The sequence below is a fragment of the Nonomuraea sp. NPDC049695 genome (genome assembly GCF_040674955.1).
In the GTDB taxonomy this organism is placed as follows: domain Bacteria; phylum Actinomycetota; class Actinomycetes; order Streptosporangiales; family Streptosporangiaceae; genus Nonomuraea; species Nonomuraea helvata.
Map to the genome: position 1 here is coordinate 226800 of NZ_JBFANV010000003.1, position 53312 is coordinate 280111.

General features: G+C 70.9%; 52 protein-coding genes, 1 tRNA gene and 2 pseudogenes (1 of these 55 only partly in view). 24 read left to right on the plus strand and 31 right to left on the minus strand.

Annotated features, from left to right (window positions below):
- Positions 1-499: the beginning of an FIST N-terminal domain-containing protein gene (locus AB0J64_RS04560; protein ID WP_364020690.1), read on the minus strand. 671 nt of this gene lie to the left of the window's left edge; the window shows 499 of its 1170 coding nt (coding positions 1-499); the start codon lies at positions 497-499; its stop codon lies off the left edge, out of view.
- Between the two features lie 171 nt (positions 500-670).
- Here AB0J64_RS04560 and AB0J64_RS04565 point away from each other — a divergent pair, with 171 nt between their 5' ends.
- The 4 genes from AB0J64_RS04565 to AB0J64_RS04580 all read left to right on the plus strand — a co-directional run bounded on the left by AB0J64_RS04565 (position 671) and on the right by AB0J64_RS04580 (position 5382).
- On the plus strand, positions 671-2062 hold the full coding sequence (locus tag AB0J64_RS04565; protein WP_364020512.1) for a sigma 54-interacting transcriptional regulator: 1392 nt from the start codon (positions 671-673) through the stop codon (positions 2060-2062).
- 61 nt (positions 2063-2123) lie between these two features.
- Positions 2124-2864: a hypothetical protein gene (locus tag AB0J64_RS04570; protein ID WP_364020515.1), complete on the plus strand. Its 741-nt coding sequence runs from the start codon at positions 2124-2126 to the stop codon at positions 2862-2864.
- Between the two features lie 65 nt (positions 2865-2929).
- On the plus strand, positions 2930-4894 hold the full coding sequence (locus tag AB0J64_RS04575) for a hypothetical protein (protein WP_364020518.1): 1965 nt from the start codon (positions 2930-2932) through the stop codon (positions 4892-4894).
- A gap of 32 nt (positions 4895-4926) precedes the next feature.
- A complete protein-coding gene (locus tag AB0J64_RS04580) occupies positions 4927-5382 on the plus strand; it encodes a GNAT family N-acetyltransferase (RefSeq protein ID WP_364020521.1) in 456 nt (151 codons plus the stop codon).
- An 18-nt stretch (positions 5383-5400) separates the two neighbouring features.
- Here the strand turns inward: AB0J64_RS04580 and sigJ are convergent, their stop codons facing one another.
- On the minus strand, positions 5401-6282 hold the full coding sequence (gene sigJ / locus AB0J64_RS04585) for an RNA polymerase sigma factor SigJ (RefSeq protein WP_364020524.1): 882 nt from the start codon (positions 6280-6282) through the stop codon (positions 5401-5403).
- Positions 6283-6373: 91 nt separating this feature from the next.
- Here sigJ and AB0J64_RS04590 point away from each other — a divergent pair, with 91 nt between their 5' ends.
- The 4 genes from AB0J64_RS04590 to AB0J64_RS04605 all read left to right on the plus strand — a co-directional run bounded on the left by AB0J64_RS04590 (position 6374) and on the right by AB0J64_RS04605 (position 8156).
- Entirely contained in the window at positions 6374-7141 is a 768-nt protein-coding gene (locus tag AB0J64_RS04590) for an SDR family oxidoreductase (protein ID WP_364020527.1), read from the plus strand.
- A gap of 127 nt (positions 7142-7268) precedes the next feature.
- Positions 7269-7466 carry a hypothetical protein gene (locus tag AB0J64_RS04595; protein WP_364020530.1) on the plus strand — a complete coding sequence of 66 codons (198 nt, stop codon included), beginning with the start codon at positions 7269-7271 and terminating at the stop codon, positions 7464-7466.
- A complete protein-coding gene (locus AB0J64_RS04600; RefSeq protein ID WP_364020533.1) occupies positions 7463-7873 on the plus strand; it encodes a YkvA family protein in 411 nt (136 codons plus the stop codon). Before AB0J64_RS04595 ends, AB0J64_RS04600 begins: the two co-directional genes overlap by 4 nt.
- A gap of 94 nt (positions 7874-7967) precedes the next feature.
- The gene (locus AB0J64_RS04605) at positions 7968-8156 is read left to right on the plus strand and encodes a hypothetical protein (protein ID WP_364020537.1); all 189 of its coding nucleotides are present in this window, start codon (positions 7968-7970) and stop codon (positions 8154-8156) included.
- Between the two features lie 75 nt (positions 8157-8231).
- On the opposite strand, the gene AB0J64_RS04610 is transcribed toward AB0J64_RS04605, so the two are convergent.
- Positions 8232-8654, minus strand: a complete 423-nt coding sequence (locus tag AB0J64_RS04610; RefSeq protein WP_364020541.1) for a DUF6292 family protein — start codon at positions 8652-8654, stop codon at positions 8232-8234.
- A gap of 138 nt (positions 8655-8792) precedes the next feature.
- Here AB0J64_RS04610 and AB0J64_RS04615 point away from each other — a divergent pair, with 138 nt between their 5' ends.
- On the plus strand, positions 8793-8918 hold the full coding sequence (locus tag AB0J64_RS04615; RefSeq protein WP_364020543.1) for a hypothetical protein: 126 nt from the start codon (positions 8793-8795) through the stop codon (positions 8916-8918).
- Positions 8919-8928: 10 nt separating this feature from the next.
- The gene (locus AB0J64_RS04620; RefSeq protein WP_344992885.1) at positions 8929-9363 is read left to right on the plus strand and encodes a hypothetical protein; all 435 of its coding nucleotides are present in this window, start codon (positions 8929-8931) and stop codon (positions 9361-9363) included.
- A 13-nt stretch (positions 9364-9376) separates the two neighbouring features.
- On the opposite strand, the gene AB0J64_RS04625 is transcribed toward AB0J64_RS04620, so the two are convergent.
- Together AB0J64_RS04625 and AB0J64_RS04630 are read right to left on the minus strand one after the other, a co-directional pair.
- Positions 9377-10516 carry a cystathionine gamma-synthase gene (locus tag AB0J64_RS04625; protein WP_364020547.1) on the minus strand — a complete coding sequence of 380 codons (1140 nt, stop codon included), beginning with the start codon at positions 10514-10516 and terminating at the stop codon, positions 9377-9379.
- 123 nt (positions 10517-10639) lie between these two features.
- Positions 10640-10828 (minus strand): hypothetical protein, encoded by a 189-nt coding sequence (locus AB0J64_RS04630; protein ID WP_364020550.1) that lies wholly within the window; start codon positions 10826-10828, stop codon positions 10640-10642.
- A gap of 513 nt (positions 10829-11341) precedes the next feature.
- Between AB0J64_RS04630 and AB0J64_RS04635 the strand changes: the two are divergent.
- Positions 11342-12043: pseudogene (locus AB0J64_RS04635) on the plus strand (histidine kinase); the annotation flags it as partial.
- On the opposite strand, the gene AB0J64_RS04640 reads toward AB0J64_RS04635, so the two are convergent.
- Positions 11966-15430 (minus strand): BTAD domain-containing putative transcriptional regulator, encoded by a 3465-nt coding sequence (locus AB0J64_RS04640; RefSeq protein WP_364020552.1) that lies wholly within the window; start codon positions 15428-15430, stop codon positions 11966-11968. The pseudogene AB0J64_RS04635 and the gene AB0J64_RS04640 sit on opposite strands and share 78 nt — an antisense overlap.
- 62 nt (positions 15431-15492) lie before the next feature.
- Here AB0J64_RS04640 and AB0J64_RS04645 point away from each other — a divergent pair, with 62 nt between their 5' ends.
- The gene (locus tag AB0J64_RS04645; RefSeq protein ID WP_364020557.1) at positions 15493-16350 is read left to right on the plus strand and encodes an NAD(P)-binding domain-containing protein; all 858 of its coding nucleotides are present in this window, start codon (positions 15493-15495) and stop codon (positions 16348-16350) included.
- On the opposite strand, the gene AB0J64_RS04650 is transcribed toward AB0J64_RS04645, so the two are convergent.
- Positions 16347-17717 carry a cystathionine beta-synthase gene (locus tag AB0J64_RS04650; RefSeq protein ID WP_364020561.1) on the minus strand — a complete coding sequence of 457 codons (1371 nt, stop codon included), beginning with the start codon at positions 17715-17717 and terminating at the stop codon, positions 16347-16349. The two genes, AB0J64_RS04645 and AB0J64_RS04650, sit on opposite strands and share 4 nt — an antisense overlap.
- A gap of 126 nt (positions 17718-17843) precedes the next feature.
- Between AB0J64_RS04650 and AB0J64_RS04655 the strand changes: the two genes are divergently transcribed.
- The 3 genes from AB0J64_RS04655 to AB0J64_RS04665 all read left to right on the plus strand — a co-directional run bounded on the left by AB0J64_RS04655 (position 17844) and on the right by AB0J64_RS04665 (position 21589).
- The gene (locus AB0J64_RS04655; protein WP_364020565.1) at positions 17844-18869 is read left to right on the plus strand and encodes an SGNH/GDSL hydrolase family protein; all 1026 of its coding nucleotides are present in this window, start codon (positions 17844-17846) and stop codon (positions 18867-18869) included.
- Positions 18870-18968: 99 nt separating this feature from the next.
- On the plus strand, positions 18969-20327 hold the full coding sequence (locus tag AB0J64_RS04660; protein ID WP_364020568.1) for a PQQ-binding-like beta-propeller repeat protein: 1359 nt from the start codon (positions 18969-18971) through the stop codon (positions 20325-20327).
- 44 nt (positions 20328-20371) lie between these two features.
- The gene (locus tag AB0J64_RS04665; protein ID WP_364020571.1) at positions 20372-21589 is read left to right on the plus strand and encodes an acetyl-CoA C-acetyltransferase; all 1218 of its coding nucleotides are present in this window, start codon (positions 20372-20374) and stop codon (positions 21587-21589) included.
- 57 nt (positions 21590-21646) lie between these two features.
- Here the strand turns inward: AB0J64_RS04665 and AB0J64_RS04670 are convergent, their stop codons facing one another.
- The 19 genes from AB0J64_RS04670 to AB0J64_RS04760 all read right to left on the minus strand — a co-directional run bounded on the left by AB0J64_RS04670 (position 21647) and on the right by AB0J64_RS04760 (position 39108).
- Positions 21647-22054 (minus strand): PPOX class F420-dependent oxidoreductase, encoded by a 408-nt coding sequence (locus AB0J64_RS04670; RefSeq protein ID WP_364020575.1) that lies wholly within the window; start codon positions 22052-22054, stop codon positions 21647-21649.
- Between the two features lie 53 nt (positions 22055-22107).
- Positions 22108-22341, minus strand: a complete 234-nt coding sequence (locus tag AB0J64_RS04675) for a DUF4287 domain-containing protein (protein ID WP_185068609.1) — start codon at positions 22339-22341, stop codon at positions 22108-22110.
- A gap of 170 nt (positions 22342-22511) precedes the next feature.
- On the minus strand, positions 22512-23303 hold the full coding sequence (locus tag AB0J64_RS04680; protein WP_364020578.1) for a Bax inhibitor-1/YccA family protein: 792 nt from the start codon (positions 23301-23303) through the stop codon (positions 22512-22514).
- A 519-nt stretch (positions 23304-23822) separates the two neighbouring features.
- Positions 23823-23895 (minus strand) — tRNA-Leu (locus AB0J64_RS04685).
- A gap of 48 nt (positions 23896-23943) precedes the next feature.
- Positions 23944-24504, minus strand: a complete 561-nt coding sequence (locus AB0J64_RS04690; protein WP_364020581.1) for a peptide deformylase — start codon at positions 24502-24504, stop codon at positions 23944-23946.
- 64 nt (positions 24505-24568) lie between these two features.
- A complete protein-coding gene (locus AB0J64_RS04695; protein ID WP_345002185.1) occupies positions 24569-25081 on the minus strand; it encodes an ACT domain-containing protein in 513 nt (170 codons plus the stop codon).
- 79 nt (positions 25082-25160) lie between these two features.
- Entirely contained in the window at positions 25161-26477 is a 1317-nt protein-coding gene (locus AB0J64_RS04700) for an NAD(P)/FAD-dependent oxidoreductase (protein ID WP_364020585.1), read from the minus strand.
- Between the two features lie 95 nt (positions 26478-26572).
- Entirely contained in the window at positions 26573-27367 is a 795-nt protein-coding gene (locus tag AB0J64_RS04705; protein ID WP_364020588.1) for a uracil-DNA glycosylase, read from the minus strand.
- A gap of 18 nt (positions 27368-27385) precedes the next feature.
- On the minus strand, positions 27386-28258 hold the full coding sequence (locus tag AB0J64_RS04710) for a hypothetical protein (protein ID WP_364020592.1): 873 nt from the start codon (positions 28256-28258) through the stop codon (positions 27386-27388).
- Positions 28255-28581 carry a PadR family transcriptional regulator gene (locus AB0J64_RS04715; protein ID WP_364020596.1) on the minus strand — a complete coding sequence of 109 codons (327 nt, stop codon included), beginning with the start codon at positions 28579-28581 and terminating at the stop codon, positions 28255-28257. The genes AB0J64_RS04710 and AB0J64_RS04715 overlap by 4 nt, the downstream gene beginning before the upstream one ends.
- A gap of 97 nt (positions 28582-28678) precedes the next feature.
- Positions 28679-29797 (minus strand): hypothetical protein, encoded by a 1119-nt coding sequence (locus tag AB0J64_RS04720; protein WP_364020599.1) that lies wholly within the window; start codon positions 29795-29797, stop codon positions 28679-28681.
- A 172-nt stretch (positions 29798-29969) separates the two neighbouring features.
- Complete coding sequence (locus tag AB0J64_RS04725; RefSeq protein ID WP_364020602.1) at positions 29970-30917, minus strand: Ppx/GppA phosphatase family protein; 948 nt, start codon at positions 30915-30917, stop codon at positions 29970-29972.
- The gene (locus tag AB0J64_RS04730) at positions 30908-31396 is read right to left on the minus strand and encodes a DUF501 domain-containing protein (protein WP_364020605.1); all 489 of its coding nucleotides are present in this window, start codon (positions 31394-31396) and stop codon (positions 30908-30910) included. Before AB0J64_RS04730 ends, AB0J64_RS04725 begins: the two co-directional genes overlap by 10 nt.
- Positions 31386-31802: a septum formation initiator family protein gene (locus AB0J64_RS04735; protein WP_364020607.1), complete on the minus strand. Its 417-nt coding sequence runs from the start codon at positions 31800-31802 to the stop codon at positions 31386-31388. Before AB0J64_RS04735 ends, AB0J64_RS04730 begins: the two co-directional genes overlap by 11 nt.
- Before the next feature lie 65 nt (positions 31803-31867).
- A complete protein-coding gene (gene eno / locus AB0J64_RS04740) occupies positions 31868-33145 on the minus strand; it encodes a phosphopyruvate hydratase (RefSeq protein ID WP_345002177.1) in 1278 nt (425 codons plus the stop codon).
- 447 nt (positions 33146-33592) lie between these two features.
- Positions 33593-34531, minus strand: coding sequence for a MazG family protein (locus AB0J64_RS04745; protein ID WP_364020611.1), 939 nt, complete (start codon positions 34529-34531; stop codon positions 33593-33595).
- 3 nt (positions 34532-34534) lie between these two features.
- Complete coding sequence (locus tag AB0J64_RS04750; protein WP_364020614.1) at positions 34535-35134, minus strand: hypothetical protein; 600 nt, start codon at positions 35132-35134, stop codon at positions 34535-34537.
- 29 nt (positions 35135-35163) lie between these two features.
- Positions 35164-38652, minus strand: coding sequence for a transcription-repair coupling factor (mfd, locus tag AB0J64_RS04755; RefSeq protein WP_364020617.1), 3489 nt, complete (start codon positions 38650-38652; stop codon positions 35164-35166).
- A 93-nt stretch (positions 38653-38745) separates the two neighbouring features.
- Positions 38746-39108, minus strand: coding sequence for a signal peptidase I (locus AB0J64_RS04760; RefSeq protein WP_364020620.1), 363 nt, complete (start codon positions 39106-39108; stop codon positions 38746-38748).
- A 62-nt stretch (positions 39109-39170) separates the two neighbouring features.
- Between AB0J64_RS04760 and AB0J64_RS04765 the strand changes: the two genes are divergently transcribed.
- The 3 genes from AB0J64_RS04765 to AB0J64_RS04775 all read left to right on the plus strand — a co-directional run bounded on the left by AB0J64_RS04765 (position 39171) and on the right by AB0J64_RS04775 (position 42049).
- Positions 39171-39890 carry a class I SAM-dependent methyltransferase gene (locus tag AB0J64_RS04765; protein ID WP_364020623.1) on the plus strand — a complete coding sequence of 240 codons (720 nt, stop codon included), beginning with the start codon at positions 39171-39173 and terminating at the stop codon, positions 39888-39890.
- Between the two features lie 66 nt (positions 39891-39956).
- Positions 39957-41171: an adenylyl-sulfate kinase gene (gene cysC, locus AB0J64_RS04770; protein ID WP_364020628.1), complete on the plus strand. Its 1215-nt coding sequence runs from the start codon at positions 39957-39959 to the stop codon at positions 41169-41171.
- Positions 41159-42049 (plus strand): sulfite exporter TauE/SafE family protein, encoded by an 891-nt coding sequence (locus tag AB0J64_RS04775; RefSeq protein ID WP_364020635.1) that lies wholly within the window; start codon positions 41159-41161, stop codon positions 42047-42049. The genes cysC and AB0J64_RS04775 overlap by 13 nt, the downstream gene beginning before the upstream one ends.
- Here AB0J64_RS04775 and AB0J64_RS04780 read toward each other — a convergent pair.
- Complete coding sequence (locus tag AB0J64_RS04780; RefSeq protein ID WP_364020639.1) at positions 41994-43055, minus strand: hypothetical protein; 1062 nt, start codon at positions 43053-43055, stop codon at positions 41994-41996. The genes AB0J64_RS04775 and AB0J64_RS04780 overlap by 56 nt on opposite strands.
- 261 nt (positions 43056-43316) lie before the next feature.
- Here AB0J64_RS04780 and AB0J64_RS04785 point away from each other — a divergent pair, with 261 nt between their 5' ends.
- Genes AB0J64_RS04785 through AB0J64_RS04810 form a run of 6 tightly spaced genes read left to right on the plus strand, consistent with a single transcriptional unit; the run spans position 43317 to position 49868 of the window.
- The gene (locus AB0J64_RS04785) at positions 43317-44597 is read left to right on the plus strand and encodes a Wzz/FepE/Etk N-terminal domain-containing protein (protein WP_364020642.1); all 1281 of its coding nucleotides are present in this window, start codon (positions 43317-43319) and stop codon (positions 44595-44597) included.
- A complete protein-coding gene (locus tag AB0J64_RS04790) occupies positions 44594-45874 on the plus strand; it encodes an O-antigen ligase family protein (RefSeq protein ID WP_364020646.1) in 1281 nt (426 codons plus the stop codon). Before AB0J64_RS04785 ends, AB0J64_RS04790 begins: the two co-directional genes overlap by 4 nt.
- Positions 45871-46767 (plus strand): hypothetical protein, encoded by an 897-nt coding sequence (locus AB0J64_RS04795; RefSeq protein ID WP_364020649.1) that lies wholly within the window; start codon positions 45871-45873, stop codon positions 46765-46767. The genes AB0J64_RS04790 and AB0J64_RS04795 overlap by 4 nt, the downstream gene beginning before the upstream one ends.
- Entirely contained in the window at positions 46764-47618 is an 855-nt protein-coding gene (locus tag AB0J64_RS04800; protein ID WP_364020652.1) for a sulfotransferase, read from the plus strand. The genes AB0J64_RS04795 and AB0J64_RS04800 overlap by 4 nt, the downstream gene beginning before the upstream one ends.
- A complete protein-coding gene (locus tag AB0J64_RS04805; RefSeq protein WP_364020693.1) occupies positions 47615-48952 on the plus strand; it encodes a lipopolysaccharide biosynthesis protein in 1338 nt (445 codons plus the stop codon). The genes AB0J64_RS04800 and AB0J64_RS04805 overlap by 4 nt, the downstream gene beginning before the upstream one ends.
- A 22-nt stretch (positions 48953-48974) precedes the next feature.
- On the plus strand, positions 48975-49868 hold the full coding sequence (locus tag AB0J64_RS04810; RefSeq protein WP_364020658.1) for a sulfotransferase: 894 nt from the start codon (positions 48975-48977) through the stop codon (positions 49866-49868).
- Positions 49869-49897: 29 nt separating this feature from the next.
- Here AB0J64_RS04810 and AB0J64_RS04815 read toward each other — a convergent pair whose 3' ends face one another.
- The 4 genes and pseudogenes from AB0J64_RS04815 to AB0J64_RS04830 all read right to left on the minus strand — a co-directional run.
- Positions 49898-50626, minus strand: coding sequence for a WecB/TagA/CpsF family glycosyltransferase (locus AB0J64_RS04815; RefSeq protein ID WP_364020660.1), 729 nt, complete (start codon positions 50624-50626; stop codon positions 49898-49900).
- Positions 50627-51255: 629 nt separating this feature from the next.
- Positions 51256-52161, minus strand: a complete 906-nt coding sequence (locus tag AB0J64_RS04820; RefSeq protein WP_364020664.1) for a glycosyltransferase — start codon at positions 52159-52161, stop codon at positions 51256-51258.
- Positions 52158-53054 (minus strand): sulfotransferase, encoded by an 897-nt coding sequence (locus tag AB0J64_RS04825; protein WP_364020668.1) that lies wholly within the window; start codon positions 53052-53054, stop codon positions 52158-52160. The genes AB0J64_RS04820 and AB0J64_RS04825 overlap by 4 nt, the downstream gene beginning before the upstream one ends.
- An 84-nt stretch (positions 53055-53138) precedes the next feature.
- Positions 53139-53312, minus strand: a pseudogene (locus AB0J64_RS04830) (sulfate adenylyltransferase); the annotation flags it as partial.

Consider the following 53312-nt stretch of genomic DNA (forward strand, 5'->3'; position numbering starts at 1 on the left):
AGCCCCGGCCCTGCAGCCCGTTGGCCAGCCCGCCGATCAGCGGCAGGTCGCCGAGCACGTCGACCGAGCGTTCCACGAAGGCGTCGGTCGGGAAACTGTACGGATCGGCGAGCAGGATCGCCACATGGTCGTCCCCGCCCCGCTCGGGCAGCCCGACCACCACGAACCTGTCCTCGGCCGTCAGCGTCTCCAGCGCGAACGTCGTCAGCCTGGCGCCGTCCAGCGTCGCCGCCCACGCGCTCACGGCCGGCGTCAGCTCGACTCCCTGCCCGTCGCCGATCACTCCCGTGGCGCTGCATCCGATCACGTGCGCGTCGGGCGCGAGCTTCATCGCGGCCTCACCGGCCCGCGCGACGTCGTCCGGATCGTCGCCGCAGATGAAGAAGCAGACCAGGTCCGCTCGGCCGCTGAGCCTCGACAGGGCCCGGCCGACGGCGGTCTCCGCGGCCTCCACCAGGTCGGAACCCACGGCGAGGCCGTCGGCGAAGCGACTAGTCATCAAGGCCACGCGTCTCGCCTCCCTCGGCATGTCAAAGTTCCCTAGGCCGCATTCTCCCCACTAAAAGGACAAGCACGCGCACGAACCGTCACTCAATGGTTGAGATCCGAAATCTCCGCCAGATGCGAAAGTCTCTGCCGGTTTGCTCGCGGGGGACGTAGTCTCGATCCCGTGCATCAGCCACGTATTCTCCGCGAGTTGCGAGAGAGCGGCCACGTTCATCGCACCGTCAAGGCCGAAGTCCGGGAAAATCTGCTGGCCAAGCTGCGGGCGGGCGAGCCCCGCTTCCCCGGCATCGTGGGCTTCGACGACTCCGTCCTGCCGCATCTGGAACGGGCGCTGCTCGCCGGGCACGACCTGGTGCTCCTCGGCGAGCGCGGCCAGGGAAAGACCCGGCTCATCCGCACCATCACGGGCCTGCTCGACGAATGGACCCCGGTCGTCGAGGGTTGCGAGATCAACGACCATCCGTACGCGCCGGCCTGCACGCGCTGCCAGGCGCTAGCGCGGGAGCTGGGTGACGAGCTGCCAGTCGCGTGGAAGCACCGCGACGAGCGCTACGGCGAGAAGCTCGCCACGCCCGACACCTCCGTGGGCGACCTGATCGGCGACGTCGACCCGATCAAGATCGCGGAAGGGCGCAGGCTCGGCGACCCTGAGACCGTCCACTACGGCCTGGTCCCGCGCACCAACCGCGGCGTCTTCTCCGTCAACGAGCTGCCCGACCTGGCCGAGCGGATCCAGGTGTCGCTGCTCAACGTGCTGGAGGAGCGCGACATCCAGGTACGCGGCTACAACCTGCGCCTGCCGCTCGACATCCTGCTCATCGCCAGCGCCAACCCCGAGGACTACACCAACAGGGGCCGGATCATCACCCCGCTGAAGGACCGCTTCGGCGCGGAGATCCGCACCCACTACCCCCTCACGGTGGAGGACGAGCTCACGCTCATCCGCCAGGAGTCCATGCCGGACATCGGCGCCGACGTCCCCGAGCACCTGATCGAGGTCATCGCCCGGTTCACCCGGCTGGTACGCGAGTCCACGGCCGTGGACGCCCGTTCCGGCGTGTCGGCGCGCTTCTCGATCGCGGCCGCCGAGACCGCCGCGGCCTCGGCCGTGCGCAGGGCGGCGATCGCGGGCGAGGAGCAGGCCGTCACGCGCGTGGTCGACCTGGCCTCCGTGGTCCACAGCCTGCGGGGCAAGGTGGAGTTCGAGGTCAGCGAGGAGGGCAGGGAGACCGAGATCCTCGCTCACCTGCTGCGCAGGGCCACGGCGGAGACGTTCAGGACCCGGCTGGGCGGCATGGACCTGTCCGCGATCATCGACAAGTTCTCCGCGGGCACCCAGGTGGAGTCGGGCGAGCTGGTCCCCGCGGGCGAGCTCCTGCACCGGATGGGCCCCATCCCCGGGCTGGCGAAGGTCATGTCCCGTCTCGGCATGGGAGCGGGCGAGGAGTCGCCCGGACATGCGGCGGCGGCCCTGGAGTTCGCTCTTGAGGGGCTTTACCTCATGCGGCGCCTGTCCAAGGAGGACCTTGACGGAGTCTCCGTCTATCGCACGTGAACAACTTGGCGGTCTCCCGCGTCAAAGTGGGTAGCTGATCACCCCGAGGAGGAGACCGCCCATGCGTCTGCTTGCCTGTACCACCGCTCTGGCCATGGGCTGCTTCGCCGTGCCTGCTCACGCGGAGGCCACCAAGGTCGTGTACGGGTACGCGTGGGCCGACGGCACGGGGCACCTGCGCGTCGTGCCCAAGTCGGCCGGCTTCGTGCGGAAGGACGGCTTCGTCGGTTACCGGCTCAAGGTGGTGGCAGGGGCCAAGGAGGTGCGGCTCGGCTACACCCGCGCTTCCTACGGCCGCGTCACGGTGGCCTGCGACCTGAAGGAGACCGAGGGCCAGGTGGCCCTTGACGCCAAGGGGCTGGGCAGGACGGCCTGCAAGCCCGGCGACCTGGACGACTCTCTGAGCCGCGGTCCCGTTCCGCTCCGCGTCGAGTACCAGGGCTCCCGTGCGGTCAGGATCAACGAGTTCCTGGTCCAGGGGTGGCCCGCGTCGCGTACCACCCGCGGCACCCTGAAGCGCGTCAACGACAGCACCGTCCTGTTCGCGACCGGCGGAAAGCAGGTCAAGCTCGGGTACACGTACGCCACGTCCTTCCACCGGACGACCGCGCGGTGCCGGGACGCGTGGCTGGCCGGGGAGCCGGTCAACGCCGACAAGAACGGGCTCGGCAAGAAGTCGTGCACCGCTGCCGACCTGACCAGAGCACTCAAGACGGCCAAGCACCCCGTACTCGTGAAGATCGACTACACGCCCGGCGTCGACGGCGTGAACGAGGTGTGGGAGGTCTTCGGGGACGCGTAGCCGGAGCCGCGGAGAAGCCCTTCGGGGGCGCATAACCGGGCGGATCGGGTTAGCGTGGGTGCGTGATGGCCTTTCGCTATGGCGAGTACCACGACGGCCCCGACCCCCTCGCCCCGCCCTACGACGTGCGGGCGGCTCTCGACGAGATGGGCGACGCGATCCTCTCCGGCTCGACGCCGGTCCACGCCCTGCGCGACCTGCTCAAGCGCGGGCTCCCCGGCACTCAGGACCGCCGGGGGCTCGACGACATGCTCAGGGAGGTACGCAGGCGCCGGCGCGACCTGCGCGAGCGCGGGCGGCTCGACGGCACGCTCGAAAAGGCGCGGGCGCTGCTCGACAAGGCCATCGGGCAGGAGCGGGCCGAGTTGTTCCCGGACCCGTCCGACGACGCGCGGCTGCGCGAGACCGAGCTCGACGCGCTGCCCGATGACACGGCCGGCGCGATCCAGGAGCTGAGCACGTACGAATGGCGCTCGTCAGCGGCGCGCCAGACGTTCGAGGAGCTGCGGGACCTGCTGCGGCGGGAGGTCCTGGACAGCCAGTTCAGGGGCCTGCGGGACGCCCTCGCCAACCCGGACCCCGAGGCGATGGAGCGCGTCCGGCAGATGATGTCGGACCTGAACGACATGCTGGACAAGGACGCCCGCGGCCAGCACACGCAGGCCGATTTTGACGCCTTCATGGGGAAATATGGGGATCTGTTCCCCGAAAAGCCGCGCAACCTTGAAGAGCTCGTCGACATCCTGGCCCGCCGCGCCGCCGCCACGCAGCGCATGCTGGCCTCGATGACCCCGCGCCAGCGCGAGGAGCTCGCCGGCCTGATCAACCAGACCCTCGACCAGGCCGGGCTCTCCGACGAGATGCGCCGGCTCGGCGAGGCCCTGTACGCCCGCCGCCCCGACCTGGCCTGGAACGCGCCTGAGCGCCTCACCGGCGAGGAGCCGCTGGCCATGGGCGACGCCGTCACGGCCCTGGAGGAGCTGGCCGACCTCACCCAGCTGGAGACCGCCCTGCGCCAGGACTACCCGGGCGCGCGGCTGGACGACATCGACGAGGCCGCCGTACGCCGTGCGCTCGGCCGCTCAGCCGTGGACGATCTGGAGGCGCTCAAGCGCATCGAGCGGGAGCTGGAGGAGCAGGGCTACCTCCTGCGCCGCCGCGGCAAGCTCGAGCTCACCCCCAAGGCGGTCCGCCGCCTGGGCGAGACGGCGCTGCGCCGCGTGTTCGCCTCGCTCGACGCGGGCCGCCGCGGCGACCACGACCAGCACGACGCGGGCTCGGCCGGAGAGCTCACGGGCTCGTCCAGGCCGTGGCGCTTCGGCGACGAGCAGCCCATCGACGTGGTCCGCACGCTGGTGAACGGCGTGCGCAGCGGCGGCGTCGCCCCGCGGAGCGGCGGGGGGACAGCCCTGCGGCTGTCCGTGGACGACTTCGAGGTCGCCGAGACCGAGCGCCGCACCGCCGCGGCCGTCTGCCTCCTGGTGGACCTGTCGTACTCGATGGCGCTGCGCGGCACCTGGGCCGCCGCCAAGCAGACGGCCCTGGCGCTCCAGGCCCTGGTGGCGTCCAAGTTCCCGCAGGACGCCGTCCAGATCATCGGCTTCTCCAACTACGCCAGGGTGCTGCAGCCGGACGAGCTGGCGGGCCTCGACTGGGACATGGTCCAGGGCACCAACCTGCACCACGCCCTCCTGATCGCCGGCCGCCACCTCGACCGCCACCCCGACTTCGAGCCGGTGGTGCTGGTGGTCACGGACGGCGAGCCCACGGCCCACCTCATGCGCAACGGCAGGTCGGCGTTCGAGTGGCCGCCCTCGCACGAGACCCTGGAGCTCACGCTGTCCGAGGTCGACAAGATGACCCGGCGGAGGGCCACGCTCAACGTCTTCATGCTGGCGGCGGACGACCGGCTGAAGGAGTTCGTGGACGAGGTGGCCCGCAGGAACGGCGGGCGCGTCTTCTCGCCGAGTGCCGAGCGCCTGGGCGAGTACGTGGTCAGCGACTTCCTCCGCCTGCGCCGCGCCCGCTGAACTGTCGGTGGGGTCTGGCAGTGTTGCTCGGCATGAGCGACGACGTGCGGCTGCGAGACGTGGTGGAGGCGGATCTGGAGGTGTTCCTGGAGCAGGAGCACGACCCGGAGGCGGTCCGGAGGTCGAAGTTCCGTCCCCGGCCCCGGGAGGCGTTCCTCCGCCACTGGACCACCCGGATCCTCGGCGACCCCACCGTGTTCGTGCAGGCGGTCACGGTGGACGGCGAGCTGGCCGGAAACCTGGTGGCCTGGTGGGAGGAGGACAGACGCTTCATCGGCTACTGGTTCGGCCGCCGGTTCTGGGGCCGCGGCATCGGCACCCGCGCCATGGAGCTCTTCCTGCAGCAGGAGAAGGCCCGCCCGCTCCACGCCGACCCGTTCGAGGAGAACACCGGGTCTGTCCGGCTCCTGGAGAAGCACGGCTTCCAGCGGTCGGGCACGGTGCGGCACGGCGAGCACCAGCACATCATGCTGGTGCTCGACCACTGACCCTGCGGCTACGGGCCCTCAGCCGAGTGCCGGCAGGTCGAGCCGGTGCAGGCGCTCGGGGTCGGACAGCACGTCGATGGCGACGATCTTCCCGCCGGTGACGGTGAAGGCCATGACGGACACCAGCCGTCCGTTGTTGGCGACGACGACTCCGGCGGCCCCGTTGACCAGCACCGGGCGTGCGAACGGTGAGAGCCGGCCGAAGGTGACCGCCTGTCCGGCCACGTTCCGCGCGCCGGTGAGCACGACGTTCTGGCGGGGGCGGGCGAGGCCGCCGTCGGAGCGCAGCACGACCTCGGGGTCGAGCACGGCGACGAGCGCCTCGAAGTCGCCGTCGCGAGCGGCGGCGAAGAACGCGTTGACGGCGTCACGCTGACGGGCGGGATCGGAGTCGGGAGGCGGAGCCTGCCCGCGGACCCTGCGGCGTGCGCGGCTGGCCAACTGCCTGGTCGCGGCCGGTGACCGTTCGATCATGGGGGCGATCTCCTCGAACGGCACGGCGAACATGTCGTGCAGCACGAACGCGAGCCGCTCGGCGGGCGACAGCGTATCGAGCACCACCATCAACGCCAGCCCGACCGAGTCGGCCAGCACCGCTTCGTGCTCGGGGTGCCCCTCGTCCTCGCGGCTGATGATCGGGTCGGGCACGTGCACCTGGAGAGGTTCCTCGCGCCGCTGCTGGCGCGCGCGGAGCACGTTCAGGCAGACGCGCGCCATCACCGTGGTCAGCCAGCCGCCGAGGTTCTCCACGCGCCCCGTGTCCGCGAGGCTGAAGCGCAGCCAGGCCTCCTGTACGGCGTCCTCGGCCTCAGTGACCGAGCCGAGCATCCGGTAGGCCACCGATCGCAGACGGGCGCGATGTTCGTCGAACCGCTCCATCAGCAAACCGGGCTCGTCCACCTGTCACATTCCTTCTTCGCGCGGGTTCATAACGGTAGACGCACGGAACTGAGCCGATGAAACCGGGGCCGACCCCCGCTTTGGAGGAGCTATGACATCACCCATTCTGGTCACCGGCGGCACCGGCACCCTCGGGCGCATCGTCGTACCGCTCCTGCGCGATGCCGGCTGCGACGTGCGAGTGCTCAGCCGCCGCGGCCACGAGCCGGGCGACGGCATCGAGTACGTGGCCGGCGACCTGCTCAAGGGCGAGGGGATCGAGCCCGCGGTGTCCGGTGTCGGGACCGTCCTGCACCTGGCGGGCGGCGCCAAGGGCGATGACGTGGCCACCGGCAACCTGGTGCGCGCCGCGTCGCGAGCAGGGGTAGGACACCTGGTGTACATCTCGGTCATCGGAGCGGACCGGGTCCCCCTGGGCTACTTCCGGCAGAAGCTGGGCGCGGAGCAGGCCGTGACCGGCTCCGGCCTGCCCTGGACGACGCTGCGTGCCGCCCAGTTCCACGACCTGGTGCTGAAGGTGCTGCGGACGATGGCGAAGCTGCCGGTGGTGCCGATCCCGGGTGGGCTCAGGTTCCAGCCGGTCGACGCGCGCGACGTGGCGGACCGGCTCGTGGCGCTCACGCTCGGCCGCCCCGCCGGCCTGGTGCCCGACCTGGCGGGGCCGGAGGTGTACGGATTGGGCGACCTGGTCCGCGGATACCTGCGCACGCAGGGCCGGAGCCGGTGGCTGCTGCCGGTCCGGATGCCGGGAAAGCCCGGCCGCGCGTACCGCAACGGCGAGAACCTCTCCCTGGGAGCCGACGTGGGCAAGCGGACCTGGGAGGAGTTCCTGGCCGAACGCCTGCGGTCGAATGGGTGATCCCGCGCGGTCGCGTCCTGATCGCGATCGGTCAGGTTCACGTCGATGTGAAGGGGCAGCTTGCCCGAGCTGATACGGCATGCCATGCGTCGTCTGTGCCCTTTTGTTACGGATGTAACATCAGGGCGTGACCGACGATCCGGCCGACCAAGGATGGTTGCCGCCCGAGCGCGAGCAGACCGTACGGCAGGTGCGCCGGCTGCTTGACCGGGTGTGTCGGCAGGACGGCACCGCCCACCTCCTCCACCTGGCACTCACCGAGCAGGCCGCACTCGCCGCGAACGCCACGGCAGGCGTGGAGACGCATGGGAACGGGCCGGCATGACCGGCTCGTGGGGATGGGATCTGCTGATCGGGCTGGTGGTCGCGCTGCTCGTCGCCTGGGCGGCGCTGATCGCGGCGCTGGCGCTCGCACGTCCGCGCGGCGGCATGCTCCGCGAGGCGCTGCGGCTGCTCCCCGACGTGCTCCGCCTGGTCCGCCGCCTCGCCGCCGACCCCGGCCTGCCCCGTGGGGTGCGCGTACGACTGGTGCTGCTGCTGACCTACCTGGCCATGCCCATCGACCTGGTGCCCGACTTCATCCCGGTCCTCGGTTACGCCGACGACGCCATCGTGGTCACCGTGGTGCTGCGCTCGGTCGTACGACGTGCCGGGATCGACCCCGTACGCCGCCACTGGCCCGGCACCGACGACGGCTTCGCCGCACTGTGCCGCCTGACCGGCCTGAAATGACCCCGTCCTCGGGGCCGCCGCCCTCATCGGCAGCACCGCCTCCCCTGCGGCCGCGATCAGCGGCTGCTCCAAGACCGGGAGCACCGACCACTCCGTGAGCGTCAAGTGCACGAGCGGGCTTGAGACCTACTTCCGGGTCTACGGCTACTTCTGCTCCACCTCGTCCTGCTCCTACGTGCCGGGCGGCCTGGCCGTCAAGGGTGGCACGAGCAAGGCCACGAGCGGTGCCTACTACAGCGGCAAGTGGTACGTGAAGGGCTGCTACGTGACCGACGGCTGCTGAGTCGCCCTGGCTTGGGCCTCTCCTCGAGGTCCAAGCCCTGACCTGCTCTCGATCCGTCTCGCGAGCGAGGCGGTGTCAGGCGCCTATGAGGCCGGCGTAGAAGGCGAGGGCCACGTCGAAGCCGTCGCGGCAGTTGCGGTGGGAGCGGTAGCAGGGGCGCCAGGCCGAGCTGGCGCCGACTCCGGCCCTCGCGTCGCTGAGGGCCGTGGGCACGCGTTCCGGCTTGGGCAGCAGGCCGTGGCCCAGGTAGCGGATGCCGTTCAGCTCGGTGTGGGCGCCGCGGCCGCCCGAGACGAACGCGCCCAGGCGCCAGCCGCTCTCCTCGTCCCACACCAGTGCGGTGCCGTCGCTGAGCCGGACAGTGGCGTCGCGCGGATCGCAGGGGCCTTCCCACCAGTCCGCCACCTCAGGTCCGAGTACGTCGATGACCTGCCGTACGTAACTGGCCGGCTGCTGCAGCCACTCATCGGTGTACGGCTCGACGTGACTGATGGCCACGGATGGCACCCCCTTGTGCCCTAACGGCGCGAAGAAAAGACAGTGCACAACCTTACCCGGGGCGAACTTATTCCGTTGCACGGACGTCTAGTCATTACGGACGATATTTAAGTCCGACATGGGGAAGGAGGGGTGCCCATGATAGCCACGGTTCTCCTCATCGTCTTGATGATCGTCGCCGTCGTGGTCACAGAAGTGATCATGTGGTGCTCCGCGCAGAGCAAAGAGAGTGTCGAGTCTCCCACCGAGATCGTCGGCGACTAGTCTCAGCGGCATGTCGTCCCTGCTTCTCTGGCTGCACATCGGCTTCGCGATCTTCACCATCGGCCCGGTCACCGCCGCGACGATGGCCGCGCCGCGCGTCATCCGCAACAAGAACGTGTCCGCGCTGCAGTTCGTCCAGCGCCTGACGAGGATCTACAGCCTCGGCACCCTTGGCGTGTTCGTGTTCGGGCTGGCGCTCGGCGCGGTCATCGGCCAAGGGCTCCTCGGCAAGTGGTACATGACCGCCTCGATGACGCTGTTCATCGTGGCCGCGGTGCTGCTCGTCATCATCGACCGCGATCTGCGTACCGCCGTCCGGGCGCTCTCGAGCGAGAGCGCCGAGGACGACGCGAAAGTGCAGAACGGGCGGATCGCCGCGATCAGCGGGCTCCTGTCCGTGATCTGGCTGGTGATCCTGTTCCTGATGGTGGTCCCGACCGGCTGAGGGCTCCGGACGCTTACCCGAGCGCCTGCGTGAGGTCCGCGAGCAGGTCGTCGATGGTCTCGATGCCGACCGACAGCCGCACCAGATCGTTGGGCACCTCCAGCGGCGACCCCGCCGCAGAGGCGTGCGTCATCCTCCCCGGGTGCTCGATCAGCGACTCCACCCCGCCCAGCGACTCGCCCAGTGTGAAGAGCTTGGCCCGGTTGCACACCTCCACGGCCTCCGCCTCGCCCCCGGCGACGCGGAACGACACCATGCCCCCGAACCGCTTCATCTGCTTGGCCGCCACCTCGTGCCCGGCGTGCTCGGCCAGCCCCGGGTAGAGCACCTCGGTCACCCGAGGGTGCGCGAGCAGCAGGTCGACGACGCGCTCGGCGTTGTCGCAGTGGCGGTCCATGCGTACACCGAGCGTCTTGAGCCCGCGCAGCGTCAGCCACGCGTCGAACGGCCCCGCCACCGCCCCCATCGCGTTCTGGTGGTAGGTCAGCTCCTCCCCCAGCCCGCGGTCGGCGGTGACCAGCGCCCCGCCGACCACGTCGGAGTGCCCGCCCACGTACTTGGTGGTCGAGTGGACGACGACGTCCGCCCCCAGAGACAGCGGTTGCTGCAGGTATGGCGACGCGAACGTGTTGTCGACCACCAGCAGCGACCCGTTGTCGTGGGCCAGCTGCGCCAGCGCGGCGATGTCGGCGATGCCGAGCAGCGGGTTGGTGGGGGTCTCGACCCAGACGACCTTCGTCTTCTGCGTCATCGCCGCCGCGACGGCGTCGAGGTCGTGCAGCGGGACCGGGTCGTAGTGCAGGTCCCAGCGCTGCTGGACCTTGGCGAACAGCCGGTACGTCCCGCCGTACGCGTCGTTGGGGATGATGACGTGGTCCTGCGGCCTGCACACCGTGCGCAGCAGGGTGTCCTCGGCGGCCAGCCCCGAGGCGAACGCCAGCCCGCGCACGCCGCCCTCCACCGCCGCCAGCGCCTCTTCGAGCGCCGTCCTCGTTGGGTTGGCCGAGCGGCTGTACTCATAGCCGGAACGCAGGCCCCCCACGCCGTCCTGCTTGTACGTGGACGTCGCGTAAATCGGCGGAACGACCGCGCCTGTAACCGGGTCGGGCTCCTGACCTGCGTGGATGGCCAGCGTCTCAAAACCGTTGCTCATAGAGCCACGTTAACGGAAGTCGGCCCACGATCCGTCCCCTCCGGATCGCGGGCCGCCCCGCGCGACGCCGTCCCCCAACGGCCCCGCGACGGCTCGCGCACCATGCCCGCGCGAGCCAGGTACTCAGGCCGCCCGCGGCTCGTCGCGGTCCTGGCGGCGCTCGAGCCGTACGACGTCCGCCTCGACGTACCGGCCGCTGCCGCCCTCCGCGGCCTCCCCGTTGATGCGGGAGAGCAGCACGGGGTCGGCCAGCGCGAGCAGCACTCCGACCACCAGCCCGACACCCAGCAGCACGAACCCGATGACAACCATTTCCTGTCCCCTTCCGACACATCCCAGCATCGGCGATGCCCCCTGGCCGCCGCCTCCGCTGAAGGACTGGTCTCCGGCGCCCCGGCTCGGCCGAACGGTCGATACGACATGTCCGACTTCCGGCCTAGGCTCGAGGCCGTGGGGGAGAACAAGCGCATCGTGTACTGGATCCGCCGGCTGAGCGAGATCGCGATGATCGGCTGGCTGGGCATGATGCTGCTGCTCGATCTCGTGCTGGCCGCGGGCACCGGGGGCCTCCAGTGGCTGGTGCCCTTCTGCGGCGTGGCCGGGATGGCGGCCGTGGTGCTGCGGCGCAGGTACCGGCTCGAAGGATTCAGCGCCATGCTGGCCCTGTCCTTCGGCACGTCGATCGTGCTCGGGACCACCACGCTCATGGGCGCGCCCGGCATGGCGGAGACCGGATCGCTGCTCATCCTGATCATCGGCGTGCTCCGGCACGTGGAGCCGGTCCGGCGGGCGGCGGTGCTCGCGTGCGTGGGGCTGATCGTGCTGATGACCGAGGCCGCCTGCCGCCAGTACCACAACGCGGGGCTGGTGTTCTCGTTCCTGCTGTTCGCGGGGTGGTCGACGGCGGCGGGGATCGGCGGCTACCTCCGTTTCGGGCAGGAGCGCCGCACCGAGGCCGTCCATTCGGTACGGCGGGCCGAACGGCTCGAACTGGCCCGGGAGCTGCACGACCTGGTCGCCCACTACATCACGGGCATCGTGGTCCAGGCCCAGGCCGCCCGTACGGTCGCCGAGACCAGCCCCGAGGCGGTCGCGCCCGCGCTCGAGGCCATCGCCACGGCCGGATCCGACGCGCTGACCTCGATGCGGCGCATGGTCACGGTGCTGCGTACCGAGGACGACCCGGCCCGCAAGCCCGGCGTCACGCTGGCCGACCTGCGGATGCTCACCGACCGGTTCTCCAACGACGGGCCGAAGGTGGCGTTCGAGATCGGGCCGGGACTGGACGATCGCACGCTGCCGCCGGAGGTCATGACCACCCTGCACCGGGTGCTCCAGGAGTCGCTGACGAACGTGCGCAAGCACGCCTCCCGCACCGCCTGGGTCGAGGCGAGCCTGCGGCGTCACGAGCAGACGGTGGTGCTGCGGGTGCGGAACTACGGGGCCGCGTCAGATTCGCGCGTCTCCCGCCTCGGCGGCGGGTTCGGGCTGGTCGGGATGGCGGAGCGGGTGGAGGCGCTGGGCGGCAGACTCTACGCGGGCCCCTCCGCCGAGGGCGCCTGGGAAGTGGTCGCCGAGTTCCCCCTCCCTTAGAGCCCGCTCGAACCCCTCGTCCCCCAGGACGGCGCGCAGCCTCCGGCTGATCCGCTCCACATCCAGCCGCTCACCCGGCGGCAGGGGCGCTCCCACCGCCTTCCGGATGGCGGTGGCCGCCCCGATCAGCCTCGCCGCCTCCAGCGACGTCTCAGAACGGTGGTCGGCCGTGAGCGACAGGGCTCCGGCCAGGCCCTCGAGTGCCAGCGCGACCGCGCGGGGGTCAGCGGTCGCCCGCGCGGCCTCGTACCCTTCGCGATGCCTGGCCAGCGCCGTCGCCGCGGCGCCGCGCTGCTCGGCGGCGAAACCCAGCTCCGCCATGACGAACGCGATCCCCGGCGTCCCCCGCACCTGCCGCAGCCAGTCCAGCAGGGACAGCAGGTAAGACTCCGCCTGCTCGTGCCTGCCCTGCCGCCTGGCGCTCATGGCCAGGCCGAGCACGGCGTTCTCCTCGGCCGACTTGTACGACTGCTCGACCGCCACCCGCCTGGCGCGCTCGTGATAGTCGTCGGCCCGCTCGTAGTCGCCCGACAACATCGCGATCCTGCCCAGGGCGGCCAGCCTGAACGACACCTCGAACCCCAGCTCCTCGGCCAGCCGCAGCGCCTCCTCACGCAGCCGGGCGGCCTTGGCGTAGTCCCCGCGGATCTCGGCCGCCCGGTCGAGCACGTCCATGGCCTCCATCTGCCCCCACGCGTCGCCCAGCTCCCCGAAGATCTCCAGGCCCCGCTCTCCGTCCCGCTCCATCGCCGCCAGGTCGCCCCGGCCGACGGCGAGCTTGCCGCGCAGGCAGAGCGCCGCCGCCACACCCCACCGATCGCCCGACTTCCGGTACGCCGCCAGCGCCCGCTCGGCCGCCGCCTCGTGCGCCTGCCTGTCGCCGTAGGCCCACCGGACGTGGCTCAGGAACCAATCGGCCAGCGCGACGCCCGCCGGATCGAGATCGGCACGGCGCACCGACGAGGCCGGCCCGCCGATCAGCAGCTCGATCCCCGCCAGCCACACCGAAGCCCGCGCCGCTTCGACCGCCACCCCAGAAGGCACCGCCCCAGAAGGCACCGCCCCGGAAGACACCGCCGCCGATGGCGCCGCCTCTCCGGACGGGAACGCCGACATCCCAGCCGCCCCGACGGCCTCCACACCGACCTCGGCGGAGGTTGCGATGCCGCCGGTGCCGGTGCCGGTGGCAACGGCCTCGGAGCCAGTGGCGGCGTTGGCACAGGTGGGGCTGGCGCCGCTCATGGCGCTGAGGCCGGTGGCGGCCGCTGCAAGGCCAGCGGTGGCGGCGGTGGTGGTGATGGCCGGTGCGACGTCGGTGGTGGCCGATGGTGGGGTGGGTGGGCCCTGGGTGGCCAGGGCCGTCGCGAGGGAGCGGCGGGCCTCGTGGAGGCGGCCGCGCAGGACCCAGTACCAGGCGAGGGCGTTGACCAGCCGAAGCGGCTCGGGCCCCGCGACGGCGAGCCGGAGGTTGGCGCTCTCGGCGTCGAGCCGCGCAAGCCACTCGCGCTGCCCCGGCCCCCTGAGGTCGGCCCGCGAGGCCAGGGCGGTGTAGTAGCGGGCGTGGCGCTCCCTGATCGCCTCGTGCTCCCCCGCCTCGCGCAGCCGCTCCACGCAGTACGCCGTCACCGACTCCAGCAGCCGGAAGCGCGGCCCCGGCACGCGTACGACCAGTGACCGGTCCACCAGCCTGGCCAGCGTGTCGAGCACGTCCACGCCCGGCTCGGCGCACACCTCCTCGGCCGCGTCCAGCGTGCACCCGTCAGCGTGTACGGCCAGCCGCCGCAGCACGACGCGCTCGGGCTCGGAGAGCAGCTCCCAGCTCCAGTCGATCATCGCCCGGAGCGTGCGCTGCCTGGCGGGCGCGTCCCGCGTGCCGGCGCTGAGCAGCCTGAACCGGTCGTCCAGCCGGTCCGCCAGCTCCTTCACCCCGAGAGCGCGTACCCGGGTGGCGGCCAGCTCCAGCGCCAGCGGAATGCCGTCGAGCCTCCTGCAGACGGTGGCCACGGTCTCGCTCGGCTCGACGTTCGCCCTGGCCGTGAAGAGCCGTACGGCCTCGGGTTCGGGCAGGGGCGGCACCACGCGTACGTGCTCGCCCGTCACGCCCAGCGGCTCCTGGCTCGTGGCGAGCACGCGGAGCCCGGGGGCCGCCCGCAGCAGGGCGGAGACCAGCTCGGCGACCTGCTCCACCAGGTGCTCGCAGTTGTCCAGGACGAGCAGCATGCGCTTGCCGGCCAGCGCGCCCGCCAGCCTGGGCGCCAGCGCGTCGGCGGAGTCGTCCCGCACGCCGAGCGTGGCCGCGACCGTCTCGGCCACATCGACCGCGCCCGCCAGCTCGACCAACCACACGCCATCGGGCCACACTCCATCGGGCCACCCGCCGTCGGGGAAATCCGCGGCGTCCGAGGCGGCCTCCGAGGCGGCGGCCAGGGCGAGCCGGGTCTTGCCGACGCCGCCCGGCCCCGTGAGCGTCACCAGGCGGGAGGTGGTCAGCAGCGCACGGACCTCGGCCAGCTCCGCCTGCCTGCCGATCAGCTCGGTGAGCGGCGCGGGCAGGTTCGTGCGGGGCGCGGGCGTGCCGGTGGGCGAGCCGTGCGCCTGGTCTCGCGGGGTCAGGCTCGGGTCCTGGCGCAGGACGGCCTGGTGGAGCTCGGTCAGCGCAGGCGACGGGTCCAGCCCGAGCTCCTCGCCCAGCCTCCGCCGCAACTCGCCGTACGCGGCCAGGGCCTCGCTCTGCCGCCCACCCCGGTAGAGCGCCTTCATGTGCGAGGCGACCAGCCGTTCGCGCAGCGGGTGGCGAGCCACCAGATCGCCCAGGTCCACGGGCTCGCCCAGCTCCAGCCGTACCTCCGCCTGCTCCTCCAGCGCCGCCAGGCGCGCCTCCTCCAGGCGCGCCGCCTCGGCGCGCGCGAAGCCGGCGTCGGCGAAGTCGGCGTACGCGGACCCGCGCCACAGCCGCAGGGCCTCCTCCAGCTCGGCGGCACGCTGACGGAGACTCGGGGAGCGCCGCTCGACGAGGGACTGGAAGCGCAGGGCGTCGGAGTCGGCACGGGCCAGGCGGTATCCGGCGGGATCCCGCACGACCGAACCGGGGTCGCCGAGCGAGCGGCGCAGCTGGGAGACGCGGGCCTGGAGGGTGCCGACCGGGTTGCGGCCGGGCCGTGCGCCCCAGAGGTCGTCGATCAGCCGGTCGGCGGAGATCGGCCCGCCCCCGTGCGCCAGCAGGTCGGCCAGGAGCGCGCGCACCTTGGGCTCGGCCACCCGGACGGGCGAGTTGTCCTCCGACCAGACCTCCAACGGGCCCAGCACCCCAAAGCGCAGCACACCATGACCAACCCGTAGCGGGGCCGAAGGATTTCCGTAGCGGCGTGTCGGAGGCTGTGGGCATGAGTCAAGTGACAGTCGTGGGACTCGGCCCGATGGGGTCGAAGATGGCAGAGACGCTGCTGGCCGCCGGGCACGAGGTGGCGGTGTGGAACCGTACGGCGAGCAAGGCAGCGCCGCTGGTCGCCAAGGGGGCCAGGCAGGCGGCGAGCGCGGCGGACGGCGAGCTGCTGGTGGTCAGCCAGATCAGCTACCAGGCGATGTACGACAGCCTCGGCGACGCCAGGCTGGACGGGAAAGTGGTGGTCAACCTCAGCTCCGACACCCCGGAGGCGCTGCGCGGGGCGGCCCGGTGGGTGGAGGAGCGCGGCGGCACGCTGATCACGGCGGGCATCATGGTCCCGCCGCCCGGGATCGGGCAGCCGGGGGCGTACACCTTCTACAGCGGCCCCAAGGAGGTCCTCGACCGGCACGCGGGGACCCTGGAGGCGCTGAGCACGGTCACCTACGTCGGGCCGGACCAGGGCCTGGCGATGATGTACTACCAGGCCCAGCTGCTGATCTTCTGGTCCAGCCTGACCAGCTTCATGCACGCCATGGCGATGCTGCGCACGGCCGGCACCTCGCCGATGGAGTTCCTGCCGTTCGCCCGGGACCTCTTCACCCAGCTGGGCGGCGAGGGCCCCATGGGGTACGCCAAGATCCTGGCCGAGGAGTTCGAGGCCGGTGTGCACCCGGGCGGGGAGAACTCCCTGCACATGCAGGCCGTCGGCATCGGCCACGCCGTGGAGGCGCTGGCCGAGGCCGGGCTGGAGACCACGGTGCCGGGCGCGCTCAAGGCGCTGTTCGAGCGCGCCGACGCCGAGGGCCGCGGCCACGAAGGGCTCGGCACCGTGATCGAGTCGATCAGAAAGCCCTAGTGGTTGGCGAGGAAGGCGAGCAGGTCCTGCCTCGTGATCAGGCCCGATGGCTTGCCGTCCTCCAGCACGACCGCCGCATCGGCCTTCTCCAGCGCTTCAACCGCACGAGCCACAGGTTCACCACTACCGATCGTGGGTAGCGGCGCTGACATGTGATCGGCGATCGGGTCGTCGGAGGAGAGCCTGCCGTGATAGAGCGCTTCGAGGAGGTCGCGCTCGACGATGGAGCCGACCACCTCGGCCGCCATGACCGGCGGCTCCTCCTTCATCACCGGGAGCTGGGAGACCGAGTATTCGCGCATGATCGCGATGGCGGTGCTCACGGACTCGTGCGGATGCGCGTGCACGAACTCCGGCAGCCCCGGCCCCTTCCTGGCCAGCACGTCGCCGACCAGTCCTTCGTCGGAGGACTCGGTCAGGAAGCCGTAGTCGGCCATCCAGTCGTCGTTGAAGATCTTCGACAGGTAGCCGCGGCCGCCGTCGGGCAGCAGCACGACGATCACGTCGTCGGGCGCCGCCGTGGCCGCCACGCGCAGCGCCGCCACGACCGCCATCCCGCACGATCCGCCGACCAGCAGCCCCTCCTCGCGGGCCAGCCGGCGGGTCATGTTGAACGACTCCTTGTCCGACACCGCGATGATCTCGTCGCAGATCTTGGTGTCGTACGTGGCGGGCCAGATGTCCTCCCCGACCCCTTCCACCAGGTACGGCCGGCCGGTGCCGCCCGAGTAGACCGAGCCCTCGGGGTCAGCCCCGATGATCTTCACCCGGCCGCCCGAGATCTCCTTGAGGTAGCGGCCGGTGCCGCTGATCGTGCCGCCGGTGCCGATGCCCGCCACGAAGTGGGTGATCCGGCCCTCGGTCTGCTCCCAGATCTCCGGCCCCGTCGAGTGGTAGTGGGAGTCGGGGTTGTTGACGTTGGAGTACTGGTCGGGCTTCCAGGCGTTCGGCACCTCGCGGGCCAGCCGGTCGGACACCGAGTAGTACGAGTCGGGGTGGTCGGGCGAGACGGCGGTCGGGCAGACCACGACCTCCGCCCCGTACGCCCGCAGCACCGCGATCTTGTCCTGGGCCACCTTGTCCGGCACCACGAAGAGGCACCGGTACCCCTTCTGCTGAGCCACGATCGCCAGCCCCACGCCGGTGTTGCCGGAGGTCGGCTCGACGATCACACCGCCGGGCCGCAGCGCGCCCGACGCCTCCGCGGCCTCGATCATGCGTACGGCGATGCGGTCCTTGACCGAGCCACCCGGATTGAGATACTCGACTTTGGCCAGCACCTGTGCGGAGAGCCCCGCATTGACTTTGTGCAGCCGGACGAGCGGAGTGTTCCCGATCAGATCGACCAGGGAATCGTAAACGCGCACCGAGGTGTTCACCTTCTTTACCGAAGCTTGGTCAGCTTGTCCGTGGCCGAGATCCAGTGGGGGTGGCAGGCCCTCGACTACTTTCAAGCAAACGCTACCGCTGAGTTCGACTAGGAGGCACGAAGCGTGGTCTGGCCAGCTGGTATGGCGCGCGCGGCACGGAAGATCGCCGCCGCGGCGGCACTCGGCGGCGGCGGGCTCACAGCGCTCGGCGCCACGGCGTACGGACTGCTGATCGCAGAAGGGATGCTCGCGCGCAAGGCCATCGGGCGCCCGCACGGGCTGGACGGGCCGCCGTCGGACGGCACCTACGGCGACTTCCCCGGCGAGCCGCTCAAGCTCGCCATGCTCGGCGACTCCACCTCGGTCGGACTCGGCATGGAGGACCCCGCCGAGACCCCCGGCGCGCGGCTCGCACACGGCCTGGCCTCGGTGGCCGAGCGCCCGGTGCAGCTGCTCGTCGTCGGCAAGTCCGGCTCCCCGTCGGCCGAGCTGGGCGAGCAGGTGGACAATGCCCTGACCATGGAGCCCGACGTTGCGGTGATCTTCGTGGGGGCCAACGACATCATCACGCAGACGCCGCCCGCGACCGCCGTACGCCATCTGACCAAGGCCGTGCGGCGGTTGCGTGACGCGGGCGTCGAGGTCGTCGTGGGCACCTGTCCCGACCTCGGCACGGTGCGGCCCATCGCGCAGCCGCTGCGCTGGGTGACGCGGCGCTGGAGCCGCCAGCTGGCGGCGGCGCAGACGGTGGCGGTGGTGGACGCGGGCGGGCGTACGGTGGCGTTCGCCGACGTCCTGGGCCCGGAGTTCGATACAAATCCGACAGAAATGTTCGGACCGGATCGTTTCCATCCATCTGCCCGAGGTTACGCGCAGGCCGCTAACGCGGTGCTACCGTCAGTGTGCGCTGCGTTGGGGCTGTGGCCTGAGCCGCGGCCCGCACGTGGCGAAGCACTGCAACCGATCTACCTCGCGGCGGCTACGGCCGCGGAGGAGCCCGGCACCGAGGTCACCGCGACCAGGGTCGACGGGCGGGCGACGGGCCTGCACGGAAAGTGGGCGACGTTGCTCCGCCGGCGGCTCGGCGTGACGCTCAACGACGCCCGGCGTCTGACGCCCAGGCTCGACGAGACCCTCGACGACGCCTGACGTCCCGCGCTCAGGCTCGATCGGGGCGAGACGCGCCCGGTGCCGGTCACTCTGCGCGCCGGAGTCGCCACTCCTCGTCCTCTTTGGAGTGGATTGCCCGTGCAGCGGCCCCCCAGGAAACCGTCCATCGCCCTCGCAGGAGCCCTCGTAGGAACCCTCGCCGCGACCGCCTGCTCCGGCAGCGACGCGGCCACCACCACGACCTTCCCGACCTGGCAGAACACCCAGGTCAACGTCGTCAGCCGGATGGCGGTCGCTGGCGGGGTGGTCGCCACCACCTCCATGAAGCCCGACGGCACGCTCGAGACCGTCGCCGTCGGCCTCCGCGACGGCAGGCGGCTGTGGGCGTACCCGGCCACGATGGCCGGCCGCCTGCCCGGCATGGGCGTCTCGACCCCCGCGATCGTGGAGACCTCCCAGGGCCAGGGGGTGGTCGTCGCACTCGACCCGGCCAAGAGCGGCCACTGGAACGCCACCCTCGTGGCCCGCGACGCCCGTTCCGGGGCGCAGAAGTGGACCAGGCCGATGCATTCGACGTTCGGACCGCAGCGCTGCGGCCCGTACGTCTGCGTGTCCGAGCACACCGCCCTGGCCAAGGCCCGCACGGTGGTGCTTGACCCGCTCACGGGCAAGCTCCTGTGGAAGCTGCCGGGGATCTCCGAGGTGGAGGGGTCGGACCAGGCCCGGGTCCTGCTCCTCAGGCTGGCCGCCAATCCCATGGTCGAGTCGTACGAGCTCAAGACCGGCAAGCTCCAGTGGCAGCAGCCGATCGAGCAGGCGCTCGGGCCGGGCGTCGACATGTCGGGCGGGTGGGCGTTCGGCGCGACAGGCGATGACCTGGTCGGCTACGTCGCCCCCTACACGAACCCGCAGACCAAGAAGGTCTCCGCCTTCGGCCTCTTCTCCATCAAGATCGGTGACGGCACGGTCAACTGGATGCGTCCCTCGGTCGTACGCGTCTATCCCAGCGGCAACCCCGGCTACGCGCCCGTCGTGCGCCCCGTCGACCGCCAGGGGGCCTACGGCGGGTTCGCCCGGCTGGAGTCGGAGAGCGGCCGGGTGCTCGGGCAGATCACCGCGGCCGACGTCCCCGGCTCCGGCTGGTGGCTGGCCTTCCCCGACCGGATGGACAAGCTGGGCTTCCTCAAGCACAACGCCAAGGGGTCGGCGTTCGACCTGGCCACCGGCAAGCCCGTGCCGGTCGAGGAGGAGCGCGGCTGGTCCTTCTGCGTCACCGACCCCAAGCCGCTGCCGCTGCGCGGGCAGGCGCCGGGGTTCTACTCGACGGCCGCCGTCTGCGAGTACGACCTCGCCACCGGTAAGCGGGTCCAGGGCGAGGTCGTGCCGCCCCCCTGGTTCACGGGCAGCCAGGACGGGTGGCGGCTGTGGCGGGACGAGAAGGGGGCCATCCACGCCGTCAACGACCAAACCGCAGCCGCTCCGGGTATGTACGGATAGGACCCGAATATAGTTCTATCTGTAGCACCGACAAAGGAGGGGCCATGCCCGAGGCAGTCATCGTCGCTACCGCGCGTTCCCCGATCGGACGGGCCTTCAAGGGCTCGCTCAAGGAGATCCGCCCCGACGACCTGACCGTGCAGATGATCCAGGCGGCGCTGGCCAAGGTGCCCCAGCTCGATCCCTCGTCCATCGACGACATCATGCTGGGGTGCGGGCTGCCTGGGGGCGAGCAGGGGTTCAACATGGCCCGGGTGGTGTCGGTGATGCTCGGGCTCGACAACGTGCCAGGCACGACCGTGACGCGTTACTGCTCCTCGTCGCTGCAGACGACGCGGATGGCGTTCCACGCGATCAAGGCGGGCGAGGGGGACGTGTTCGTGTCGGCCGGGGTGGAGACGGTGTCCCGGTTCGTCAAGGGCAACTCCGACTCGCTGCCCGACACCCAGAACCCGGTCTTCACGGACGCCGTGGCGCGTACCAAGGCGTTCGGCGAGGGCGGGAAGGTCTGGCACGACCCGCGCGAGGACGGCGACGTCCCCGACATCTACATCGCGATGGGGCAGACCGCCGAGAACCTCGCCCAGCTCAAGGGGGTCACGCGGCGGGATCAGGACGAGTTCGGGGTGCGCTCCCAGAACCTGGCGGAGAAGGCGCTGGCCGACGGGTTCTGGGCGAAGGACATCACGCCGGTGACGCTGCCCGACGGGACGGTGGTGGAGAAGGACGACGGGCCGCGGGCGGGGACGACGTACGAGAAGGTCGCCACCCTGCAGCCCGTCTTCCGGCCCGACGGCACGGTGACCGCCGGCAACTGCTGCCCGCTGAACGACGGGGCGGCGGCCGTCGTGGTGATGAGCGACGTCAAGGCCGCCGAACTGGGGATCACGCCGCTGGCCCGGATCGTCTCGACCGGCGTCACGGGGCTGTCCCCGGAGATCATGGGCCTGGGGCCGGTGGAGGCCTCGAAGCAGGCGCTCGCGCGGGCGGGGATGGCGATCGAGGACATCGACCTCGTGGAGATCAACGAGGCCTTCGCGGCCCAGGTCATCCCGTCCTACCGGGACCTGGGGATCCCGCTGGACCGGCTCAACGTGAACGGCGGGGCCATCGCGGTGGGGCACCCGTTCGGGATGACGGGGGCGCGCATCACGTCCACGCTGATCAACAGCCTCCAGCACCACGACAGGTCCATCGGCCTCGAGACGATGTGCGTCGGGGGCGGCCAGGGCATGGCGATGATCCTTGAGCGTTTGAGCTGAGTTTTCACCCGACTGTGTCTGGCCCGGGAGCCCCGCGGTGCGGGGCTCCGGGTGGAGTCAGCCGTGGAAGTCCGGGCCCGCGTGGGTCGGGGTGATACGGAGGAGGAGCCGGCGGTCGCGGATCATGGCGGCGCGGTAGTCGTCCCAGTCCGGGTGCTCGCCTGAGATGTCCCGATAGTACGAGATCAGCCCTTCCATGGCCTCCGGGAGCGACAGGAGGTCGGCCGTGCCGTCCACCTGGATCCAGTTGCCGTAGAAGCCGTCTGTGAAGACGCAGAGCGAGACGTTCGGGTCGCGGCGGGCGTTGCGCACCTTCACGGCCGTTTCCCGGGTGCTGATGATGATCTGGTCACCCGCCACCCCCGCGGTCACCGGCGACATCTGCGGGCGCCCATCGCGATGCCTGGTGAGGAGGACGGCGTGGTGGTTGGTGCGGAGGAAGGCGAGTGCCTTGTCGAGATCCATCCAGCCATGATGACGCGCCCGCGCTTGGAGCACGGGCGCGGGGATGGATGGGCTTAGATGAAGCCCATGCGGTTACGGCGGTGCCGCTCGTGCTCGTGCACGATCGCGGCGGCGTAGCCGTGGGATAGCCCGTGCTCGTCCGCGAGCCAGTTGGCCCGTTCGTCGCACCTCAGAAAAGCCGGGCCGTTGTCGATGGCTTGAAACCACTCTGGGAGTTCGCGTCCCGTGATGGATGGGACCCTTGCGATGAGCTTTGTCTGCGTCTCCGGTGAGTGGTTCAAGGACATGGGCACCTCCGCGGATAACGGTCCTTGGTCTCGACCCTGCAACACCCACGCCCGAATGGCAACCCCCCAACCAGGCATCATTTTGTGACGGCACGTAGATTTTCGGTCGCCCACGGCAAAGGGCCCCGCCGGAACGGCGAGGCCCTCGGGGGTTACGCGGAGGTGGACGATCAGTCGCTGCTCGTGAAATAGCTGACGAAGCGGAGCACCTCGAGGTAGATCCAGACCAGGCTCAGCGTCAGGCCGAACGCGCACTGCCAGGCGAACTTCTCCGGCGCGCCCTGACGGACGCCCTGCTCGATCGAGTCGAAGTCGAGCAGCAGGAAGAAGCAGCCGATCAGGATCATGACGATGCTGAACGCCCAGCCGATCGGGCTGTCGGTGCGCAGGCCGAGACCGCCGTCGGCGAAGATGCCGACGATCATGTTGACCAGCAGCAGCCCGAGCGCCGCGATGCCCGCGGCGAGGCCGAACTTCACCAGCTTGGGCGTGACGCGGATGACCCGCAACGAGTAGACCGTCAACACCGCGCCGAACGCGAACGCCGTGCCGAGCACGGCCTGCAGCACGATGCCGCTGATCTGTCCCTCGAAGACGGAGCTGATCTTGCCGAGGAACACCCCCTCGAAGGCGGCGTACGCCAGGATGAGCGCCGGGTTGGTGCTCTGCGTGAACGAGGCGATCAGCCCCAGGATCAGGGCGACGATGGCGGCGCCGACGGCGACCATGGGCGGGACGTTGAGGATCCACGCCGCGGCCGCTGCCACGACGAGCACCCCGAGGGTGAGGAACCCGCGCACGACGACGTCGTCAAGTGTCATGGTGCGGTAAGCGGGCCGGGTGGGGGTCGCGTACGACGGGGCGTCGTACATGTTCTGCAACTGGTCGGGTGACGGTGTCGGCCCGGCCCAGCCCGCGGGCTGCTGCCGCGACCTGCTGAAAACGGGGTTCTTGCTCTCCATCGCTGCCTCCTGTGACGCCGAGCCTACGGGGCGCAGCGGCACCTTGGTCAACTGGCGTGTCGATCGATGTTCATTTGGGACTTCGGCAGCGTGGTCAACGAACGGGCCCACCGCCGAGTTCCCAAGGTCATCCGGCCAGTTTCAAGATCATCCAGGCTCCGCGGCGGGCGGACGGCCCCGAGCGCCTTTTACTGTCCGTCCGCACGAAAAGACCGGCAGTAATGCTGTAGTCAAGCATTCACAGAAAGAAACGTCCCGGAGAAGCCGGAAGATGCAGAAAAACCGCGCCCTGTCAATATGGTCAGAGGTGAAAAGCAAACGACGCCCACATGAGCTTACTCGCCCCCTCCAGGAGCGGCTCGACCGGCTCGGCGCCGACGGCGGCATCCCCTGCCACCAGGGGCGTTGCGGCCCTCGAGTGGCCGATTCCATAACGACTCGATATCGGCCGGCGCGAGGCTGTCCGACGATCGCGGTAAACCTCCAGGTCAGGGACCCAAAGGCGGTGAAGACGGCAAGTGCCCCCGGCGGGATTCGAACCCGCACGTCAACCCTTTTAAGGGGTTTGCCTCTGCCATTGGGCTACGGGGGCGCCGCAATCATACGAAAAGACCATCCTTCAGGAGAGCACAACTTCGCATCAAGAGTCACAACTGTGAAGTCTGCGGTGAAGTGATAGAGCTCCAGGCACTCTGTCCAAGATGAGTAGGCCGTCCAGATGGTCCAGTTGGTGCTGAATGCAGCGGGCTTCGAGGGCATCCGCTTCGATGGTGACGGGCTCGCCCGTACCTGGCAAATGCGCATGTACGGTGATGCGGCTCGCGCGGGGGACGTCCGCCGTGAGCCCTGGGATGGACGCGCACCCCTCCCGCCCGGGATCCCAGTGGGAGGCGCTGGCGAGCCGTGGATTGGCCAGGACGAGCTCTCCGGCCCACGAACGGCTTCTGGGGTGCAGGCGGGTGTCAAAGGCGATCAGGCGCCAGCTCAGGCCGATCTGAGGGGCGGCCAGGCCGGGCGTGGAGGTCTCCCGGCGCAGAGTTGCGAGAAGGTCGGCGGCGGCGGCCACGACCTCGGGGGCGGTCGGATCGACCGGCTCGGTCGTCGCGGACAGGAGAGGGTGAGGGGCGCCGAGTATCTCGCGCGGGGTCCCCTTGCGGCCGCCGACCACCGCCCGGAGCGGGCCGCCGCCCCTCCCGCTCACAGGCCCTCCTTCGTCGGTCCTGTGAGCAAACTGCTGCGTCTAATGGTTCGCTCGCTCCGCTCGCTCACAACAGGTCCGGTTCGACGGGGCGGAAGGTTATCTCCGAGTCCAGGCAGGCGCCGACGGCCGCCAGCCTGCGCATGAGCGCCGCCACGTCCACCTCCTTCGGCAGCTCGACGTCGGCGATCAGCACGTACAGGCGGCCGGTGAGCCTGGTGCTCATCCCGGTGATGTTGCCGCCGTCCTCGGCCAGCACGGCGCTGATGGCCGAGATGATCCCCGGCCGGTCGGGCCCGTGCACGGTCAGCACGTAGCCGAGACCGCCTCCCTCCTCGCAGAAGTGACGCTGGGCCTCGATGGCGGACGCGGTCACCACGAGGTCGGGCGCGCACAGACGTTTCAGGAGTTCGGCGGAGTCCAGATCGCCCGACACCAGCAGCATCATCGCCACGTGGCCACCGAGCAACGTCATCGTCGAGTCCTGGATGTTCGCGCCGCAGTCGGCGAGCGAACCGGTGACTGCGGCGATCACGCCGGGCCGGTCGACGCCGAGCACGGTCACCGCTGAGAGCCCCACGCGTGGTACCCCTTCCGCTTGCGACCAGGGGTGCCGAAAACGCCCCGGCGAGGCTCACCGGGGCGCTGCCTTGCGTGGGCTAGCGGCGGGTCGTGGCGACCGCGGCCCTGAAGTCCTCACGCGGGTGCTCCATCTCACCCAGCGAGATCGTCTCCCGCTTGAAGAACAGGGCCAGGGTCCAATCGACGACGACACGTACCTTGCGGTTCAGCGTCGGCACCCGCGACAGATGGTAGGTGCGGTGCATGAACCATGCAGGGAATCCGCGAAGCTTGACTCCATAGACATTGGCGACGCCTTGGTGAAGGCCCAGACCGGCCACCGATCCGACATACTTGTGGCGGTATTCGACCAGTTGCTGTCCGCGCAGGTGACGGACGATGTTGTCGGCCAGCACCTTGGCCTGCCGGACGGCGTGCTGGGCGTTCGGGGCGCAGAACTGGCCGGGGTTCGTCACGTCGGGCACCCCGGCGGCGTCTCCGGCCGCGAAGGCGTCTGAGACGCCGGCGACCGTGAGCATGGCGGTGGCCTTGATCCGGCCGCGCTCGTCGAGCGGCAGGTCGCTGTCGTTCACGACGGGGCTGGGCTTGACGCCGGCCGTCCACACGAGGGTCTCCGCGTCGAACTCCGAGCCGTCCGAGAGGATCACGTGGCCGCCGACGCAGGACTCCAGCCGGGTCTCGAGCTTGACCTCGATGCCGCGCTCGCGCAGCTGCTCCAGCGTCCACTTGCCCATCTCGGGGCCGACCTCGGGCAGCACCCGCTTGGTGGCCTCCACGAGCACCCAGCGGACGTCCGACGGCCTGATGTTGCGGTAGTAGCGCGTCGAGTCCTTCGCCATGTCCTCGAGCTCGGCGAGCGCCTCGACGCCCGCGAAGCCGGCCCCGACCACGACGAACGTGAGCGCCCTGCGCCGCACCTCCGGGTCGTCGGTCGACTCGGCCAGGTCGAGCAGGTGCAGCACGCGGTTGCGGAGCGCGATGGCCTCTCCCACGCTCTTGAAGCCGATGCCGATGTCGGTGAGGCCGGGGATGGGCAGCGTACGCGAGATCGATCCGGCGGCCATCACGATCACGTCGTAGGCCACCTGGCGCGGCTCACCCTCGGCCGGCTTGAACGTGACCGTGCGGTCAGAGTGGTTGATCTTGGTGACCGTGCCGTTGAGGATCTGCACGTCGGGCAGGATCCGCCGCAGCGGCGCCACCACGTGCCTGGGCGAGAGGTTACCCGCGGCCGCCTCAGGCAAGAAGGGCTGATAGGTCATGTAGGACTGGGGGTCGATGATCGTGATGCGTGCCTCGCCGCCGCGCAGCTCCCGATGGAGTTTGCGCTGCAGCCGGAGCGCTGTGTACAGGCCGACGTATCCACCGCCGACGATCAAGATGTGCTTGTTCATCCTGAGGCCCCATCCCTCGTGGAATGCTTGTGAAAGCATTCACAAGCTTACGTCAAGCGCTCTTGATGAATCCAACCCGGGGGTGGTGCAACGCGTCACACAGCCAGTGACCTGGCCTTGGTGAAGACGTCGTCCAGCATCTGGGCGGTGACGCGGCCGGTGAACGTGTTCTGCTGGCTGGGGTGGTAGCAGCCCACCAGCGTGACCGGAGCCCCGGCGTACCGGATCTCGACCTCGGCGCCGTGCCCGAACGGCGGCCTGCTGCGCGGCAGCTCGTAACCGGCGTCCTTGAGCGCGGGCCACACGGCCTGCCAGGCGTACCCGCCGAGCGCCACCACCACCCGCACGTACGGCGCGACGAGCCGCACCTCGCGCGCCATCCACGGGAAGCACGCGGCCTTCTCCGAGGGCGTCGGCTTGTTCGCGGGCGGCGCGCAGCGCACCGACGCCAGCACCCGCGCCCCGATGAGCTCCTGCCCGTCGCCCGCGTGCGTGCTGGTCTCCTGCACGGCCAGCCCGGTGCGGTGCAGCGAGGCGAACAGCCAGTCGCCGCTGCGGTCACCGGTGAAGATGCGCCCGGTCCTGTTGCCCCCGTGGGCGGCCGGGGCCAGCCCGACGATCAGGATCCGCGGCTGCTCGTCACCCCATCCGGGGACCGGACGGCCCCAGTACGTCTGGTCCGCGAACGCGCGCCGCTTCACGTCGGCGACCTGCTCGCGCCATTCCACCAGGCGGGGGCAGGCACGGCAGACCGACTGGCAGGCCGTGAGCTCCGCGAGGGTGCCGCTGGTGGCGGCGAGGCGGCGCACGTCCGCGGGGTCGAGCGCGACCGGGGTGTCAGCGGTCGCCGGATCCTCGGGCCAGCCGGTGCCAGGAGGTACGAAGCTCATGACACCGATGGTGCCCGATCACTTGGTGGGCTTCGGACTGGGCGTGGCGGTCGGGCAGGTCGGCCTCGGCTCCGGAGCGGTCTGCGGATCCTCCGTGCCGTCTTTGACCAGCGGCAGCGGGTAGCGGTTGAGAATGGGCTCGCCGCACGACCGGTCCACCGTGTAGCCGTAGTCCTCGGGGCTGGTGGTCAGCGGCTTGCCGTCCTGGTCGTAGAGGTAGACGTCGCTCAGCGGGGTGCCGTCCTTGGCGTACGGCTTGATGTTGTAGACGTCCCCGCTGGACGACGCCGGGTCCACCCACACCGCCTGCGGCGGCGGCGCCATGGCGACGGACGCCTGGTGCTCGTCGTACGAGGCGGCCGAGACCATCCCGGCGAACAGCGTCAGCGCCGCCACCAGGTTGAGCGCCGCCATGAGACCCGTGCCCAGCCGTCCCCTGCGCCGCCTGCCGAGCCAGACCGAGACCCACACGCCCGCCGCGGCCAGGGCCCAGCCGGCGATGTTGGGCGGGACGAGCCCGCCTTGGCCTGTCGCCGCCAGCAGCAGCATGGCCAGCAGGTAGCCGCGCAGCACCCACCAACCGGGGCGCAGCTCCGGCAGGAAGCCCACGAAGCTCCGGTACGGCCCCTGGCCCATCAGCCTGGTGTGCGCGCCCAGCACCCACGCCCGAGGGTCTGGACGGCGCTTACGGCGGCTCTGAGGCCGGTCTCCGTACGCGGCCGCCAGCTCCTCCGCGTAGACCTCCGGCGGCCCGAGCCGGTGCTCCAGCGGCAGATCCGACTCCGCCGCGATCTCGGCCAGGTGGTCGTCGAGGTCTTCGAGCAGCTCCTCCCGCTCGGGATGGTCGGCGAGGGCATCCCGTACGGCCTGCGCGTACTGGTCGGGGGTCATGCGTGTCCCTCCTTGAGCAGGGATGCCATGGTGGCCGAGAAAGAGGCCCAGGTCTTGGCGGACTCGGCGTACATGGCCCTGCCCACCTCGTTGAGCCCGTAGTACTTGCGGTGCGGCCCCTCGTCGGAGGCCACCACGTACGACGTCAGCGCCCCAGCCTTGAACAGGCGCCGCAGCGTGCCGTAGACCGAGGCGTCGCCCACCTCTTCCAGGCCCGCCTCTCTGAGCCGGCGCACCACGTCGTACCCGTATCCGTCGCGCTCGTTGAGCACGGCGAGCACGGCGAGGTCGAGCACGCCCTTGAGAAGCTGGCTGTGATCCACGGTTAGAACACTACTGTGCAAAGCGAAGTAGTGGCAACAAGAAACCGGGCGGCGCCCGAAGGTGCCGCCCGGTTCTCAGTCAGTCACTCGACCTCGGTCACGCCGCGTTGGAGCTGGTGGGCGTGGGAGTCGCGGTCGGGGTCGGGGTCGGGGTCGGCGTCGAGCACGGCCCGTAGGACTTGGTGATCGTCGCGCTGTTGTCCGGACCCGTGATCGACAGCGTCACGGTGCCGCCCTTGGCGTCGTCGCCGGTCAGTGCCTTGGAGAACGAGTCGACGCTCTTCGTGCCACCGTTCCAGTCGAAGTACTCGGCGCCGCTGGAGACCGCCTTGCCGTTCAGCGACCAGGTCCAGGAGACGCGGGCGCGACCGGTCGAGGTGATGGTGCCCAGAGCGTTGAGCGTGCAGGACTGGGTGGTCGACACCGAGGCGGAGGCCGAGACCCTGGCGTCCGGAGCCTCATCCCGGCACCAGACCCGGTAGTAGGCCCGGTTGGAGGAGGTGCCGTCGGGGCTCAGGACCTCCAGCTGCGCCCAGCCGCGCTGGCTGTGACGCGGGGAGATGCCCAGGTACACCTTGCGGGAGTCGCGAACCCTGACCGTGCCGTAGTCGGCCACGTCACCGTTGAGGATCCAGCGGTAACGGACCCACGCCGGGGAGTCGGAGTGGATCAGACCGACGAAGTCGATCTTGTCGCCGGGGGTGCAGGGGCCGGTGTACGAGTCGGGGCTGGCCCACGCGCGCGCCGACACCTTCGGGTCGAGGTGCGAGCGCACTTCCTTCGGCTCCTGGCAGGAGACGGAGAAGTAGCCCTTGCCGGAGGTGACCTTGCGCGGACCGAGGACCTGGACGGCCTCCCAGCCCCTGACGTCCTCGTCGAAGGTGACGGACTGCCTGACCGTCACCGACTTGGTGCCCTTGCCCTTGAGCGTGATCGACTTGATCTTGCCCTTGGACCCGTCACCGTGGAGCCAGCGGTAGGCCACCTTGGTCTTGCCCTTGACCGTGACCTTGATCCTGGCCGCGAAGTTGACCGTGACCGGGCAGGATCCTTCGTAGTTCCGGTCCGACGCGTAAGGCGTCGCCACCGAGACCTTGGGCTTGGCCTTGGTCGCCGCCTGGGCGGGGCTGGCGACCAGACCCGCGGCCATGGCGGCCAGCACCGCGGCGGACGCGCCCAGCGCCGCCACCCGACGTGCTAACCCAACAGACTTCATGTGAGAGTGCTCCATTCCGTGAGGGAAGGTACGCGCTCGGGAACGGTCGCCACGCTGTCACCTTTCGTGCACAGCTATATGGCAAAGCCCCCGTAATGCCTCTTTACCTAATCACAATACTGATTGCACACTCAACTCATGACATGTACCGGAAATGTCCGGATTTCTTCAGCTATCGGGCGATTGTCCATGCAATGCCGTCGAGGATGTCGTGTTCGCTAACCACGACCTGGGAAAACGCGAAACGTCGTACGATCCGGTCAAGTATTAGCGCCCCCGCGCCAATCACATCGACTCTTCCCGGATGCATGACCCCTACCTCGGCACGCTCACCATGGGTCATCGCGAGAAGTCGCCGCGTCACCCCGTGAACCTCTTCGGCGGAAATCCGGGAGTGGTGAATCCGCTCCGAATCGTAAGCGGGCAGGCCGAGCGCCATACCGGCGACCGTCGTCACCGATCCCGCCAGGCCGACCAGCGTGCGGGCCTCACGGACGGGCACCTCCGCCTCGACCCGGTCGAGCGCCGCCTCGATGTCGGCCACCACGGCCTCCAGGGCGAGCGCGGAAGGCGGGTCCCCGGCGTCCTTGAGGTGCCGCTCGGTCAGGCGTACGCAGCCGATGTCCACCGACAGCGCCGCCTCGGCGTGCTCCGAGCCGACCACGAACTCGGTGGACCCGCCCCCGATGTCCACCACCAGGTAAGGGGGCATCGGCCCCTGCGGCAGCTCGGTCTCCGGCGACAGCCGGATCAGCCCCTTGGTCGCGCCGGCGAACGAGAGCTCGGCCTCCTCGGCGCCCGACACCACCTCCGGCTCCACCCCGAAGATCTCGCGGACCCCGTCCACGAACTCCTGCCGGTTGTCCGCGTCCCTGGTCGCGCTCGTGGCCACCACGCGGGTCCGGGTGGCGCCGTGCCGGTCGATCAGCTCGCGGTAGGCGCGCATGGCCTTGAACGTGCGGTCCAGGGCGTCGGGGGCCAGCCTGCCGGTCCTGTCGACGCCCTGGCCGAGGCGCACGATCTCCATGCGCCGCTCGATGTCGTCGATGAGGTCGTCGCCCACGTCGGCGACGAGCAGGCGTACGGAGTTGGTGCCGCAGTCGACGGCGGCTACACGCATGGTCCGTCACTCCACCAATCGGGAAGCGCCTCGAGCGCCTCCCTGCCGAAGGGGTTCGCTCCAGGCACCGCCAGCTCGTGCGCGACGAGCGCGTGCAGGCACTTGACCCGCAGCGGCATGCCGCCGGTGCTCTGCATGTCGCGCGGCAGCGGCTCGAGCCCCTGCTCCTGCGCGGCCTCGTCGCGCCTGGCGACGTAGTCGTCGTGCGCCGCCCGGTACTCGGCGGCCAGCTCGGGATCGGTGGCCAGCCTGGCCTGCATCTCCCGCATCAGTCCCGAGCCTTCGAGCGTGCCGATGGCCGAGGCCGCCTTGGGACAGGTCAGGTAGTAGAGGGTCGGGAACGGCGAGCCGTCGGGCAGCCGCGGCGCGGTCTCCACCACGTCGGGGTTGCCGCACGGGCAGCGGTGCGCCACCTCGCGCAACCCTCTGGGCGGCCGCCCGAGCTGCTGTCGTACTGCCTCGACGTCCTTACTGTCCAACGCTTTCCTTCCCTGTCACGGCCCGCCGCCCCGTGCCCTGGTCGGCGGCCTCCACCGACTCCCAGAGCGTCTGGTACCACGGTGGCGCGGCCGGTTGCTGCTGCACGGCCGTCTGCTGCTTGGGCTGCTGGCGCTCCATCACCACGAAGCACTTCTCCCCGGGCCCGCAGTAGAACAGCCGTTCCTTGGCCGTCTTCTTGATCCAGTTGGGATCGTTGGTCTGCCGGTCGCGCTCGAGCAGCGCCTGCTTCTCCGCCTCGACCCTGGCCTTCTCCGCCCGGAGCTCGGCGATGCTGCGGCGCAGGCTGATGTACTCGCGGACGGGGTAGGCCAGGCTCATCGCGATCGCGCACACCACGATGGCCAGGATGGCGGCCCGCCCGGTCAACTGCGGCCTCTTCGCCACTTGCACCCCCTACAAGTACGGGGGCCCGCGGGTGGATCAGGATGCCGCGAGCCCGGTACTCGAAACTAGCGCCGGAAACGCGGGAACGCGGCACGACCCGCGTAGCGGGCGGCGTCGTCCAGGAGCTCCTCGATGCGCAGCAGCTGGTTGTACTTCGCCACGCGGTCGGAGCGGGCCGGGGCCCCGGTCTTGATCTGGCCGCAGTTGACCGCCACCGCCAGGTCGGCGATCGTCGTGTCCTCGGTCTCGCCGGAGCGGTGGCTCATCATGCAGCGGTAGCCGCTGCGGTGGGCCAGGTCCACGGCGTCGAGCGTCTCCGACAGCGTGCCGATCTGGTTGACCTTGACCAGCAGGGCGTTGGCGGTGCCCTCGTTGATGCCGCGCTCGAGCCGCTCCGGGTTGGTGACGAACAGGTCGTCGCCGACGAGCTGCACCTTGTCGCCGAGGGCCTCGGTGATGGCCTTCCAGCCCGCCCAGTCCTCCTCGTCGAGCGGGTCCTCGATGGAGACCAGCGGGTAGTTGGCGACCAGGTCCTCGTAGAAGGCGATCAGCTCCTGCGCCGACAGACCCTTGCCGTCGATCGTGTAGACGCCGTCCTTGTGGAACTCGGAGGCGGCCACGTCGAGCGCCAGCGCGACGTCGTCGCCGGGCACGTAGCCGGCCCGCTCGATGGCGACGAGGATGAGGTCGAGCGCGTCGCGGTTGGACGGCAGGTTGGGCGCGAAACCGCCCTCGTCGCCCAGACCCGTGGCGTAGCCCTTCTCCTTGAGCACGCTCTTGAGCGCGTGGTAGACCTCGGTGCCCATGCGCACGGCCTCGCGGAACGACTCCGCCCCGATCGGCGCGATCATGAACTCCTGGATGTCGACGTTGGTGTCGGCGTGGGCGCCACCGTTGAGGATGTTCATCATCGGCACGGGCAGCACGTGGGCGTTGGGCCCGCCGACGTAGCGGAAGAGCGGCAGGTCGGCGCTGTCGGCGGCGGCCTTCGCGACGGCCAGCGACACACCGAGGATGGCGTTGGCGCCGAGCTTGGCCTTGTTGGGCGTGCGGTCCAGGTCGATCATGATCTGGTCGATGATGCGCTGGTCCTCGGCCTCGACGCCGTTGATCTCCTCGAAGATCTCGTCGGTCACGGCCAGGACGGCCTTCTCCACGCCCTTGCCGCCGTAGCGCTTGCCGCCGTCACGCAGCTCGACCGCCTCGAACTGGCCGGTGGACGCCCCGCTCGGCACGGCCGCGCGGCCGGTGCTGCCGTCGTCGAGCACGACCTCGACCTCGACCGTGGGGTTGCCTCGGGAGTCGAGGATCTCGCGGGCGTATACGACCTCGATGGTAGCCACGGGATGCGCTCCTAAATCGGAAAGGCAATATGCCATCAGAGCCTATCGGTACGTCCGTACGCCACACCGCACGGTCACGCCCGTGCCCCGGTGGACCTTCCGGCCGCCCAGGATGCGCCAGACACTACGCGCCCGCCTGCGGCGATGCGGCGCTTCTCGGGCCGATGGCGGCATCGAGCACTCGGCGGCGGCACCACGCGTCCGACGCGCGGCGCCAAACCATCGGCCACGGCGCGCCCACGACAGCGGCGCACTCAGCCCCACGCTCTCATGGTCATGCCCTCAGCCGGGCGGCGAGGCAAGCAGCGCGACGGGCGCAGCGCACCCCGGGAGGGCACAGCGCAGCCGAGCGGGCGCGGGGTGGCACGGCGCGACCGAGCCAGGGCAGCGCGGCCGAGCGAGGCGCGGCGCGGCCGAGCGAGGCGCGGTGCCGTGACCCGGCGTGCGTCAGGCGGATTCCCAGGAGTGGACGCGGTCCCGGTACGCGCGGGCCGCGGCCCGGAGCTCGGCCTCGGCGTCCAGGCCGGCGTCCGCGGCGCGGCGGACCAGGTCGAAGAGCTCGCGCGCCACACCCTGCCCCACGGCGGCCGCCAGCGAGTCGGGCGCGCCGGCGCGGGAGGCGCGGCGCAGGAGCTGGGCGGCCAGCGACAGCGCGGGCTGGCCCATGGGCACGCCGTCGAGCACGGACTCGCGCCCCTTGGCCGCCCGCTCGGCCGCCTTGATCGCCTCCCAGTTGTCGTTGACCTCGTCGGCGCTCTCCGCCCGCACGGAGCCGAAGACGTGGGGATGGCGGCGTACGAGCTTCTCCACGATCCCGGCCGCCACGTCGTCCATGTCGAAAGCTTCGGCCACCCGCGCGTGGAAGACCACCTGCAGCAGCAGATCGCCCAGCTCCTCGCGGAGCGCCGCATAGTCGCCGTGCTCGATGGTCTCCAGCACTTCGTAGGCCTCTTCGAGCAGGTACGGCACCAGCGACTCGTGCGTCTGCTTACGGTCCCACGGGCACTCGGTGCGCAGCCGGTCCATCACCGCCACCAGGTCGAGCACCCGCGCCCCCGGCAGGTCGTACGAGCCCGGCACGACCTCGACCAGCGGCGGCTCCTCGAGCGCGATCGCGGCGTGCCCCACCGCGCGCATGAAGTCCTCGGAGTCCTTCTCGGACATCGACGCCAGCCACACGACGGTCTCACCGACCGCCCGCGCCGCCAGCCCCCGCGGGTCGGGCTCCACGACCTCGACCGCGACCCCCGCCTCCTCCAGGTACGGGAGCTGCGGATGCGCAGCCGAGCCGGTCAGCACCGGCCCGGAGCGCAGCGCCTGCCAGGCCTGGTGGCTCAGCAGGCCCGGCGCGACCCTGGGCGAGGTGGTGACGACGATCAGCGGCACGACTCAGCCCTGCTGCTGCTGCTGCGCCTGCTGGGAAGCGGCCTTGCCGAACCGGCCCGCGTCGACGAACAGCGCGGGGTTCTCCTGCGACGGCTGCGCGTTGACCACGCCGAAGCGGGGGCTGAACGTCGTCTTGATCGTGGCGAACTCCTTGCGCAGCTGGTCCGTGCCGCCCTGGCCGGCCGACTGCTGCAGCTTGGCCATGCCGACGGCCGTGCGTGCGTACTCGCGGGCGTAGGTCGGCGCGACACCCAGGGCCAGCAGGTTGATCTCGGGGTTCTGGTACTGGCCCGGGTCCTGGAGCTTGGCGTCGATCTCCTTGTCGGTCACCTGCACATTGCGGCGGGCCATGAACTGCCTGGCCGCGCTGATGTCGGCCAGCCGCTGCAGCACGTACTGGGTGACCGGCACGCCGAGCGCCGTCTCGTCCAGGTTGTTCCTCTTCAACGCGGCCTTGTACGACTCCGCGTCCGCGGTGAGCTGGCTCGTCGAGATGCGCTCGCTCCCCACCACGGCCGCGGCCCCGGCCTGCATGGGAGAGGAGCAGGCGGTCAGGGCGATGCCCACCGCCGCGGCGGCCACAGCCACTCGTATCGACTTCACGTGCGTCCCTTTCCGACCGAAAACCGCCGCTAGCTTACCCGCGCTGGCTCGAGGAACATCGCCTCGACCAGGTCACCGCACCATTTGAGCAGGTCAAGATCGCGTAGTGGCTGCCCCCCGAGCGGCTTGGTCTTGGGGACGGGCACCAGCAGCGTCTCGGCCGCCTGCTTGTATATCGCCTTCTTGTAGAGCCGGTCGAGCCGGACCTGCTGCGACTCCCTCAGCCTGGCGGGACCAAATTTGATGTTCTGTCCCTGCAGCGTGACGTCCGTGAGCCCGGCCTGGCGCGCCTTGATCCGGAACCTGGCCACCTCCAGGAGGTTCTCCACCTCCGCGGGCGGCTTGCCGTAGCGGTCGGTGAGCTCGTCGCGCACCTCGTCGATGTCGGCGGGGGTGGCGATGGCCGCCATCCGCTTGTACGCCTCCAGCCGCAGCCGCTCGGAGGTCACGTAGTCGTGCGGGATGTGGGCGTTGATCGGCAGCTCGACCTTGACGTCGGGCTGCTCCTCGTGCGCCTCGCCGCCGTCCAGCTTGGCCTTCTGCTCCTGCACTGCCTCGGCCATCAGCCGCACGTACAGGTCGAAGCCGACGCCCGCGATGAACCCGGACTGCTCGGCGCCCAGCACGTTGCCGGCGCCGCGGATCTCCAGGTCCTTCATCGCGACGTACATGCCCGCGCCCATCTCGGTGTGCTGCGAGATCGTGGCCAGCCGCTCGTGGGCGGTCTCGGTCAGCGGCTTCTCCGGCGGGTAGAGGAAGTACGCGTACCCGCGCTCCCTGCCCCGCCCGACGCGCCCGCGGAGCTGGTGGAGCTGCGAAAGGCCGTAGTTGTCGGCCCGGTCCACGATCAGCGTGTTGGCGTTGGGCACATCGAGCCCGGACTCGACGATCGTGGTGGAAACCAGCAGGTCGTACTCCCGCTCCCAGAAGCCCACCATGATCTTCTCGAGCTGGTGCTCGTTCATCTGCCCGTGCGCCACCGCGATGCGCGCCTCGGGCACCAGCTCGCGCAGCCGCGCGGCCACACGGTTGATCGAGGCCACCCGGTTGTGCACGAAGAAGATCTGCCCGTCGCGCATCAGCTCGCGCCTGATCGCGGCCCCGATCTGCTTCTCCTCGTACGGCCCCACGAACGTGAGGATCGGATGCCGCTCCTCGGGCGGCGTGAGGATCGTGGACATCTCGCGGATGCCGGTCAGGCCCATCTCCAGCGTGCGCGGGATCGGCGTGGCCGACATGGCCAGCACGTCGACCTGCGTACGCAGGTGCTTCATCGCCTCTTTGTGCTCGACGCCGAACCGCTGCTCCTCGTCGATGATGATCAGCCCGAGGTCCTTGAACCTGACCTCGGGGCTGAGCAGCCGGTGCGTGCCGATCACCACGTCGACCGCGCCCGACCTGAGCCCTTCGAGCGTGCCCTTGACCTCGCCGTCGGTCTGGAAGCGGGAGACCGGCTTGAGCGAGACGGGGAAGCTGGAGAAGCGCTCGGTGAACGTCGACATGTGCTGCTGCACCAGCAGCGTCGTCGGCACCAGCACGGCCACCTGCTTGCCGTCCTGCACCGCCTTGAACGCCGCCCGCACCGCGATCTCGGTCTTGCCGTAGCCGACGTCGCCGCAGATCAGCCGGTCCATCGGGATGCCGCGCTCCATGTCGCGCTTGACCTCGTCGATGGCCTCGAGCTGGTCGCCGGTCTCGGCGTACGGGAAGGCGTCCTCCATCTCGCGCTGCCACGGCGTGTCCGCCCCGAAGGCGTGGCCCGGCGAGGCCATGCGGGCGGAGTAGAGCCTGATCAGCTCCCCCGCGATCTCCTTGACCGCCTTCTTCGCCCTGGACTTGGCCTTGGCCCAGTCGGCGCCGCCCATGCGGTTGAGTGTGGGCGCCTCGCCGCCGACGTAGCGGGTGACCTCGTCGAGCTGGTCGGTCGGCACGTAGAGCCGGTCGCCCTTGGCGTACTCGATGACCAGGTATTCGCGGGTGGCGCCCTGGACCGTGCGCTGCACCATCTCGACGTAGCGGCCCACGCCGTGCTGCTCGTGCACCACGTGGTCGCCGACCTTGAGCTGGAGCGGGTCGACCATGTTGCGGCGGCGCGAGGGCAGACGCCGCATGTCCTTGGTGGACGCCTTCTGTCCGACCAGGTCGAGATGGGTGAGCACGGCCAGGCTGGGGGTGATGAAGCCGTGCTCGATGAGCCCCGTCGAGACGTGGACGACCTTGGGCTCGGGCGCCTCGCCCAGGAACTGCTGGAGCCTGGCGGGCACGTCGACGCCCTTGAGCAGCTCCACCATGCGCTCGGCGGGCCCGTGGCCCTCGCTGAGCAGCACGACGGCCTTGTCCTCGGCCAGCCAGCCCTTGATGTCGGCCAGCGCCTTGGCGGTGTCGCCCCGGTAAGCCTCGGAGTCCTGGGCGTCGAGCTCGACCCCGCCGCCGAACGGCGCCATGGTCCACCACGGCTGGCCCAGCACGTCGGCGTGGTCGCGGACGTCCTCCAGGGTGCGGAACGCCGCCGCGCCCAGGTCGATGGGCGCCTCGCCGCCGGCCGCCGCGTTGATCCAGGAGGCCTCCAGGAACTCCTGCGAGGTGCGTACGAGCTCCTCCGCCCGGCCCCTGATCCGCTCGGGGTCGCACACGAACACCGCGGACCGCACCGGCAGGTGGTCGAGCAGCAGGTCCATCTCCCCTGACAGCACGGGCGCGAACGCCTCCATGCCCTCGACCGGCGTGCCCTCGGCGAGCTGGTCGAGCACCTCGGCCAGCGGCGGGTACTGCTCGGCCAGCTCCCGCGCCCGGGCCCTGACCTCGTCGGTCAGCAGCAGCTCACGGCACGGCGGCGCGAACAGCCCGCCTTCGGCCGCCTCGAGCGAGCGCTGGTCGGCCACCTTGAACCAGCGGATCTCCTCGACCGTGTCGCCCCAGAACTCCAGCCGCAGCGGGTGCTCCTCGGTCGGCGGGAACACGTCGAGCAGCCCGCCGCGCACGGCCACCTCGCCGCGCTTCTCCACCATGTCGACCCGATGGTAACCGTTGCTCACCAGGCGGTCGACCACGTCCTCGAGGTCGGCGTCGTCGCCGGCCCGCAACCGGATCGGCTCGAGATCGCCGAGCCCCTTCACGATCGGCTGCAGCAGCGCCCTGACCGGCGCCACGATCACGCTGAGCGGCCCGGCCGCGGTGTCGCCCTTGATCGGGTGCGCCAGCCGCCTCAGGACCGCCAGCCGCTGCCCCACGGTGTCGCTGCGCGGCGAGAGCCGCTCGTGCGGCAATGTCTCCCATGCCGGGAACACCGCCACAGAGTTGGGCTCGATGAGGCTGGTCAGAGCCGCGGCGAGGTCTTCCGCCTCACGCCCCGTGGCGGTGACCGCGAGCACGGTCCGCTGGTCGTGCGTGGCCAGCGCGGCCACGCCGAACGGCCGCAGCGCGGACGGCGCGACCAGCGCGACATCGCCGCCCTCTTCGAGAGCGGCGGTCAACTTCGGGTCGGCGCGAACAAGGTCAAGTAGCCCGGAAAGACTCATCAGATACGCCCACAGCCCCACGACGGCAACACGACTACCCCCGGCCGAGTCAGGTCGCGGGGGTCCTCCCCCAGGGTACTCGCCGACGCACCCTCAGCCGATCCGATAACCAGGCACGGAGGGCCAGCGCACGGTGAGCACGGTCGAGGCCTCCTCCGCGTACCACGAATGGTCGACGCCCTTCCCCCAGACCACGTAGTCACCAGGCTCGGACAGCAGCACACTGCGGCCCGGCAGCTCCACCCGGAACCGGCCGCTGATCAGCACCAGCAGGGCGGTGCGCTCTTCGCCCTTGACCCACTCCCCCCGCTCGTCGCCCGGCGGGTGGACGCCCCACTTGATCTCGACATCGTCGCTGTGCCTTGGATCGCCGAGGGGTTTGAAATGACCCAGCAACCAGCCACGGTCCGCGGCCGCGTCGACGCCGGCGTTCCCCACATAGACCACTTCGCTCACGGGCCAGGACGCTAGCAGGGAAATGCCTTACTGATTCGGATCGATTGATTACTGTAGGTGACATGTCTGAGGTGCGATCGGTCGCCCCGAGAGGCGACCTTTTCGGTCAGCGGGTCCGCGAGCAGTGGGCCGGCCTGCTCGGCAGGCGGCTCGACGTGCTCGTCGCCGGGTGCGCGCACGACGAGCCGCTCGCCCTGGAGCGGATCGAGACGAGGGCCACCGGGGTCGACGAGGACCATCCCGTGATCAGGGCCGTGCTGGGTGAGCGCGCCGACCTGGTGTCGTGGTCGCTGGGCGACCTGCGCTGCGTGCCCCTGCCGCCCAGGTCGTACGACGTGATCCAGGTGTCCTTCCTGCTCGAGCGGGTCAGGCACGCGGAGCTCGTCCTCGACCGGCTGCTGCAGTCACTGCGTCCGGGCGGCCTGGTGCTGCTGCGCATGCGCGACCGCAGGTCCGCCTACGGCCTGCTCGACCGGATCGCGCCGTCGTGGCTGCGCCGCCTGCTGTGGCGCCTGGTCGTCGCCCCGGGCACGCCGGGCCCGCTCCCCGCCGTCTACGAGCCGCTGGCCTCGAGCGACGGCATGCACGCGTTCTGCCTCAGCCGCGGGCTCATGATCACCGATGACACGCGGAACACCAGCGGCCCGGCGCGCAAGCGCAGGCTCGCCGCCGCCGCGCTCGCCGCGGTCGCCAAGCTGACCAACGGCCGCTACCCAGCCGGCCACGACGAGATCACCATGGTGATCAGGAAGCCCCAGCACCACTTCGCCCGGCTTCTCTAGCCACCACTCGTATGAATCGGTAGACTTCCCTACCAATTCAATCGGAATAGTTGGGATGTTGCAGACGTGGAGTGGACCCCCGACCCGCGCGAGCTGGCCGACCTCGAGCTGCTGCTGTCCGGCGCGTTCGAGCCGCTGACCGGGTTCCTCGGCCACGATGACCTCCACGCGGTGCACGAACGCGGCACGCTCGCCGACGGCACCGCGTGGCCCGCGCCCGTCACGCTCCACCTGCCCGCCGACGTCTCGCCCGGCGACGAGGTCACCCTGCTCGACCCGGAGGGCCTGCCGCTGGCCACGCTCACGGTGAGCGCCCACGAGCCCGACGGGCTGACCGCAGGCCCCGTCAAGGGCCTCGGCGCCCCCGAGCACGGCCCGTTCGCGCGCCTGCGGCGCACCCCGGCCGAGGTCCGGGCCGAGCTCGGCGACCGTCCGGCGCTCGCCGTCACCATGCGCGGCCCCCTCGACGACCTCTCCGAGATCGTCGCCACCGCGAAGGAGCTCGACGCGGTGATCATGCTCCTCCCCCTCTCGTACGGCGAGCCGGGCCCCGCGGTCGTACGCGCCGCGCTCCGCGCCAAGGAGAAGCTGCCCGAGGACACGATCGTCGTCTCCGTGCCCCTGGCACCCCGCGAGGAGCCCGAGATCGACCTGGAGCTGCGCGAGCACGTCGCCACCGCCTACGGCGCCGCCGAGCACCTGGCGGGCCCGGACCCGGTCCGCATTCCCGGCCCTCCGCACCGCAGGGGCCTCGTGGTCTTCTTCACCGGCCTGTCGGGCTCCGGCAAGTCCACGATCGCCCGCGGCCTGCGTGACGCGCTGCTGGAGCTCGGCACCCGCACGGTGACCTACCTCGACGGCGACGTCGTGCGCCAGCTGCTGTCCAAGGGCCTGACGTTCTCCAAGGCCGACCGCGACCTGAACATCCGCCGCATCGGCTTCGTCGCCGCTGAGACCGCCCGCCACGGCGGCCTGGCCATCTGCGCGCCCATCGCCCCCTACGCGGCCACCCGCGAGGAGGTACGCGAGATGGTCGAGTCCGTCGGGGCGGACTTCCTGCTCGTGCACGTCGCGACGCCGCTGGAGGAGTGCGAGCGGCGCGACCGCAAGGGCCTGTACGCCAAGGCGCGCGCCGGTCTCATCCCCGAGTTCACCGGCGTCTCCGACCCCTACGAGGAGCCGGACGACGCCGATCTGGTGATCGACACCACGCACCTCTCGATCGACACGGCCGTCTCCCAGGTCCTGGGAGCTTTGCAGTCAGGAGGATGGGTACGTTGATCGACTTCCCCCTGATCGTCGGGTCCTTCTTCGTCGCCATCGTGGTCGGGCTGACCGGGATGGGCGGCGGGGCGCTCATGACGCCGATGATGATGCTGTTCTTCAACGTCCCGCCGCTGGCCGCGGTCTCCAGCGACCTGGTCGCCTCGGCCGTGATGAAGCCGGTCGGCAGCTTCGTGCACCTGCGCCGGGGCACGGTCAACCTGCGGCTGGTCGGCTGGCTCTGCGCGGGCTCGGTGCCGGCCGCCTTCTGCGGCGTGTTCCTGGCCCGCGCGTTCGCGGTCACCGACGGCGTGAAGTACGCGCTCGGCGTGGCGCTGCTGCTGGCCGTGGCGGGCATGGCACTCAAGACCTGGCTCGGCGGGCGGGGAGGAACGTCGAGCGCACACGAGATCGTCGTGCGCCCAATTCCGACCCTACTGGTCGGTACGGTAGGCGGACTGGTCGTCGGCGTCTCGTCTGTAGGATCCGGATCGCTGATCATCGTGGCCCTGATCGCCCTCTACCCGGCGCTCAAGGCCAACCAGCTCGTCGGCACCGACCTCGTCCAGGCCGTGCCGCTGGTCGCCTCCGCCGCCCTCGGGCACCTGCTGTTCGGCGACTTCCAGCTGGACCTCACGCTGTCGCTGCTCATCGGCTCGATCCCGGGCGTCTATCTGGGCGCCAGGATCTCCTCACGCGCCCCCGGCGGCCTGATCAGGGCGCTGCTGGCGATCGTCCTGCTGGCCTCCGCCTGCAAGCTGCTCGACGTGAGCAACACACTGACCGCCTGCGCTCTGGGGGCCGCCATCGTGATCACGGTCGTGGGGTGGCGGGTGCGGGTCAGGGCCTCGGCACGGGTGTCGAGCGAAAATACGGATCTCGAGCCAGTTCGCTGAACGCCCGGCCGGCGCCCGTACCGGCGTCGAAGCTGGTGTCGCCGCGCGGCGCGCGCGGCGAGTCGAAGTACAGCAGCGCCTTGATCTGCGGATACCGCTTGATCTGCCGCCGCACCGACTCGAAGAACGCCCGCTTGTCCCCCTGCTGGAACACCCCCCACTCGGCCACCATGACCGGCTTGCCGGGGAAGCGCGCCTGCATCCACCGGTAGAAGCCCGGCCAGTCCGGATATTCCTTGCGGGTCTTGTTCACCAGGCCCTCGAAGTCGTCCACCCGGCTGTCGGCGTACGGGTCCATGGCCACCCAGTCGACCACGTCGTCACCCGGGTAGAGGTCCTCGAACCAGGGCTCGGCCGCCCAGTTGGGCGCCCCCATGTACGTCATGACCATGACCGCGTTCTTCACGCCGTCGGCCCGCAGCCTGAGCACGACGTGCCGGTACATGGCCGCGTAGTCGGTGGCCTGCATGCCCGAGCCCGACGAGGTGTCCACGTCGTTCTCCGGCTCGTGGTGAAGGGTGAGGAAGAACCGCTCGGGAAAGGTGCGCCGGAGGTAGCCGGCCAGCCGGTCGATCCTGGCGTCGAGCGCGCCGTCGGCGATCTCGGCCCAGGTGCGGTCGAGCGACGGCTTCCAGTTGATCATGAGCAGCCGGGGCCTGGCCGGGTCGCGGGCCATCCTGATCTCGGCGTCAGTGGGGAACAGCTCGCTGCCCCGGTGGTAGACGTGCACCACGTCGGCGGCGGCCCCCATGCGCGCCTCCGCGCCGTGCAGAGCGTGCTCCAGCGGGGCGCCGGTGAAGACCTCCGGCGCGACGCCCCACCAGGCGCCGCAGGACGGGATGAGCCTGGAGGTCGCCGTACAGGACGGCGAGCCCGAGGGGTCCTTGACCGCTACGGGCGCCCGCGCGTTGGAGCCCTCGGCCGTGGAGCAGGCGGCCAGCGCCGCGATGACGGCCAGAATGACCGCGGCGTTCGTTGCGGTTTGAGAAATTCCCCGTAGCTGCAAAGCCTTTCAACCCCCTCGTCGAATGACCCCCGCCTATCAAACCTGAACCTTGCCATGTCATTCCTGGAACTTCAGCCAGTGTGCAGAGTCTCTCCTGCTCACAGCGAACAGAGCCGCCCCAGAATTTCCGGACATTTCAATTTATAGGTGGCTTTACCTTGTACCCCTACTGGAGAAAATCTTGGGTAATCGGCTTGGCTGATAATCGTCCGCCCTATAGTGGGCGCACATCTCGACGCATTTCCAGGAGACCCTTCCCCCATGAGCTCCGGCACGGACCTGGACGAGCACCTTTCGCTGCTGCGCAGGCGATGGCTGCTCCTGGTGGGCTGCGTCGTGTTCGGCGGCACGGCCGGACTCGCGCTCATGCGCCTCACGCCGCCCTCCTACACCGCCACCACGCAGGTGCTGGTCATGCCGGTCGGCTCGCAGGAGCCGGCCAACCCGGTGACCAGTCGCCAGCGCGAGCCACTCAACCTCGACACCGAGGCCCAGGTCGCGCAGTCCGCCGTGGTCGCCACGCGGGCGGCCAGGGCGCTGGGGGTCGGGAGCCCCGAGCCCGTCGAGGTCTCGGTGCCGCCCAACTCGGCGGTGCTGTGGATCTCGGTCACCGCCTCCGACGCCACGGTCGCGGCCGCCCAGTCCCGCGCGTACGCCCAGGCCTATCTCACCAACCGCCGCGAGAGCGCGCTGGCCGCCCTGGCCGACCAGCAGCGGGCCGTGCTGGCCAAGCTCAAGCAGGTCAACACCGCCATCGACACGGTGATCAAGCAGCTCGGCGGGCTGGCCAAGTTCGGCCCCGAGCACGCGATCGCGCTCCAGCGGCAGAGCGTGCTCAACCGGCAGGCCGCCGGGCTCGCCCTGAAGTACGACGCGCTCAGGACGGTCGCGGTGACCCCCGGCATGGTCATCAGCCAGGCCGCCCCGCCGTCCGCGCCCGTCTCCCCCAGCCTGCCGCTCTACCTCGGCACGGGGCTCATGGCCGGGCTGCTGGCCGGTGCGGCCGCCGCCTACGCCCGCGACCGGCTCGACCGGCGGCTGCGCACGGCCGCCGACGTCGAGCGGCTGACCGGCCTGCCCGTGCTGGGCGACCTGTCGAGCCCGCGCGAGCCCGGCGTGGCCCACGAGCTGGCCTGCGCCGTGGTCGCCACGTGTCCGGGCAAGCGGCTGCTGGTCAGGGCGCTGCCCGCGGACCTGCCCGACTCGACGCGGGCCGACCCGGTGGCCGTCAACCTGCCGCTGACGGTGCTCGACGGCTCCGACGTACGCGATCTGTCCAGGGCGGACGCGGCCCTGCTGCTGATCGGTCTCGGCCGGGTCACCTCCGACCGGGTCATGGCCGCCGTGCGGCAGCTCGACCGGCACGACGTGCCGATCATCGGCGTGGTGACGGCGACCGACGCGCTGCCCTCGTTCGTGCCCCTGCTGGAGCCGCGCACGCACACCCCGCTCGGCAAGCTGGTCGCGACCGGCGAGCTGGAGGTGGCCGAGACCACGCCCATGCACGCGATGCACCCCCGGCGTCCCGGCCAGCCGACGTGAGGGGGCCCGCGTGGCCGATCACGGTGCTGCTCGTCGGCTATCCGGTGTGGTGGGCGCTGGGGTTCGGCGGGCTGTCGGTGATCGTGCTGGCGGTGCCGATGGCGATGGTGCTGTGGCGGCGCCGGCCGATCAGGGTGCCGCGCGGGTTCGGGCTCTGGCTGCTGCTGATCGCCGGCTACCTGGTGAGCGGCCTGATGCTGGCCGAGATGCCGCCGGACACGTACGGCGACTTCGGGCCCGGGCGGTTGATCGGCTACCTCATGCGGCTGGCGCTCTACGTGGCCATCCTGATCATGGTGCTCTACCTCGGCAACCTGACCGAGCGCGAGCTGCCGCAGCTGCGCCTGGTGCGGCTGCTCGGCGTGCTGTTCGTCACGACGGTCGCGGGCGGGCTGCTCGGCGTGTTCTTCCCCTCGTTCGCGTTCACCTCGCCGATGGAGCTGCTGCTGCCCGACTGGGCGGCCGGCAACTCGTTCGTCCAGAACCTCATCCACCCGACTGCCGCCCAGACACAGAAGGTGCTGGGCTTCTCCTTGCCGCGGCCGGAGGCTCCGTTCGAGTGGGCCAACGCGTGGGGCAGCAACGTGTCGGTGCTGCTGGTGTGGTTCGTGATCGGCTGGTGGGTGTACGGCACGCCGCGGCAGAAGGCTCTCGTGGCGGCCACGCTCGCCCTGGCCGCCGTCCCCATCGTCTACTCGCTCAACCGGGGCCTCTGGATCGGCCTCGGCCTGGCCCTCGTCTACCTGGTCGTCCGGCTCGGGGGTCGCACCAGAGTGGCGCTCTGCGGGGCGGCGGCGGTGGCGGCGCTGGTGTTCGCGCTGAGCCCGCTCGCGTCGCTGTTCGCGCAGCGGCTGGACAAACCGCACTCGAACGACATCAGGGCCTTCACCGTGTCGGCCACCGTCGCGGCCGCCGCGCACTCGCCGATCATCGGCTACGGCAACACGCGCAACGCCATGGGCAACCATCGCACGATCACCACGGGCAGGACCCAGTGGTGCGAGGGCTGCGGCCATCCGCCGCTGGGCAGCGACGGCCAGCTCTGGCTGCTGATCATCACGCAGGGGTTCACCGGGGCGGCGCTCTACGTGGCGTTCTTCGTGGGCGCGATCCGGCGCCACTGGAGTGACCGCAGCCCCATCGGGCTGGCCGGAGTGCTGGTGATGGGGCTGGTGCTGCTCTACATGTTCGTCTACGACGGGCTGGTCACGCCGCTCAGCCTGTATCTCATCTCGTTCGCCCTGCTGTGGCGCAACCATCTGGGAGACGTCTCGTGAACGACGCCGCGATCCGGCTCGGCTATCTCGCGGAGACCGTGCGGCTGCTGTATCCGGGGCCGGGGGCGCTCCGGGCTTACACCGTGCTGCCGCATGCCGCCGTGCCCCGGCGGCTGGTGCCGCGCCGCTGGTGGCATCCGTGGTCCTCGGTCATGGTGCCGGGTGAGGGGTCGATCGCCGCGTACCTGAGCGAGGTCTTCGGACGGCCCGTCGAGACCGTCCTGCACGTACGTCCGGCGCTGCGGGCCAACCGGAAGCCCATTCTGGAGGCGCGCTCGGACGGGCGGCGGCTGGCGTTCGTGAAGGTCGGCGACAGCGAGCGGGCCCGCTCGCTGATCACCACGGAGGCGGCGGCGCTGCGCCGGCTGGCCGGGCTCCCGCTGGCCACGGTCACCGTGCCGGCCGTGCTCCACCACGGCGTCTGGCGCGACCTGGCGGTGCTGGCGCTGTCGCCGCTGCCGGTGCGGCGCGGCCGGGTGCCCCGGCCGCTGCTGATCGAGGCGGTCAAGGAGATCGCCTCGACCGGGGGCCCGTGCGCGGCCTGGCACGGAGACCTCGCGCCCTGGAACATGTGCCCCTCCTCCGACGGGCGTCTCCTGGTGTGGGACTGGGAGCGGTACGAGGTCGGCGTCCCCTACGGCTTCGACCTCGTGCACCACTTCTTCCAGCGGGCGCTGCGCTCGATGGCCCCGCCGGTCGCGGCGCGGGCGTGCGTGGCGCGGGCCGTACGCGAGCTCGCCCCACTCGGACTGTCCGCGGCGGTGGCCAGGCAGACCGCCATCCGTTACCTCATCGCGCTGGCCGACAGGCACGCCGCCGACGGCCACGCGCCGCTCGGGCCGCCGGAGACCTGGCTCAATCCGGCCGTCGATCATGAGGAGCTGCTCGCATGAGGGCCATGAAGGCGTCGGTGCTGTCGCTGTCGCGCGCCACGGGGCGGCTCACGTCGGGGGCGCGGGTGCTGCCGTCGTTCATCGTCGCGGGGGCGCAGCGCTGCGGCACCACCTCGCTGTACCGCGCGCTGGCGCAGCATCCGCTGCTGCTCAAGCCGGTGCTGCACAAGGGCGTGCACTATTTCGACGTCGGCTACTGGCGGGGGCTGTCCTGGTACCAGGCGCACTTCCCGCTGCGGATGAGCGCGGGGCTGGTCGAGCACCGGTACGGCTCGCGGGCGCTGGCGTTCGAGTCCTCCCCCTACTACCTGTTCCATCCGCTGGCCGGGGAGCGGATCGCGGCTGATCTGCCCGGCGTGCGGCTGATCGTCCTGGTGCGCGATCCGGTGGAGCGGGCGTGCTCGGCCCACGCGCACGAGCTGGCCAGGGGGTTCGAGACCGAGTCGCACTTCGAGTCGGCGCTGGAGCTCGAGCCCGAGCGGCTGGCCGGGGCCGAGGAGCTGCTGTGCGGATCCCCCTTCTCCCTGCACCACTCCCACCGGCATCACGCGTACCTGGCCCGGGGCCGCTACGCCGACCAGCTCGACCGGCTGGAGGCGCTGTTCGGGCGCGAGCGGATCCTGGTGCTCGACAGCCACCGCTTCTTCGCCGAGCCGGAGACCGTGTACGACCGGGTGCTGGAGTTCCTGGGCGTGCCGCATCTCGGATACCCGGTGTTCGAGCGGCACAACGGGCGTCCTTCGCCGCAGCCGGTGCCGCGCGAGCTCGCGCGGACGCTGCGCGAGCAGTTCGAGCCGTACGACGCGCGGTTGGTGCGGTGGCTGGGCGGTGAGCCTTCGTGGCGGCGATGACCGCGGGCCTGCGGCGGCGCGGGATCGCGGGGATCTGCGGGGCGGTCTTCGGGGCCTTCGCGCAGTTCGTCCTTGTCATGGTCGTGACCAGGACGTTCGCTCCCGCTGACGCCGGCGCGTTCTTCGCGGCGACCGCGCTGGCGCTCATGGCGGCGGGGATCGCCAAGCTGGATGCGGGGAACGGGCTCGTGTACTTCATCGCGCGGGCGAAGACCTACGACTACCTCGGCATTTCCGGATATATCCGGGCAGCCCTCGTGCCCTGCGTGGCGGTCTCCTGCCTGGCGGGAGCGGTGCTGTACCCGCGGCTGGGCCCGGTGGCCGCGCTCGTGCCGGTCATGGTGGTCGGCGACGTGCTGCTGGCCGCCACCCGTGGATTCGGGGCCATGCGGCCCACGGTCCTCGTGGACGGGGTGCTGGTGCCCTTCGCCCAGCTCGTGCTGGTGGCCGTGGTCTGCGCGACGGACGCGGTCTCGTGGCTGCCGGTGGCCTGGGGGGCGCCGTACGTGCCGGCCCTGGCCCTGGCCTGGGCCGGGCTGCGGAGACGGGTGCCGCGGACGCCGTACCTGCCCGGCACCGGGCGCGACCTGTGGCGGTACACGGCTCCCCGGTCCGCGGCGGGGGCCATCCAGGCGGTGTTCCAGCGACTGGACATCGTGATCGTCGCGCTACTCGGCGGGCCGGCGCAGGCCGCCGTCTACACGGCCGCCACCCGTTTCAAGGTGGTCGGGCAGCTCGCGAACCAGGGGCTGGCGCAGGCCGTACAGGCTCGGCTGGTCACGGCGCTCGCCGACGGAGAGCGGGCACGGGCCGGAGAGCTGTACCAGACCGCCACGCTCTGGCTGGTGCTGCTGACGTGGCCGGTGTGGCTGGCGTACGCGGCGCTGGCGCCGTGGCTGCTGCGGCTGTTCGGACCCTCCTACGGGGCCGCGGCGCCCGTGGCGCTCGTGCTGGCGGGCACGATGATGGTGGCCACGGCCTGCGGGATGGTGGACGTGGTGCTGACGGCCGCCGGACACACGGGCACGAGCCTGCTCAACCTGGTCGCGGCGATCACGTGCACGGTGGTGCTGGACGTGGCCCTGATCCCCGTCCACGGGGCGTTCGGGGCGGTGCTCGGCTGGTCGGGCGGGGTGCTGGTCAAGAACCTGCTCCCGCTCTGGCAGCTCCACCGCCGCCACGGCCTCCACCCCTTCGGCCGCCACACCCTGGCCGCCCTGCGAGGGAGCGCCGCCGCCTGGACTGAGGAACGCAGGGAGCGATGCGACCGGAGTGACGAGGGAAGGCGGCGGCCCCCCGGCGACCGGGCCGCCTCCACGGAGTGGAGGCCATGAACACGCGCACTCGGGTGGTCGGGTGAGCCGTGCTCCGGTGCTGGTGACCGGGCTGCCGAGGAGCGGCACGAGCTGGACGGGCAAGATGCTCGCCGCCGGCGGCGACCTGGTCTACGTCAACGAGCCGCTCAACCCGCAGCACCCGCCGGGCCGCTGCCCCGGAGTGCTCAGGGCCTCGGTGACCCACAGGTTCCAGTACATCTGCGACGACAACGCCGCCGACTGGCTGCCCGCCTTCCGCGACACCGTGGCGCTGCGCTACCGCTGGCTCTCCGAGCTGCGCGCGAACCGCTCCCCGTACGATCTGGCCAGGCTGCTCCGCTACGGCACCGCCTTCTCCTTCGGCCGGCTGACAGGCCGCCGGGCGCTGCTGGACGACCCGTTCGCGGTGCTGAGCGCCGGCTGGTTCGCCTCTTCTCTGGGGTGCCGGGTGATCGCGCTCGTGCGGGATCCGGTCTCGTTCGTGGCGAGCTGGCAGCGGCTCGGGTGGACGGTCTACTTCCACGAACTGCTCGAACAGCCGCTGCTCGTCCGCGACCACCCGGAGCTCCTCGAGCTGCGCGCCCTCGTCGGCTCCCAGGACCGCGTCATGAAGGCGGCACTGCTGTGGCGGGCGACCCGCACGATCCTGACCCGTACTCCCGGAATCCTCATCGTCTCGTACGAGTCGCTGGCCGCCGACCCGCTGACCGGCTTCCGGCGCCTGTACGACCACGCGGGCCTGGCCTGGACGCCGGCCGCGGAGCGCCGCATCGCGCGGGCCTGCACGGGGCCGTCCAGAGGTGGTACGGGGTTCGCCTGGTCGGGTCTGTCACGCACGGCCTTCCGGCCCATGGACTCCCGCCGGGCGCTGGACGCCGCGGGCCAGGGCCTCAGCTCCGAGGACGTGGCCCGCGTACGCGCTCTCACCGCCTGACGCGGTCTGTCAGGCAGGCGCACGCACCCTCACCGCCTGGCCCGGCCGGCCAGGCAGGCGGCCAGCAGCCGCGCCGCGAACGGCAGGTCGTCCACGAGGTAGCGGCGCGCCAGCCGCCCCGGCTCGCAGACCAGCCGGAACGCCCACTCCAGCCCTGTCCGGCGCATCCATCCAGGCGCTCTGGACACCGTGCCGGCGGCGAACGCGATCGCCGCCCCGCACCCCACGAACCACGCCTCCGGCAGCTCCTCCCGCAGGTCGGCGATGAGCCTGTCCTGCCGGGGGAAACCCAGCCCGACGAACACCAGCCGCGGCCGCGCGGCCACCACCTTCCTCCGGACCCGCGCGCTGCCCTCGGGGGTGGCGTCGAAGTCGTAGGGCGGGGCGTGCACGCCGCACACCTTCAGCCGAGGGTGGCAGCTCGTGAGCTCGTCCGCCGCCTTCCGCGCCACGCCTGGGGGGCCGCCGAGCAGGTAGACGGGCCAGCCGCGGCGGGCGGCGAGCTTGCTGAGCGACCAGATGAGGTCCGCGCCCGTCACGCGCTCGGGCACCGGGGTGCCGAGCAGCCTGGCCGCCCACACCAGGGGCATGCCGTCGGTCACCACCAGCTCGGCGGTGCACACCAGCTCTCTGAGCGCTGGGTCCTTGGCGGCTGCCCGGCAGATGTCGATGTTGGGGGTGACGATCCGCCCGCCCCTGCCGGCCTCCAGCTCGGTCTCCACCCGCCGGACCACCTCATCCTCGGTGAGCGCATCCACCCCGATCCCACCTACCTGCACCCGCCGCACCCCTGCCGCACCGACCGCCGGCACGTGCACGTGACCGGGAGCGTGCGCCCGGTCGGCGGCGTGCGCTGGATGGGCGGCAGGCGCCTGGTAGCTCGGGCGGTCGTCGGTGGCCGGAGTCCGAGCGTCAGAACCGCGTCGATGACCGGCGGCGGACGTGGGCCGTGCATACGGCGAACGCCTCTCACCACGCGGCGCGGCGGAGGATGCCGCTTCCTCGTCGTGAGGCGGCTCACCGAAACCGACCGGGCGCGCTGCGGCGGGCACCTGGGCGCGCGTGTCACGCGCTGAGCCCTGGCGCGTGCCAGGTGCGGAGCCCTGCTGCGTGCCAGGTGCCGAGCCCTGGTGCGCGTCGTCCGAAGGCGGTGTGTCCGTGAGCGGCCCAGGAGACGATGCGTCCCCACGCGGCGCTTCCTCAAGCGGCGCCTCGCCACGCGACGTATCCCCAGGCGGCGCCCCACCACGCGACGTCTCGTCACACGACGTATCCCCCGGGGCAACCTCCCCGGGCGGCGTATCCCCAGGCCTTATGGGCGGGAGCGGGATGGTGTCCTCGGGGAGGCGTTGGGACGGGACAGGTGGGCTGGTGGTCTTGGGCGGAGTCAAATGCCGTGCCCCCTACGGTGAAGGGCGGAAAGGATCGTTGGCGCGGAGACGAGGCCGGCCGCCACCGCCAGGGCGATCGGGGCGCGTGGCTCCCCCGGGCGGGTCGCCAGGGCGCGGAGGGCCCAGCGGGTGGCCTCGCGGCGGTGGCCGAGCGCCGCGTGGGCGAAGGCCAGCTGGCCGCAGACCCGCGCCGCGCCGCGCGGATCCACGGCCAGTTCGGGGTGCCGGGCGAGCATCCAGTCGAGCCCGGCAATGCGGTCCGCCCAACGGGCGACGTAGTGGGACGCGCCCCAGCGCACCCGGACGAGCGGGCGGTCCACGTACGTGATCGGTTGCCGCTTGGCGGCGCGCAGGGCGAGATCCCAGTCCTCGTTCTGGCCGTTGGGCGCGCTCTCGTCGGCCCACAGGGCGCCGCGCTCGAACAGGAACGTCGACGAGTGCACCATCACCATGCGCGAGCGGGCCAGGTCGTCCGCGGTCACCGTGTCGCGTCCGGCCAGGCGAGGCACTCGGGTCGGTTCGCCGGGCCCGCGCTCCTCCCGTACGTACTCCACCTCGATGCCGCAGCTCGCGAACGCGCCGCCACGGTCGCGCAGCGCCCGCACCTGGGCGGCGAGCTTGCCGGGCAGCCACAGGTCGTCGTCGTCGCAGAAGGCGACGAGATCGGTGTCGCAGGCCGCGATGCCGGTGTTCCTGGCGCCGGGGAGGCCGGGCGTGCGTGTGTTCGGCAGGACCCGGGCCGAGGCCGGCACGTCGACGTCGGCAGGGGCGACGCCGTCGGCGACCACCACCACGGACAGGCGACCCGGGTGGTCCTGGGCCAGCGCCGACTCCACCGCCTCGCGCAGTTGCGCCGGCCGGTCGCCTCTGGTCGGGATCACGACACCCACCGAAAGGGTCATGGCGCCTCCCGGTAGCCGTACCGAGCCCGGAGCGGCCACGTCAGCGCGTTGACCACCCGGCGGTCGCCGTCACGCATCCCTGTCATCCACGAGTCGTCCCGGCGCAGCTCGACCCGCCCCACGAGGAAGCGCATCGGGTTGCCGGAGGCGGTGTGGGAGGGGCCGAGCCAGACCGTGCGGTCGTCGAGGAACGGCAGGTCCGGCTCCGCGAGGCCGAGTCCGAGCGCCAGTGAGCCGAGCGTGGGGCCGGGGGCGGCGAGCAGGTCCTCGTAGCGGACCCTGACGACGCGGGCCCCGCGCCCCGGCAGGAGCTCGAGTGCGGTGTTCTGGGCGGTCCAGTGGACCGCCGTGCGGGCCGGCCCCCACTGCGTCATGGGCCGCCCGTCCTCAGGGCGATGCACGGTCCTGGCCCACGAGTGGGCGACGGCGCGAGGGTCCCTGACCACGTGGACGATCCGTACGTCCACCCCGCCGGCGACCAGACAGCAGGCCAGGGACGCGTGCTTGCTGGAGTCGATCACGACCGGAGCGCCGATGGCCTCGTACAGCAGCCGGTACGCCTGCACGTACTCGGCCAGGTCCGGGTGCTCGATGCGCGGGATTCTGCGGGTGCGGTCGACCCGCCGTCGCAGCGTCAGGATCCTTCCCACCAGGGCCGGGGTCCATCCGCCGAACGCGCGCTCCCCCACCTGCCGCCAGAAGGGACAGACCGGGAACGGCGCCCCGCACCCGCAGAGCTCCTCCGCGAGCACCCCCCTCTCCCACAGGTGCACTACCTCCCCAAGCGCGACCACGCCGGGCAGCTCGCCCAGGAGCCTCTCGAGCAGTGTTGTGCCACTGCGTCCGAGGCCTCCGAGATAGATGACCCGGGTGGTGGTCGCACGGTCGGTCACGGAGGAGGGCCTTCGCGTCGTGAACACGTAATGCGATGACCCTAGCGCGGAGAGTAATCAGCGGGTCGGGGAACCCGAAAAGATCTACCTAGGTGCGTCGACGATCATGCCGGCGCCGACGGTGCCGTTCGTGGCCTCATCCACGAGAATGAAACCGCCGGTGAGCCTGTTACGCCCGTAATCGTCCACGAACAGCGGCTGCGTGACCCGCAACGACACCCGCCCGATCTCGTTGAGACCCAGCGCCGTCGCCGTCTC

What these genes read in the sequence shown, in the direction of transcription:
- AB0J64_RS04570 (WP_364020515.1), top strand. Translation starts at nt 2,124, where the DNA reads ATGCGTCTGCTTGCCTGTACCACCGCTCTGGCCATGGGCTGCTTCGCC.
- AB0J64_RS04575 (WP_364020518.1), top strand. Translation starts at nt 2,930, where the DNA reads ATGGCCTTTCGCTATGGCGAGTACCACGACGGCCCCGACCCCCTCGCC.
- AB0J64_RS04580 (WP_364020521.1), top strand. Translation starts at nt 4,927, where the DNA reads ATGAGCGACGACGTGCGGCTGCGAGACGTGGTGGAGGCGGATCTGGAG.
- AB0J64_RS04590 (WP_364020527.1), top strand. Translation starts at nt 6,374, where the DNA reads ATGACATCACCCATTCTGGTCACCGGCGGCACCGGCACCCTCGGGCGC.
- AB0J64_RS04600 (WP_364020533.1), top strand. Translation starts at nt 7,463, where the DNA reads ATGACCGGCTCGTGGGGATGGGATCTGCTGATCGGGCTGGTGGTCGCG.
- AB0J64_RS04615 (WP_364020543.1), top strand. Translation starts at nt 8,793, where the DNA reads ATGATAGCCACGGTTCTCCTCATCGTCTTGATGATCGTCGCCGTCGTG.
- AB0J64_RS04620 (WP_344992885.1), top strand. Translation starts at nt 8,929, where the DNA reads ATGTCGTCCCTGCTTCTCTGGCTGCACATCGGCTTCGCGATCTTCACC.
- AB0J64_RS04625 (WP_364020547.1), bottom strand. Translation starts at nt 10,516, where the DNA reads ATGAGCAACGGTTTTGAGACGCTGGCCATCCACGCAGGTCAGGAGCCC.
- AB0J64_RS04630 (WP_364020550.1), bottom strand. Translation starts at nt 10,828, where the DNA reads ATGGTTGTCATCGGGTTCGTGCTGCTGGGTGTCGGGCTGGTGGTCGGA.
- AB0J64_RS04645 (WP_364020557.1), top strand. Translation starts at nt 15,493, where the DNA reads ATGAGTCAAGTGACAGTCGTGGGACTCGGCCCGATGGGGTCGAAGATG.
- AB0J64_RS04665 (WP_364020571.1), top strand. Translation starts at nt 20,372, where the DNA reads ATGCCCGAGGCAGTCATCGTCGCTACCGCGCGTTCCCCGATCGGACGG.
- AB0J64_RS04670 (WP_364020575.1), bottom strand. Translation starts at nt 22,054, where the DNA reads ATGGATCTCGACAAGGCACTCGCCTTCCTCCGCACCAACCACCACGCC.
- AB0J64_RS04675 (WP_185068609.1), bottom strand. Translation starts at nt 22,341, where the DNA reads ATGTCCTTGAACCACTCACCGGAGACGCAGACAAAGCTCATCGCAAGG.
- AB0J64_RS04680 (WP_364020578.1), bottom strand. Translation starts at nt 23,303, where the DNA reads ATGGAGAGCAAGAACCCCGTTTTCAGCAGGTCGCGGCAGCAGCCCGCG.
- AB0J64_RS04700 (WP_364020585.1), bottom strand. Translation starts at nt 26,477, where the DNA reads ATGAACAAGCACATCTTGATCGTCGGCGGTGGATACGTCGGCCTGTAC.
- AB0J64_RS04705 (WP_364020588.1), bottom strand. Translation starts at nt 27,367, where the DNA reads ATGAGCTTCGTACCTCCTGGCACCGGCTGGCCCGAGGATCCGGCGACC.
- AB0J64_RS04710 (WP_364020592.1), bottom strand. Translation starts at nt 28,258, where the DNA reads ATGACCCCCGACCAGTACGCGCAGGCCGTACGGGATGCCCTCGCCGAC.
- AB0J64_RS04720 (WP_364020599.1), bottom strand. Translation starts at nt 29,797, where the DNA reads ATGAAGTCTGTTGGGTTAGCACGTCGGGTGGCGGCGCTGGGCGCGTCC.
- AB0J64_RS04725 (WP_364020602.1), bottom strand. Translation starts at nt 30,917, where the DNA reads ATGCGTGTAGCCGCCGTCGACTGCGGCACCAACTCCGTACGCCTGCTC.
- mfd (WP_364020617.1), bottom strand. Translation starts at nt 38,652, where the DNA reads ATGAGTCTTTCCGGGCTACTTGACCTTGTTCGCGCCGACCCGAAGTTG.
- AB0J64_RS04765 (WP_364020623.1), top strand. Translation starts at nt 39,171, where the DNA reads ATGTCTGAGGTGCGATCGGTCGCCCCGAGAGGCGACCTTTTCGGTCAG.
- AB0J64_RS04775 (WP_364020635.1), top strand. Translation starts at nt 41,159, where the DNA reads ATGGGTACGTTGATCGACTTCCCCCTGATCGTCGGGTCCTTCTTCGTC.
- AB0J64_RS04785 (WP_364020642.1), top strand. Translation starts at nt 43,317, where the DNA reads ATGAGCTCCGGCACGGACCTGGACGAGCACCTTTCGCTGCTGCGCAGG.
- AB0J64_RS04800 (WP_364020652.1), top strand. Translation starts at nt 46,764, where the DNA reads ATGAGGGCCATGAAGGCGTCGGTGCTGTCGCTGTCGCGCGCCACGGGG.
- AB0J64_RS04805 (WP_364020693.1), top strand. Translation starts at nt 47,615, where the DNA reads ATGACCGCGGGCCTGCGGCGGCGCGGGATCGCGGGGATCTGCGGGGCG.
- AB0J64_RS04820 (WP_364020664.1), bottom strand. Translation starts at nt 52,161, where the DNA reads ATGACCCTTTCGGTGGGTGTCGTGATCCCGACCAGAGGCGACCGGCCG.